The organism is Streptomyces sp. A3M-1-3 (assembly GCF_024213665.1).
Taxonomy (GTDB): domain Bacteria; phylum Actinomycetota; class Actinomycetes; order Streptomycetales; family Streptomycetaceae; genus Streptomyces.
The window spans coordinates 115,343-171,055 of record NZ_JANAVP010000007.1; the positions used below are offsets into that span (position 1 = coordinate 115,343).

Consider the following 55,713-nt stretch of genomic DNA (forward strand, 5'->3'; position numbering starts at 1 on the left):
GAGGCCGGTGCCGTCATCAGCGCCGCGACCGATGCTCCACCCCCGGACTCGCCGAAGATCGTCACGTTGTCCGGGTCGCCGCCGAACGCGTCGATGTTCTCCCGCACCCAGCGCAGTGCCGCGGCCTGGTCGAGGAAGCCGCGGTTGGCGGGGGCGCCCGGAACGTACCCGAAGCCCTCGAAACCGACACGGTAGTTGAAGGTCACCATGACGACACCGTCACGGGCCAGCACCGAACCGTCGTACGTGGGGTCACCGGAGTATCCGGACTTCCAGCCTCCGCCATAGATCCACACCATGACGGGCAGCCGCTCACCCTCCGCCCCTGGCGTCCACACGTTCACACTCAGGCAGTCCATCCCGTCCTCCGGCCTCCACAGGGCAGGCATCCCGGGGACCAACGGCAGCTGCGGCGGCGCAGCACTGAACCGGCGGGCGGGGCGGACTCCGTCCCAACTCCTCGGCGGTGCCGGCGCCTCGAAGCGCAGCAGGCCGTCCGGCGGGGCCGCGTACGGAATCCCCTTGAAGACGCGCAGGCCGTCGAGCACGGTCCCTTCGACCGACCCGGCAGTGGTCATGACGACTGGTTTCATGGTTGTGCCTCCATGCATGGCGACTGCGGGCGAGCGCGCCGAGGAGAGAATATATCGAATCTCTTTCGATCGTCACTTAAGTGCTACATGCGATATCCGCCACCGCAGGCTCGACTCGCTAATGCCCGGGGGAAAGGTCGGACAGCAGGACATCGAGGACCGTCTCCTCCTCGACACGGACGCCCAGTTCCGCGAGCGCCTCGGGCAGATCCGGGTCCCAGGGGGCCTCGGCCCGCAGGCCGGTGAGGGGCGGGCCGGCAGGGGGCGTGAGCACCGCTGCGCGGTAGTCGGCGGCCGTGTAGCGCCAGGGCAGCCAGGGGATGCGGCGCAGCAGTGCGGAGGCGATGCGCAGCCCGCCCCAGTCGAAGTCCCCGTGGTAGTGGAGCGTGGTTCCGCCCTCGTGCAGGTGGCGCAGGAGGGTGAGGGCGGCCGCGGACGGCTGGCCCTGGAGGCACACCAACGGCGCGGAGCGCGTGCCGTGCGCATCCGCGGCCGCGGCGAGTACCGCCGGGTTCTCGCAGATCCGGACGGTCGGGGCGGATGGGGCAGGCGGGCGGCGGATGAGCTGCCGCAGGGTCAGAACGGCCGGCTCGCCGGCCTCGGCCATCGAGTCCAGGGCGGGAGTACCTCGCAGGTTCAGGGTGAGGACGGTCGAGGACAGCTCGTCGCGGAGCAGGCCCGCCGAGGCCCACGCCTCCCGGCGCCATTCCGCGCCCGTGCCGTCGGGGAAGCCGGTCAGTGCGCGGATGCCGGACAGAGTGACGGTGGCCGACGGGGTGCCGTCGTCCAGGGCGTGGGCGCTGCCGAGGACGCGGGCCGCGAAGGCGGGAAGCGAAGCGGGCGGGTCTGCGGGGAGGGCGCGGAGGGCGGTGGCGACCTGGCCGAGGAGGGCGTGGGCCGTGGGCGGGGAGCCGGCGAGGCGCCGTATCAGGCCGTCGCCGCGGAGCCGGGCGGCCCAGGCGGCGAGGGCCGGGATCTCGTCCGCGAGGGCGTCGATCGGGGCATGTGCCTCCTGCCAGGCCCGGTCCTCGGCCTGGCGGGCGGGGCCGAGCGGGAGCACCGGCCCGGTGAGCACGGGCACGGCGGCGGCCAGGCCGTCGGGGCTGATCCCGGAGCGGCGCAGGACGGCGTCCACCTCGTCGAGCCGGACGGTCAGGGAGCGCCCGCTGCGGGGAGAGCGGCCCAGCAGCCGCTCGGCGGAAGCCCGCTGGGCCGGCGTGGGTGCGCTGAGGGAGACCGGGCCGGTGAGGGGCTGCTCGCGCTCCAGACGCCGGCGTGCCCGGTCGACGAGCCAGGCGAGGCCGGGATCGCCCAGCAGGCGGCGCAGTCGGCCCTCGTCGACGGTGGCGGTGGCGGTGGCGGATGTCAGGTCCACAGGTGCCCCGGTCCCGTCGCCGCCTCCACAACCACAACCGCAGCCGCAGCCGCAGCGGTATCCGTATCCGTATCCAAGTCTGCTGCCCGCACCGGGTCCTCGCGGCGCAGCCGCCGCGTGCCGTCCCATTCCCAGCGGGTGACGAGTACCGCCGCCACCTCGTCGATCCGGGACAACTGGGCGATGGCGATGCCGGGCACCTGCGGGTAGCAGGCCCACTCGCGTTCGCTGGTCATCACCACGTCGAGGTCGAAGGCGTGCAGCAGGCCCAGGCACTTGGCACGCGAGTCGTCGTCCACGCCCGCGAACGCCTCGTCGAGGGTGATCAGGCGCGGCGCGTACGGGCTGCCCGCGCTCGCGTAGTGCGAGGAAGCCGCGGCGAACAACGGCACGGACACGGCGAGGACCCGTTCGCCGCCCGAGGCCGGGCCGGTGGCCGGGACCCAGCGGCCGTGCTGGTGCCGTTCGACCCCGAATTCGTGCCAGGAGCGGTAGTCGAGCGCGGCCGTGAGGTGTTCGAGCCAGCTGCCGGAGGTGTCGTCGCTCTGCTGCCGGGCGATCTGCGCCTGCAGGAACTCGCCCACCGCCGCCCGGTCCTCCGGGGTCCAGGCGTCGGCGGACTGGCGCAGCCGCTCACGCGCCGGAGCGAGGCCGGAAGGGGCCTTGCGGGAGGCCCGCCAGACCAGCCGCAGTTTCATGCCGGTGGAGGTGGGGCGGTCCTCCAGTTCGGCGTTCATGTCCCGCACCTGCCGTTCGGCGGCCCCGATGAGTTCCTGGAGGGTGCCGGCGACCTCGGTGATCAGGTGGGTTTCCAGGATCTCCCGTTCATGGGCGGACAGGATGCGGGTGAGCTCGCCGACCTCGGCGGTGAGGGCCTCGGCGAGTTCGGGCACGGCGCGTTCGCGGCCCTGGTAGACGATGTCGACGACCATGCCGTCCTCCACCATGCGGGCGGAGGCGGTGTGCCCGTGCCGGGACAGGGTGTCCTGCAGCGTCTTGAGTTCCTCGCTCAGCCGACGCTGTACGCGTTCCCAGGCGCCGTCCGAGTCGTCGGCAGCCGTCAGCCCGGATTCGATGGCGCGGGCCAGCGCGATCGCGGGCGTGGCCGCCCAGGGCCCTTCGTCCGCGGCGGGCACCGCGAGATCGGGCAGGGCGACGGTGATCAGGCCGGTGGCGGTGAACCGCTGGAGCCCCGCGATGGCTTCCGCGCGCGCCTCGGCGGCCTCGTCAAGGCCCTTGTCCAGCTGCTCGATCCGGCCCTCGGCCCGGGCCACTTCCCGGTCGGCCTCGGCATGGCGCTGCCGGGTGAGACGATGCTCGGCCTCGCATGCGCGCAGGGCTTCGGCGGCCTCGGTGAGCCGCCGCTGAAGTTCGGCGACGGCCGCGCCGACGGTGGAGCGCAGCGTCGTGTGCCGCTCGTCCGCGGCCGCCGCCTCGCGACCGGCCTCCTCGGCGCGGAGCGCGAGTTCGGCGGCCCGCTCCCCCGCCTGTGCGGCCTCGGCGCGTTCCTCCTCCGCCTGGCGGGTCGCCTCGCCACGTTCGCGCAGGGCCGGCCAGAGGGCCGCCAGGACCACGGCGAGGGAGCCGTGGGCCCGGCGTACGGCGGCAAGGGCGGCCGGGTCGGCGGGCAGGCCCAGATCGGCGGTGGTCGCGGCGAGTTCGGCGGCCGCCCGCTCGGCGCGCTCGGCCGCTTCGCTGAGGTCCGCGGCCCGCTCCTCGCGCCGCAGGCGGGCCCTGCGTACGGTCTCGGCGGCGGCGGTCACGTGGGCGTGCGCCCGTGTGAGGAGGCTCTCGTCGGGTACCTCGGCCAGTTCGGCGTCGAGGCTGCGGCGGCGCCCTGCCACGGCCTCGGCCTGCGCCGCGACGGCGTCCGATTCCTGTTGGAGCAGGTCGAGTTCGGCCCGCAGGGCGGCGATACCCGCCCGCCGTGCCGCCTCCCGGGCGCCCTCACCGATGTACTCGGCGGCCGGCTTGGCCCAGCGGCCCGTGAGCGTGCCGACCCGGAAGCGTCCGTCGGGTGCCGCCCAGGTGCCGGCTCCGCTTTCCCCTCCGCTGCCGATGGCCGCGAGCAGCCGTACGACCGTTCCCTCGTCCACCGCCGCGGCCTGCGCGTCGCCGTGGTCCACGGCCGGGCGCAGGAGATCGCGCAGCGAGGCCCCGGTGACGGGCCCGGTGGCCGGTGAGAGGAGGACGTCGTGCCCGTTCGCGGCGAGGGCGGAGCCGTCGGGAAGCACCCAGGCGTCCAGCAGCCCGGACGCCTCCAGCGCCGCCTCCAGTCCCGCGCGCTCCTGCTCCGGGAGGTCCTCGCGGAAGTCCACCAGTCGCCACAGCGGTGCGCCGGGAAGCCGCTCACGCAGGCCGGGCGTGCGCGTGGGCGGGGCCTGGGGGCCGCGGCGTCCGCCGGCCTCCAGCGCGGTGAGCTCCTGCCGGATCCGGCCGGTGCGCGCCTCCAGCTCCGCCTGCCGGCGTGCGGCTTCGGCCGCCTGGTCGGCCAGGTGCGCGGAGGCGGCGCTGTGGGCCCGTGCGGCGTGCGCGCGGGCCGGGTAGGGCCCGTCGAGGTGCCGCGTCCACTCCTGGAGTTCGTCGAGCAGGCCGGCCGGGTCGGGATAGGCCAGCTCGATCCAGGCGCGGGCGCGTTCCCGTACGTCGTCCAGCAGGGCCCGGCCGGCGCGGGCCGTGGCTTCCTCCGCCTGACCCTGCGACGCGGTGGCCTGATCGAGGTCGGTGTCAGCCTCGTCGAGGCGGACGGATGCCCGGCGCCGCCCCTCGGCCGCGCGCTCGGCCGAGTCGCAGAGGCCCTCCGCGTGGGCGAGTGCGCGCTGTCCGCGGTCCATGGACTCCTGGGTGGTACGCCGCAGTTCCGGTTCGGGCAGCCGGTCTTCGCCGGGCAGGTCGCCGGGCAGATCGCTGGGCAGATCGCTGGGCAGATCGCTGGGCAGATCGCTGGGCAGGGCGATGCGTGCGGCGGAGGCCGCCTCCCTCGCCCGCCGGAAGGTGTCCTCGGCCAGCTGTCCGGCCGCGCGCAGCCGGTTCTCCGCGGCCCCGAGCCGCCCCAGTGCGCGGGTGTGCAGCCGTGCGGCCTGGTCCCGGTCGTCCCGGGCCCGCTCCAGCACCTGGCCGGTCTGCTCCACCGCCTTCGCCGCCTGCTCCAGTTCGCGGGCACTGCGCATCTCGGGGCCCTCGCGCAGGGCGGCGTCCTGGGCCCGCAGGCGCGCCTGGGTCTCCTCCAGGGCGGCGATCCGCTCCTCGGCCGCCGCCCGCGCTTCCTCCGCGCGGGTCCGCTGCGCCTGGGCCTCGGAGAGGTCGCGCTGAAGGTGCTCGTACCGGGAGTGCTCCCCGCGCGGGAGGCGGGCGCGCCGACGGGTGGCGATACGGGCGTAGCGCCGGTAGTGCTCCAGGAAGGCGGAGGCGGCCCGCTCGGCGGCGGAGGCGGCTGCCAGCTCCTCCTTCTCCTCGTCCAGGGACCGGAAGGCCTCGGCCACATCGGCGACGACGGCCTGGTCCATGGGCGGCAGCGCCTCGGTGAGGGCGCGGGAGAGGGCTGCCTCGTTGGGGCGCTTGGACAGCTGCGGCTGGCGCAGTTGGATGAGGAGGTCGACCAGGGCTCCGTAACGCTGCTCGCCCAGTCCGAAGAGTGCCTCGTCGACGGCCCTGCGGTAGGTCCTGGCCTGGTCGTACACCATGCCGTGCCCGGCGACGGCCTCGGCGAGCCGGTCCCGGGAGAGGGCTGTGCCGGTGGCGTCGAGCAGGCTGAGGGATGCCTCGGTGGCTTCGGCGGGTGCTTGCGGGCCGTGGTCGACGCGCTGGCTGGTGAGCGCGTACCAGTGGCGGGCGATGCCGCGTCCCGCGACGGCCTTGAGTCCGCAGACCAGGGTGCGGAAACGCCGTTCGCCGCTGGTCTCGTCGAGCCTGCCGAACTCGATCCAGGTGTAGCCGAGCCGCTCGGAGTGCGGATGCTCGCCGCCGAGGAGCAGGTTCCACTCCATCCGCTTGCCCGGGTCTCCGTCGGGTTCGACGCGGCGGGAGCTGAGGTCCCCGTCGAGCAGGAAGGGCAGGGTCAGGGCGAGCACCTTGGACTTGCCGGTGCCGTTGTTGCCGCGGAGCAGCAGGCGCCCGTCCCGGAAGTGGAATTCCTCCACGTCGTAGTGGAAGAGGTCGACGAGTCCGATGCGCAGGGGCTGCCAGCGGGATCGCGGCGGGGAGGGGAGGCGGGTCACGGCTGACTGGCCTTTCGCTGCGCGGGCACCGTTGCGGTGCCTGGTTCGAGTACGACGGTCTCGCCGACCGCGTAGCGGGCGAGGGCGGGGCGCGGCGCCACCTCGTCGGCCGTACGGGACACCAGCCCGAGGGCGGCGAGCCGGGCTACGGCCTGTTCGACGAGTTCGGCTTCCATACCCGGCTCCCGGGCGGACTTGGCCCAGAAGCCGCCGTGCTCGGCGGCGAGTTCGCGGACGCGCAGAGCCAGCCGGCCGACGGTGACCGGGCCGCCCGCCGCGGCCAGGTGTTCGGCGAGAAGCAGCGTGATGTGGCCGTGGGTTCCCTGTTCGGGCATTCGGACGTCGGTGAGATCGTCGTCCGGGTCGACCATCGCGATGCCTTCGGCCCGTACTTCGGGGACCAGTCCGGTCAGTTCGGTGATCCGGGCGGTGAGGAAGCCGCGTTGGCGGGTGAGGTAGCCGAGTTCGGCGTCGCTCAGCTCGTCGTAGTAGAGGACGGGGTCGTCCAGGAGCCTGCGGGTCAGTGCCCGCCGCATGGCGCGGAAGCGCAGTTCGTCGCTGTCCAGGGCGGTTTCGGCGACGAGTTCGCTCAGCCGGTCGGCGAAGGCTTCGGCGTGCACGGTGGAGGGGCCGCGGCGCACGGCGAGCAGCCCGGCCAGGACCCGCCGTTCGACGTCGTACAGGACGTCCCCCGCCCCGCTGACGTAGGCCTCCTCGTCGCCGGCGACCCGCCGCAGCACACCGAGGCTCAGCAGGAGCTTGACCACGGCGGCGAGGTCGAGGCGCTCGTCACGGCGGTCCAGGGTGAACTGGATGCCTGCCTGGGCGATCTGGGGGTCGGCGGCGTCGAGGACGACCTGGTCGGCGAGGCGGCCGAGGGCGGTCTGGCCCTCCCCGCGTTCGAGGGCGGCGAGGGCGAGGCACAGCAGGACGTAGCGGCGGCGGGTGAAGGGGGCGGCGGCGCGGGTTGCCTCGCGCGCGGGGTGGGTGGGGTCGGTGAAGACCCCGGGGATCTTGCGCAGGCGGGCGGCCTCGGCGTCCACCTGGAGGGGCCAGCCGGTGTTGCGGTCGAACCATTCACGCAGTTCGGAGGCGTGCCGGCGGACGAGGCGGAACTCGTCGGCGCTCCGGCCGCGCGCGAGCAGGAGGGGCTGCTTCAGCAGGGCGCGGGCGGCCTTGCGGAGCTCGGCGGCGTGCTGCCCCTCAAGCACCTCGGCGAGTGGAGCGCTCACCGGTCGCCGTCTCCGTCCGTCAGGTCGATGATCTCGATGAGATGGTCGGGCCCGCGGAAGGTGCCGGACGGCGTGCGGATCTCCGCCGTGCCGCCGTCGGCGAGTGCGCTGAGCCGGATCTCCATGGATCCGTCGTTGCTGGTGGCCACGGTATGCCGCATGCCGGGCCGCCAGGTGGCGAGGGCGTCGCCGAGCAGCTGGAGGAAGAGCCCGAAGGCCGCCGGGTCGAGCTCACCGAGCCCGGAGAGCCGGGTGATCCCGTCCGTGACGAGCCGGGCGCGGGCCGCCGCGGTCTCGGCGCTCTCCTTGGCGGCCACCTCCGCGAGCCAGGCGCGCCGCTCCTGCCGGTCTTCGACCCTGCGTGGCTTGCCGCGCCGTTCGTAGCTGCCGGTGCGGCGCAGTTGAGGGCTGATCCGCAGCGGCTCGGCCTCGGCCCACGGGGTGCCGGCCGGAACCGGCAGGGCGGCGCGGGTGGCGAGGGCGTCGGCGTCGACGGTGAGGTGCCGTGCGGGATAGAGCCCGAAGGCCGTCCGCCACAGGCGGTGCCGGGCATCGTCGTCAGGGGCCTCGGCGAACCAGCGGGCCAGCGTACGGAAGTCCGCGGACCGGTCGGAGCGTCCGGCCCGGCGCTCGTTCAGCGACCGTACGACGGCCAGGAGCTGGGGGATCGCACCGAGGGCCCGGCCGCGCAGCAGCCGGGCCTGCGACTCGCGCCCGTCCCGGCTGATGAACCACGCGGCCAGCCCGGCCCAGCGACCGGCCCAGCGCTCGTACGCCTCCCGCTCGGCGTGCTCGGCCTCCTCCGGCGAGGCGTCGGCCGCCTCGCGGCCGGCGGCGGCGCGCAGCAGTGGCTCGATACTCCCGCCCTCCTCCAGTTCCAGGATCAGCCGGGCAATGCGTCCGCCGAGCGTGATCAGGTCCTGGATGAACCGCTCCAGGTACTGGATGAGCCGGTCCTTGTAGGCGAGGAAGACCTCTTCCTCGACGTCGTGCAGGTCGATTGTCCGCTGCAGGGACCCCATGAAGGCGCGAGCGTTGTCGGCGAGGGCGGCGAACCTGCTGGCCAGCGCGTCGAGAGCCAGGTGCGTCTTGGCCTGATCCGGCTGTTCCTCGGCTGCCAGGACGAGGAGGGCACGCAGCTGGCTGACGATGTCGTGCAGGGCGACGGCCTGGAGGGCGCCGCGCCGCCCGAGCGCCTCGTCGTAGACGGACAGCGCTTCCTCGGCCGCTTCCCCGGCCCGGGTGAGCTGGTAGATGAACCGCTTGCGGTAGAAGTCCTCGACGGCGGTGACGCGGGCCGTGTCGGGGTCGGCGCGCAGGTTGCCCCAGCCGACGAGGCTGTCCAGCGCCTTGACCAGACCGTCAAGCTCAGCCGGTCCCGCCTCGGCCGGCAGCGCGGCGTACACGTCCTCGGGACGCAGGTGGACGGCGAACCGCTCCTTGGCGATGACGAATACCCGCATCACCTGACGGTAGAGCGCGGTGTTCTGCACGGTGAGGTGGGCAAAGGGGCTGAACCCGTCCAGCTGGGCGTCCGGAGCGGTGGTGGTGGCACTCATCGTCGGCCATTCTCTCGCAGCGGGCCCGCCCCCCGGAGAAGGACGAAAGTATTGGCTGATTCGCACCGGTATGAGTCACCGTAACGCACCTGGCGCGCACGCCGACGGCTGGAATCGAGACCAACCGTCGAGGACGGCCTGGAGTCCATCCGCGAGAAACTCCCGGACTCCGGCCCGTTGCGCGCCTGGCACTGGGCCGCGGCCACCCGGGGACGACGCACCACCAAGAAGTAGGACCGCCGACAACGCCAACGGCCTCCGTGAACCCAGGCATTCACGGAGGCCGTTCGGTCGGCGCCGATGCTCAGACGGGCAGCTGCCCGCCCTTGATGGCGGCAATGAAGGATGACCAGTCCGCCGCCGGGAACACGAGCACCGGACCGTGCGGGTTCTTGCTGTCCCGCACGGGGATGGCAGCGGCGAAGTCGTCCGAGACCTCAACGCACTGGCCACCATCCGAGTTGCTGTAGCTACTCTTGCGCCACGTAGCGGCGCTCAGGTCGACGGATCGCACGGCACTTCCTCCAACACGCGCAGGATGCACTTCCGCGACTCGTCCGGGGACAGGGCCAAGTCGCGCACCGCATCGTACATTTGCTGCAGACACTCAACCTGGCTGGCGGCCTCGATGAGTTCGCCACGGCTGGCGCTCTCCACATAGGCCACGGTACGGCCGTCCGGCACTCGCAGGAACATCACGTCGGTGTGCGACAGACTGTGCGGCCCCGCGCTGTGCGGAAGCACCTGAAGCGCCACGTTCGGACGCTCAGACATCTCGACCAAATGCGCCAACTGCTCACGCCAGGCAGCCGCATCCCTCAGCGGCGTACGCAAAACGGTCTCGGAGAGGATCGAGCGAAAGTGGGGCGCGTCGTCGCCTTCCAGCAGGTCGCGCCGACTCAACCGAGCCTTGACCTGCTTGTCGATCTCCTCCCCCTTCAGCCGCCCGGCCGCCAGGACCTCCCTCGCGTACCCCTGCGTCTGAAGGACCCCGGGTGGCACTCCTACCGCGAAGTGCCACAGGCTCACCGCCTCCGCTTCCAGCGCCATATACCGCCGGTACCGCTCGCGGAACTGCGTGTGGTCCCCCGCCGCCAGCTCCCACAGCGCGAGCAACAGCCCCGGCGTCCCGTAATGCTGGTCCAGTGCCTGGACGACCTCCGGGCCGCCCAGGGTCTCGCCCTTCTCCATCTTCCCGAACAGCGACCAGTCCCAGCCCAGCCGCTCCCCGAGCTGCCGCAGGCTCGACCCGCTCCCCGTCCGCAGTAACCGCAGCTCCTCCGCGAACCTCTGCCGGGGCTCCTGGCTCCGGCCCGTGATCACCCGCCGTGGCGGCATCGCGCGGCTCCCCTCCGTGACGTCCGTGGAAGGTGTGGAACTAACGCCGTGGGGCGGGGAACCACAGCCCACCCACGGTGTCGCCGGCCTCCTGCGGATCCATGCTCGTAGTGCCCGGGCTACGCACAGTAATCCAAGCTGCGTCTGCAGGTCCGGGAAGCCGCAGAACAGCCAGCCGAAGGAGCCCGCGCCATGACCACCCCGCCGCCCGCCACCCCCGACAAGGCCGCCCAGCGCAAGATCAAGGAGGCCATGGACGCCCGCGACGCCCTCGCCGCCGCCCTCACCCGGGCCGGCATCCAGTTGCCCGCCATGGACGTCCGTACCCCCTGGGCCGACGAGGCCCGCTACGCCCTCGTGCACCTCGGGCTGTGCTCCGCGCCCGTAGCACACGAACTGGCGGCCGTGATCGCGAAGGGCGCCTCCCGGTGACAGACGCCCCCGGCCCCGCCCCCGCCCCCGCCCCCGCCATCGGCGAGACCGTCCGGGACACCCACCGCAACCGCCTCGGCATCATCACCGACCACCTCGGCCCGTACATCCAGCTCCGCCCCCTCGTCGGCGGCCGGGAGTGGGACGCGAACCCGGATCACATCGAGCCGGTGAGCCCACCCGAGGTGCTGAGCGCCCGGCTCGCGGAGGTGAACTCCCGCAGCCGGAGGCCCCGTCCGAGCGGCTGAGCCCGCCGCCCACCACCGCGCGCCCCGTCGTTGTCAGTTGCGGCGCGGCAGGCACCCCACAGGCCGACGCACCGTCGGCATCTTCAAGGCGCGTCAAGAGGAGCGTTGTCGGTCTCGGGGTGCGCCTTGCGTGAGGTTCCGGAGCGTCGACGGCGGCCGAGCACCACTCCTGCGATCAGAAGGGCGGCGACCAAGGCGGCGAGGGCTGCGGGACCGATGTTGTCCAGGCCGGTGGCGATGGTCCGCTGGATGGCGCCCGCGGCGTCGATGACCGGGTCCTGGGTTGCGGGGTCGTGCTGGACGCGGATCTCGTACCAGCCGTAGTACGCGACGTACGCGCCGACGAGCAGGAGCAGTCCGCCGCCGAGGCGGGGTGCGATGGCGCCGATGCGGCGCAGCCGGGTGACGGCGGTAGTGCGGGTGACGGCGACGGTCAGCGAGGCGGCGCCGACGATCAGGCCCATCCCGCCCGCGTACGCGGTGAAGAGAATGATGCCTTCGGCGGTGGAGCCGCTACGGAAGGCGGAGACCACGATGGCGAGGAACGGGGCGATGGTGCAGCCGAGTGAGGCGGTGGCGTACGCCATCCCGAACAGCGTCATCGAGGGGATGGAGCGGGTGACGGCGGGCGCCCGCCGGACTTTCGGCGTCAGCGCGGGCAGTTGGCGGCCGGCGAGGAGCCAGGCCCCGGCCACGGCCATGAGGAGTCCGAAGGCGATGGTGAACCAGGGCAGATGTTCCTGGACCTGCCCGGCGACGGGCTGGATCGCGAGGCCGAATATGCCGAAGAGGGCTGCGAAGCCGACGGTCATCGCGGCGGTTGCGGTCAGGGCCCGGCCGACGGCGACGGTCCGGGAGGGAGAGTCGTCGCCGAGGACGAGGAGGGAGAGGTAGGCAGGGAGCAGGGCGAAGCCGCACGGGTTGACGGCGGCGAGCATGCCCGCGGTGAGTGCGAGGGCGAGGGGCAGGTCACTCATGACGGCTCAGCCGGTGATTCCGGCGACCTTCTCGGCGAGTCCCTTGCCCGCGGGCAGCACACCCTCGTACACGGTCTTGCCGTCCTTGTCGAGGATGACGTAGCGGCTCTGCTCGGTGACCTTGAACCGCTTCCAGACCTCGCCCTTCTCATCGGACAGGTGCGGGAAGCCGGAGGCACCCGTGTCGGCAACGAAGTCCTTCATGGCGGAGTTCTTGTCCAGGCCCGCGACGCCGATGACGTTGGCCTTCCCGGCGTAGTCCGCGGCGACCTTGGCGGTCTCGGATGCCTGGGCCTTGCACTTGGGGCACCAGGGCGCCCAGAACCACAGCACGGTCGGCTTGCCGGCCAGAGTCTTGGCGTCGAACGGCTTGCCGTCCACCGTGGTCGCTGTGAACCGCAGCGCCTCCGGCACCTGCGCCCCGGCGGCTCCGCTCTCGCCGCCGTCGGAGGAGGCGGGCGCCGGCGCGGGGGACGACGGGTTCGAGGGGGATGTACCCGCCGCCTCGTCGCTGGAGCCGCTTTCGGATCCGCATCCCGTGAGGGCGAGCAGGGCGGCGGCCAGGACGGCTGGGAGGACGGTGCGGGCGCGCATGGAGGACTCCTGTGTGTTCGGGATGCGTGTGACTGTAGATCCACTGGGTCGGCAAGGTGGGGATGGTGGTCTTACGGTTTGGTGACGTCAGCCGGCGGCGTCCTTGAGGCGGGCTGTGTCGAGGACGGTGATGCGGCCTCGGGCGAGGCGGAGCATTCCCTGGTCGGCGTACTCGCGCAGCACCTTGGTGCAGGTTTCGCGGGAGGTTCCGGCAAGTGCGGCGAGCTGTTCGTGGGTGAGGGCGATCTGCGGGTGCCGGCCGCCGGGACGCAGCGGGCCGGCGGGGGGCTGGGCGGTGGTGAGGGTGGTGAGGGTGGTGGCGATGCGCTGTGCGACGGTTTTGAAGACGCTGTCGGACAGGCGCTGCTCCAGGTCGGAGAGGCGGCGGCCGAGGATCGCGGTGATCCGGGCGGCGATCCGCGGGTCGGTGAGCAGCAGACGGTTCACGTCGGCACGGCTCATCACGCAGACGGTGACATCGTCGAGGGCTTCGGCGTAATTGTCGTACATGTGCTGTCCGAGCAGAACCATCTCGCCGAAGATGGTGCCCGGGGTGATGATCGCCGTGGTGAGCGCGCGGCCGTCGGCGGAGACCCGAAAGACGCGGACCCGGCCGCGCTTGAGGATGAAAGCACCTCGCTGGGCTGAGACGGCGTGTAGAGGATTTCGCCTGCGCCGTATGTCTTCATCGGTGCCGCGGTGGCGATGGCCTCCATCTCCCGCTCGTTCAGGTCGCAGAAGATGTCGACCTCGGCCATGCACCAGGTCTTGTCGGCGTCCCCGGCGGCATCCGTACCGGCGTCGATCATGGCGTGTGTCTCCTCGCGTCGTCCCGGTGCCCAGGGCGGGGGCGCGGCGCCCCACGCCGGGCTGGCCAGCGCATCGGCGCTGTCGGCCAGACAGTAGGACACCGCCATGCCGTCGTCGTGCGTCCGGCGCTTGGCTGCCCCCGGCCTACGCCCCCTGAGGGCCGGGTATTGACGCGGGCGCCGGAGGGCTCATCCCCCGGCCGGGCCCGTGCGCGGCTTGCCCGCAGCCTGGGCGATCGCGGCGAACGTCACTCCGGCGAGCAGCCCGAACACCAGGTGCGCGCCGAGGCTGGAGCGGGTGACGGCGTTCCACTCGAATACCGGCATGCCCATGTTCGCGGGCATGATCCACAGCGCGCCGACGGTCCACCACACCGCGCCATAGACCAGGCCGAGGGCGGCGGCGGGTGCGAGGCGCAGGGCGTACTGCCCGAGCAACGCGCCGAAGGTGATACCGGCGAGGGTGGCGATGGCCAGGTGGATCAGCCAGCCCGCGAAGGTGTTGGTCGAACCGAGGAGCCCGGCGACCATGGTCATCATCGCGGTGTCCGTCATCGGCTTCGACACGGACATCCAGATGCCCATCCCGATCCCGCCGACCAGGCCGGCCGCGGCGCCCCATGCCGCATGGACCGGGATGGCTGCCGTTCTCGGCGAAATCTGCATGGTGGTGGTCATGGTGAGTGCCCCTCACATTCGATGATGACTGCTTTCGGCCTCGACGCTATGGCCGAGGGACGGGGCAGGTATGTGAGGGCGCTTACGTACCCGGCGGTAGATCACTGCGCTGTCAGGGGGATTTCACCGCGGTCAGCAGGGCGTAGCCGAGTGTGCCGTCGGCGACGGCGGTACGTGCCGCGTTCAGCACGACGGGGGCCGCGTCCAGGTCGAGGCCGGCGCCGGCGAGCTTCGCGGGTGCGGTGATGCGCATCAGGTTCAGCCTCGCCTCGATCTGGTCGATCACGCGGAGCATGGCCGCATCGTGGCGCTCGGTGGTGTGGGTGCGCAGTCCGGCACCGGCCAGGATGTCGGCGTGTTGACCTCGATGAGCCCCAGGCAGGCGTGCTGCTTGTGCTCCGGGCACAGCCCGCAGTCGCTCGGGCAGCCGTCGCGCACCTCGGTCTGGAAGGTCAGCGGGATCGTGCCGGGTTGTTGAACCGCGCGGAGGACATGTACTCCTCCGCGTCCCCGTACACCAGTGCCTCGAACTCGCCGTGATCGCGACAGCGCTTGCGCAGGTAGACCTTGCTGTCACGGATGTTGACCTGGGCGTCGACGGGCGTCTTGCACAGTGGGCAGATCGACTTGGTGAACTCTACGAACACTTCGTCGCGGTCCGCCTTGCGCCGTGGCGCAGATGCCCGGGTCATCTCGGTCCTCCATTCGAATGCGACCGTGTTCCGTGAGGTGGCCGACGGATCGCGTGTCCCTGGCGGTGCGTCAGGGAATCGCAGGGTTGCTCATGCGGGTCAGCGGATGTCTCGACGCTTCGGGGCGTCGTCACCGCTCCGTACGTGGCTATCGGGGTGGTGGGCGCCCTGGGGGCGCGGTTCGGGCGGGCAGCAGTCCTCGGGCACGGCGCCACGTCGGCGGCCGGCCCGGCAGCGCAATACGTACCCGACAGCCATGACCGCCACCACCGCGGCGACAGAGATCAGCCACGGGTTACGCAGCGCTCCGCCGACGGCACCGAGCGCCCCGGCCCCCACCAGCAGCGGTCCGGCGCAGCACAGCACCATCAGGAGCCCGGCGGCGACGAGTCCGACCCCACCGGAACGTCCACGCGATCCGGACATCACGTACCACCTCCTCGGACCCGCTCGTGGCCGGCCCCGGCAGGCGCGGGCGAGACCCCGCGGGCCGCGCGGAGCAGGAGCCCCGCGTAGAACAGCAGCAATGCGTCCTGGATGAGGACGAACCAGCTCAGCGGCTGAGGCAGGTAGATCCCGAAGCAGCCGCAGTTGGCCACCGTGAGCCCGCGCGCGTACGCCTGGACGGCCAGAAGCGCCCACACCACCGCGACACCAGTGAACACCCACACCGGGGCCATCGCGCGGGACCGCGGGCGAGCCAGAAACCACACCCCGCACACCAGCTCGCCCACGATCAATGCCACGGCGAGCACGGTCGCAGCCGAACCGGCGACCAGGCCGTACCCAGCCAGAATCCCGGGCATCTGCGAGAAGGACGCCAGCTGCCCGGCCGCCATCGCGACGAACAGCGCGCCCAGCACGATCCGCAGCAGCATGCTCCGCACGCTACGCCCGGAGCCGGGCCGGGAACTGTAAGCGCGCTCACCGAACAACCGCCCTGCGGCGCGGGACGATGGTGGGGACCGTGGGGACCGTGTTCCGAAGCGGGTGATGCACGGTGAACGGTCAGCAGCGTCCCAGGCAGCAACGCCGGCAAGCCGTGAAGGGCGCCGGGGTGATCGGGGGCGTCGTCGTCCTGCTCGTGGGCGGCGGCGTCATCGGCTGGCAGGCCGTCTCGGACCGCCCGTCCGATCCGGTTGCGGTTGTGCAGCCGGGTCAGGATCCGTCGCTGGAACGGCATCCCCCTCGATCGACCGGCCGCGGTTCGTGTCGCAGGGTGACGCCGGATTCCTGGCGGACGACGAGCCGGTGTTCGGGTTGGAGTACCTGCTGCTCGCCGCAGTCGTGGCCGCGCTGGTCGGCTGCAACGTGGCGGTCGCGGGGCCGGCGGCGCGCCAGGCGGCCTCCTGCCGGCGCCCCGGAGGCCGCGCCGGACATACGCGGCTGCTCGGCGTGCTCCCGGCGTTCCTTATCGGCTTCGCCTGCTGCGTGCCCACCGTGCTGCTCGTCTTCGGCACCGGCACCGCCGCCGCACTGCTGCCGGTACTGCTCCCGCTGCGCCCCTTGTTCTATCCGCTCACGCTGGTGACGCTCATCGTCACCTTGGTCTGGGGGACCTCCCGGATCGACGCGCCCGCTCACCGGCCGGGCTGATCGCGCCCGGACGGCGGCGGCAGCCAGCAGAAGACCGCACACCTGAGCGCCCGGACCAGCCAGTCACCCACCCGATCCCGCAGCGAGGGCGAGCCGACGGCAGCGGCGGGCTCGGCTGTGTCCACGGCAGGCACGGTCAGATCAGCCGGCAGCGGGCCCAGCCCTGCCCCCGTGCGACCGTCCACGACCCGGTCCTCGGATGCGCTGTCGCCGAGTCGGCCCCCGCCGGGTGGCGCCGCGAGGCGCTCGACGGCATGCTCCCGTTCGGCGTGACCGATGCGCGGTGAGGACATGACGGACCTCCTCCCTCCACCCTATGCCCGCCGCGCCGGTGCCCCCGCGTGGAGGCGGATACGCGTACGTGCGCGACGAAAGGCTGGCTGACGTGCGTGTATCCGAGCTGACCGACAGCCGCGCGTGTGGCGGTGACGACGAGCTTCGCTCCGGCCTGGCGCCGGGCAGAGCGGCCGGGACATCCGGCGGCTGCCCGACGCGGCCAGTGACGACAGGGGTGGCCGGTGAGGTGGGGGCCACGCCGTGGCGCACGTCGGAGCCCATGCGCTCACCCCCTGAGCGGGCGGCCGGCCCGCCGCTCGGCCTCCTGCTTGACCGTGGCGAGCGATGCCGTGACGGTCGCCTCCCAGCGGGCGGCCACCTTCGCGCCCCACCACGCCCCGGCCCGCCACAAGTCGGTGCCGAGCTCCCCCTCGTACACCAGGCGGGTCCCCGCGGCCTCTTCGGCCAGGGTGAAGGATTCGACGACGTGCGGTACCGGTCCGCGCACCGGGCGGAAGTCGACCCGCTCGGGCCGGGTGAACCGGACCGTCTCCACGGTGACGGCCTTCCACCGGCCTCCCAGGGGTGTGTAGTGGGCTGCGAGCACCATGTCACTGCCGCGCTCCAGCACCCGGACCTTCTCCCGCATCGCCCTCGTCGTCCGGCCCAGGTACGGCAGGGCGATCACGTCGGAGACGACCTCCCGAGGGGCTGCGATGTCCACCGTCAGCGGCCCGAGCCGCCGCATGCGCCTGCCCACCCCCAGGTCAACGGGGAGCGCGCCGGAGACCAGCCCTGCGTAGCCGCCGAGGGCGACGGCCGCGGCGGACGCGGTCCAGGCCGCCGCCCGGGCAGCTCGCCGGCCGGTCACGGTGCGGGCTCCGGCTCGCCCTCGACCCGTACCCCCTGCCAGAACGCGACATGGTTCTTGATCTTGCGCGCGAGGGGGCTGGGGCGCGGGTAGTACCAGGCCGCGTTCGGGTTGACCTGCCCGTCGACAGTGACTGAGTAGTAGCGGGCGAGCCCCTTCCAGAAGCACAGCGACCGAGAGCGGCTCTCGGTGAAGTACTGGCGGTGCAGCGACTCCGGCGGAAAGTAGTGGTTGCCTTCGACGATCACGGTGCGCGGCGCCTCCGCGATCACCGTTCTGTTCCATACAGCGCGAAGCATGGCCCTGCTCCTCACCGTGCCCGTGCCGGGACCTTCCCCGCGCTGCTCACGCTATGCGCGGTCGGCGGGATGGTTCAGTGACGGTGCTCACCGTTCACCGCGTCACGTGCGCGCACGGCGAGCATCGAGCGGATCTCGGCAAGCGTGAGCCGGCAACGACGGCGATGCCGGCCTGGGTGCTGACGGCGACGGCAGGGAGCGGGGTACTGAGTACCCCGCTCCGGCAATCGCGTCGGATCAGGAGGCGTTGGTCCCGAGCTCAGCCCGGACCTCCCGGGCCGCCGCAACGAGGTTCCCCAGGGAGGCCCGGGTTTCCGGCCAGCCGCGGGTCTTCAGGCCGCAGTCCGGGTTGACCCAGAGCCGTTCGGCCGGAATCGCTTCGAGCCCCTTGCGCAATAGGGCTGCTGCTTCCTCGGCACTGGGGACGCGCGGGGAATGGATGTCGTACACGCCGGGGCCGGCCTCGCGGGGGTAACCGTGGGCGGCCAGTTCGCGTGCGACCTGCATGTGGGAGCGGGCTGCCTCCAGGCTGATGACGTCGGCATCGAGGTCGTCGATGGCTTGGACGATGTCGCCGAACTCGGCGTAGCACATGTGCGTGTGGATCTGGGTGTCCGGGCGTACGCCGCTGGTGGTGAGGCGGAAGGCTTCCGTGGCCCAGGCCAGATACGCGGCGTGGTCGGCGGTTCGAAGCGGCAAGGTCTCGCGCAGCGCGGGCTCGTCGACCTGGATGACCGAGCTTCCCGACGCTTCCAGATCGTTGACCTCGTCGCGCAGGGCAAGGGCGACTTGACGGGCTGTCTCACCGAGCGGCTGGTCGTCGCGGACGAAGGACCAGGCGAGCATGGTGACGGGGCCAGTGAGCATGCCCTTGACCGGGCGCTCGGTGAGGGACTGTGCGTAGGAGGTCCAGCGGACCGTCATGGGCTCGGGGCGGGAGATGTCTCCGGCGAGGATCGGCGGGCGGACGTAACGGGTCCCGTACGACTGGACCCAGCCGTGCTGGGTGGCGAGGTAGCCGGTGAGCTGTTCGGCGAAGTACTGCACCATGTCGTTGCGTTCGGGCTCGCCGTGCACAAGGACGTCGAGACCGATCTTCTCCTGAAAGGAGAGGACCTCTCGGATCTCGGCCTCGATGCGCTCCTCGTAGCCCGCCGTGTCGATCCGGCCGGCCCGTAGATCGGCGCGGGCGGTGCGCAGTTCGGTGGTCTGCGGGAACGAGCCGATGGTCGTGGTGGGCAGGAGTGGCAGCCCGAGGTGGGTGCGCTGAGCGATGGCCCGCTCGGGGTACTGCTGGGAGCGGCGGCCGTCCGTATCGGATACTGCGGCTGCCCGGGCGCGCACCGACGGGTCCCGGGTGATCGCCGAGCCCGCCCTGGAGGCCAGATCGGCCCGGTTGGCGGCCAGTTCCGCCGCGATGGTGTCCGTGCCCTGCGCAAGGCCGCGCGCGAGGACCACGATCTCGGTGGTCTTCTGCCGGGCGAAGGCGAGCCAGCGGGCGATCTGCGGATCGATGTCGTGCTCGGCGGTGGCGTCAAGCGGGACGTGCAGCAGCGAGCAGGAAGCGGCGACGTCGACCTGGTCGGCCAGGCCCAGCAGGGTGCCCAGCGTGGAGAGGGACTTCTTGAAGTCGTTGATCCAGACATTACGACCGTTGACCACCCCGGCGACCAGGCGCTTGCCCGGCAACCCGCCGGCCGCGGCCAGGTCGTCGAGGTTCGCGCCCGCCGCCTCGGTGAAGTCCAGTGCGAGGCCGTCCACCGGAGCCTTGGCCAGCACGGGCAGGGCGTCGCCGAGCCGGCCGAAGTAGGAGGCGATCAACAGCTTGGGCCGGTCGGTGAGGGCTCCGAGGTCACGGTAGGCGCGCTCGGCGGCGTTCAGTTCGGCCGGGGTGCGGTCCTGCACGAGCGCGGGTTCGTCGAGCTGCACCCACTCCGCTCCGGCGGCCCTCACCTCGGCCAGCACCTCGGCGTACACCGGCAGCAACCGGTCCAGCAGCGTCAGCGGCTCGAAGTCCGCGGCGACCCCGGGCGCGGGCTTGGCCAGCAGAAGGTAGGTGACCGGACCGACCAGCACCGGCCGGGCGGTGTGGCCGAGCGCGAGCGCTTCCTTCAGCTCTGCCACCTGCTTGGTGGAGTCTGCCGTGAAGACGGTGTCCGGGCCCAGTTCCGGCACAAGGTAGTGGTAGTTGGTGTCGAACCACTTGGTCATCTCCAGCGGCGCCACGTCCTGGGTGCCGCGTGCCATCGCGAAGTAGCCCGCCAGGGAGCCTGCCTCGACAGCGGTACGGTGGCGGGCGGGGATCGCGCCGACCATCACCGTGGTGTCCAGGACGTGGTCGTAGTACGAGAAGTCGCCGGTCGGGACCTCGTGGATGCCTGCTTCGGTGAGCTGCTGCCAGTTGGCACGGCGCAGTCCTGCGGCCGTTTCCCGGAGGGCGTCTGCGGTGACGAGGCCCTTCCAGTAGCCCTCGATTGCCTTCTTCAGTTCCCGGTTCTGGCCGTGGCGGGGGTAGCCGTACACGGTGGCCCGTGCTGCCGCGGATGCGGGCTTGCTGGTCACGGAACTCTCCTTCGCGAGTGTGTCTCCTGTGGAACCCGGCGACGGGCCAAGAACGCGAAGGGGTGACGAACCGGACGGAACGGTCTCGCGCCGTGGGCGCTGCCGTCCGTCTCGTGTGTGTCGCCGACCCGCCCTCGAGGTCACCGGGATCTCCGCACGCGATCGGTCGCGCACGGGCAACGGGCAGGTCTTCGGACTCGCGGGCACGTCTGCCGGTCTCCCGGCGGACTCCTACTGGCCGTCGCTTCCCAGTCCCGGACGGGTCCAGTGCGTATGACGGCGGTCGTTCCCGCTCACCGCTGCGGGGCAGTCCCGGATTTCCACCGGGTTCCCTCTTACGACGCCTCCTGCCTGGCGGACAGGGCGAACCAGCTGCACCTGCCACCCTATGTCCTGTCCGGCCTGCCTGGCTCGCGGGCCCTGGCACGCACGCTCGACCCCGCTCCCTGATCCGGCCTGATCGACCGGACAGGACCTAGACGGAGCAGCTCGAGCGCGGGCGCAGGGTTCACATCCCGGACGGCGAGGTGGGAGGCGCGGCCCGGAGGCGTACACGGCAGGGCGCGCAGCAGCTCACTCCGACTGCTCCGCGCCCTGCTCTCCACAGCAGCCGCATGGGCCCCTCAGCCCCCGGCCGCGGACCGGGGCCCCTCAGCCCTGGTCGTACGTGTGGAATCCCCGGCCGCTCTTGCGGCCCAGCAGTCCCGCCTCCACCATCCGCTGGAGCAGCGGAGGCGGGGCGTAGAGGGGTTCCTTGAACTCGTCGTAGAGGGATTCGGCGATGGAGGCCACCGTGTCGAGGCCGATCAGGTCCGCCAGCTTCAGCGGCCCCATGGGGTGTGCGCAGCCCAGCTCCATGCCCGCGTCCACGTCGGCGGCTGTGGCGAAGCCGGACTCCGCCATCCGGATCGCCGACAGCAGGTAGGGAATCAGCAGGGCGTTGACCACGAAACCGGCCCGGTCCTGGGAGCGCACCACGGTCTTGCCGAGGGTGTCGCGGGCGAAGCCTTCGACAGCGGTCACGGTGTCCGGCGCGGTGTGCAGGGACGCGACGATCTCGACGAGCGGCAGGACGGGTACCGGGTTGAAGAAGTGCAGGCCCACGACGCGGTCGGCACGGTTCGTCGCCATGCCGAGGCGCATGATCGGGATGGATGAGGTGTTGGTGGCCAAAATCGCCTCCGGATCCTCGACGACCTTGTCGAGGGCGGTGAAGATCTCGGTCTTCGCGTCGGCGTTCTCCACCACGGCCTCGACGACGCACTGCCGGTCGGCCAGATCGTCGAGGCTGCTGGTGAAGACCAGTCGCGCCAGGGCGTCCTCGGCGGACAGACAGTCCAGCTTTCCTCGCTGGACAGCGCGTTCAAGGGAGACCGCCACCCGTTCCCGGGCCCCGCGAGCCGCGGTGGCGTCCGCCTCGCAGACCACCGTGTCCAGCCCGGCGCGGGCGCAGACCTCGGCGATACCGGCGCCCATCTGACCGCCGCCGACAACGCCGACCCTGGTGATGGACCGCTTCATGACCGCACCCCCGATCGGCGGACGAGAAAGCGCGCGTACGCGTCTGCGGTGAAGAACGCCGGCAAGTCCTTGGCCATGGCCGTGCGTTCGAAGATGGCACGGGCGTCGTCCACCCGGGCCCAGGGGTACTCCGCGCCCAGGGCGGCGAACTCGTCCTCCAGCAGCTCGGCCACCGTGTCGCGCCCGACAAGACCGTGGCGTATCCACTGCCAGATCTGGCAGCGGGCGATCTCGGCGGTGGCCGCGTCCTCCATCAGCCCGTACAGGGCGACGGCACCGCTGCCGCGCAGCCAGGCATCGAAGTAGCGCAGGGCTACTGCGATGTTGGCGCGGACACCCTCGGGTGTCGGCGGGCCGGCGGTGCGGCGGACGGCAACGAGGTCCGCCGCGCTCACCTCGACGTCGTCGCGGGTGCGCTCGATCTGGTGGGGCCGGTCGGCAAGCACGCTGTCGAAGACGCTCCTGCAAACGGGCACGAGGCCGGGGTGGGCGACCCAGGAGCCGTCGAAGCCGTCCTCGGCCTCGCGTTCCTTGTCCAGCCGCACCATGGCGAGCGCCGCTTCGTTGACCTGCGCGTCTCGGCTGGGGACGTGGGCGGCCATGCCGCCGATGGCGTGGGCGCCCCGCTTGTGGCAGGTGCGCACGAGGAGTTCGGTGTAGGCGCGCATGAACGGCGCGGTCATGGTGACCTTGGCACGGTCGGGGAGGACGAAGTCGGGGCGGTGGCCGAGGTTCTTGATCAGGCTGAAGAGATAGTCCCAGCGCCCGGCGTTGAGTCCCGCGCTGTGCTCCCGCAGCTCGTAGAGGATCTCTTCCATCTCGAACGCGGCGGTGATCGTCTCGATCAGGACGGTGGCCCGAATCGTTCCGCGGGGGATCCCGAGCAGGTCCTGTGCGAGGACGAAGACGTCGTTCCACAGGCGGGCTTCGTAGCGGTTCTCCAGCTTGGGGAGGTAGAAGTACGGGCCGTGTCCGGCGTCGATCTGCCGCCTGGCGCAGTGGAAGAAGTACAGGCCGAAGTCGACGAGCGGGGCGGGAACGGGCCGGTCGTCGATGACGAGGTGCTTCTCCGTGAGATGCCAGCCGCGTGGGCGGACCATGATGGTCGCCAGGTCCTCGCCGAGCCGGTACTGCTTGCCCTCCGGCGTGGTGAAGTCGATGCGGCGCTCAATGGCGTCGAGCAGGTTGAGCTGGCCGCCGATGATGTTGTCCCAGGTGGGCGAGGTGGCGTCCTCGAAGTCCGCCATCCATACCGCCGCACCGGAATTGAGGGCGTTGACGGTCATCCGCCGCTCGGGCGGGCCGGTGATCTCCACACGGCGGTCGGACAGGCCGGGCGCCGGGGGCGCGACCCGCCAGTCAGGGTCGTTGCGGACACCGGCGGTGACGATGGAGAAGTCGAGCGGGGTTCCGGCGGCGATCCTGTCGGCGCAGCGGCGTCGCTCGGCGAGCAGTGCGAAGCGCCGGCCTGCGAAGGCCGCGTCGAGGCGGCCGATGAATTCCAGCGCCGCGGGGGTGAGTATCTCGTCGAAGCGGTCGCCCGGTGCGCCGAGGACCTGGATCGTGCTGGTCAGAGCAGTGGTGGACATGCAGGTCTCCTCAGCGGAGCGGTCAGGACCGGACAGAGACGGTCGTCGGCCCTCAGCTGGACACGGGGTGACTGGGCGGGGAGGGCGAGCCGGGAGCTGAGGCCCCGGCTCACCCCCGGCGCTGCTCAGTGGAACTGCTCTTCCTCGGTGGAGCCGGTCAGCGCCGTGGTCGAGGAGGCGGGGTTGACGGCGGTGGAGACCAGATCGAAGTAGCCGGTGCCGACCTCGCGCTGGTGTCTGACGGCGGTGAAGCCGTACTGCTGGGCGGCGAACTCGCGCTCCTGCAGGTCGACGTAGGCGGTCATGCCGTGCTCGGCGTAGCCGCGGGCGAGGTCGAACATGCCGTGGTTGAGCGAGTGGAATCCGGCCAGGGTGATGAACTGGAACCGGTAGCCCATGGCGCCCAGCTCCCGCTGGAACTTGGCGATCTGGTCGTCGTCCAGGGCCGCCTTCCAGTTGAAGGACGGCGAGCAGTTGTACGCCAGCATCTGGTCGGGGTACTGGGCGTGGATCGCCTCGGCGAACTCCCGGGCCTGGGCCAGGTCCGGGGTGCCGGTCTCGACCCAGATCAGGTCGGCGTACGGCGCGTAGGCGAGGCCGCGGGCGATGACCGGCGCCATGCCGTTCTGCACCCGGTAGAAGCCCTCGGCGGTGCGCTCCCCCGTGACGAACTGGGCGTCGCGCTCGTCGACATCGCTGGTGATCAGGTTCGCGGCGAGGGCGTCCGTACGGGCAACGATGACGGTCGGGACAGCGGCAATGTCGGCGGCGAGACGGGCCGCGTTGAGGGTACGGATGTGCTGCGAGGTCGGGACGAGGACCTTGCCGCCCAGATGCCCGCATTTCTTCTCGGAAGCCAGCTGGTCCTCATAGTGGATGCCCGCGGCGCCTGCGGCGATCATTGCCTTGGTCAGCTCGAAGGCGTTGAGCGGTCCGCCGAACCCCGCCTCCGCATCGGCGACGATCGGCGCCAGCCAGTCCGTCGTGTCCGCGCCGCCTTCGGCCGTGGCGATCTGGTCGGCGCGCAACAGCGCGTTGTTGATGCGGCGCACCACCTGCGGCACCGAGTTGACGGGGTACAGGCTCTGGTCGGGGTAGGTGTGGCCGGCCTGGTTGGCGTCGGCGGCCACCTGCCAGCCGGACAGATAGATGGCCTGCAGGCCCGCCCGAACCTGCTGCACGGCCTGACCGCCGGTCAGGGCGCCGAGCGCGTGGATGTAGTCCTGCTCGTGCAGCTGTCGCCACAGCCGCTCGGCGCCGCGCCGGGCCAGCGTGTGCTCCTCACGGACGCTCCCCGACAGCCGCACGACCTCCTCCGCGCTGTGGGTGCGCTCTATGCCCTTCCACCTAGGGTCTGTCGCCCATTGCTGTGCCAGCTCTTCGGCCGTCACCGTCGTCGTCCCTGCCTGCGCCATGACCGTCTCCCGGAGTCGCGTGAAATCACACGGTTCTTGTGAAGTATGCGTAGGGGTCATTGAGTGACGCCCCCTTGGTGCGGCCCGCCGCCCTCCCGGTGTGTGAAGCGGTGAGCAATGCGCCCGGGACTGCCGGGCCGGATGCCGAACGGACGATGTCAGGGCATGAAATCGTGCTCGGAGTTCCGACTCGTTCGCCAGGTCCGGCGGGCCGCACTCAGACTCTGACAGTGGCACCGAGTGCCATCAAGCGTGGCCTTCTGCTAACTTCTGCGAATCTTCACTCGCCGGTTTGCCAAGGTTGCGAAGATCTACGGGACGCCCCGTGCGACTACGCTGTGGGCGACGGAAGGGGCCCGGATGAGCAAGACATACGCGGGTGCGCGGCTGCGGCGGTTGCGTGAGGAACGGCGCATGAGCCAGGCCGAGCTGGCCCGCGTCCTGGCGATCTCGCCCAGCTACCTCAATCAGATGGAGCATGACTCCCGGCCCCTCACCGTGCCGGTGCTGCTGAGGCTGACCGAGGCGTTCGGTGTGGACCCCGGGTTCTTCTCGGAGCGTGACACCAGCAGACTCGTGGCCGATCTGCGAGAAGTGCTCGCGAACGAGGTCACCGCCGCCCGGGTGTCGCCGTCCGACCTTGCTGAACTGGCGTCCCGTATGCCGGCCGTGGCTGCCGTCCTGCTCGATCTCGGACGGCGTAGCCACGCCCTGGCAGAGCGGCTGGCCGAAGCGGCCGAGAGCCGCGGCAACGAGGACCCCTCCCTGCCGCGCTCCCCTCACGAGGAGATCCGCGAGTTCTTCTACCGGCGGCAGAACTACCTGCATGACACCGACCTCGCCGCGGAGGAACTGGCCCGTGACGTCGGCGTCCGCCCCGGTGAAGTGGTGCGGGCACTCGCCGCGCGCCTGGTCGAGCGGCACCAAGTGCGCCTGGCCACGGGCTCCGGCCGGCTACATCACTTCGACCCCGCCGCCCGGGTCCTGCGTCTGTCCAACCGGCTGCGCCCCGGCCAGCAGGCGTTCCGCATGGCCACCCAGCTCGCCCTGCTCGAGTTCGGCGACCGGCTGTCCTCGCTCGCATCGGAGGACTACGAGGAGGGCTCGGCCACCTGGTCGCTTGCCAGGATCGGTGTGGCGAACTATTTCGCCGCGGCACTGATCCTGCCGTACAGCGCCTTCCACACGGCCGCGGAGGAGGTCCGCTACGACGTCGAGCGGCTCACCGACCGTTTCGGCCTCGGCTACGAGACCGTCTGCCACCGCCTCAGCACCCTCCAGCGGCCCCGGCTGCGCGGGGTGCCGTTCTCCTTCGTACGGGTCGACCGGGCCGGCAACATGTCCAAGCGCCAGTCCGCCACCGGCTTCCACTTCTCCCGCGCCGGCGGCACCTGTCCCCTGTGGAACGTGTACGAGGCGTTCGCCGCCCCCGGCCGCATCCATGTCCAGGTCGCCGCCATGCCCGACGGACAGCGCTACCTGTGGACCGCCCGAGCCGTCACCCGCCACCGCGGAGGCTGGGGCGAGCCGGGCAAGACGTTCGCCATCGGCCTCGGCTGCGAGGTCCGCCACGCCTCCCGGCTCGTCTATTCCGACGGGCTCGACCTCGACAACACCTCGGCCGCCACGCCCATCGGCATGGGCTGCCGTATCTGCGAGCGCCTCGACTGCCCGCAACGCGCCGTGCCGCCCCTCGGCCGCGCACTCACCATCGACGAGAACAGCAGCACCTTCGTGCCCTATCCCGTCGCGGACGCGCCGGACCGAGAACCCTGGCGCTCGAGCACTGCGCGCCCCTCGTCACGCGCGTAGTGCAGCCTCCCCCAGGGCCGTGGCAGTTCGGCAGGGACCTGCCGCAGGCGATTCACATCACGTGCGTCGACTATGCGTCAAGATATCGCGCACATAGCGCACACGGCACGAACCTGCACGTCAGGACCGCTTTTCCGCAGGCTCAAGGATCGCCACGCACTCCACGTGATGCGTCATCGGGAAGAGGTCGAACGCGCGCAGGGTGCGCGGCTTGTAGCCGCCCTCACGAAAGTACGCCAGGTCGCGCGCCAGCGCCGCCGGGTCGCAGGCGACGTACGCGATCCGGCGGGCGCCCAGTCCCGTCAGGTGCCTTACCGTCTGCTTGCCCGCGCCGGCCCTCGGCGGGTCCAGGACGATCAGGTCGGCCTCGGTGATCTTGGTGCGCGGCAGGACCTGCTCGACCTTGCCCTGCTCGATGCGTACACGTTCCAGGTCCTGGAGGTTGTGCCGGGCGTCCTCGACGGCGCGCTTGGTGGACTCGATCCCGAGCACCGCGCCGGTGTCCCCGACGCGCTCCGCGATGGCGCCCGCGAACAGGCCCACACCGCAGTACAGGTCGAGGGCCATCTCGCCCTTGCGCGGCATCAGCCCCTGCATCACGGCCTGCACCAGTACGTCGGCGGCCTGCGGGTGCACCTGCCAGAAGCCGCCCATGCCCACGCGGTACGTACGGCCGTCGGCGCGCTCACGTACGAAGGGGCGCCCGTGCACCCGGTGCACCCCGCCGTCCCGCTCCTCCACCCGCAGCACGGAGACCGGCTTGTCCAGCTCGACGAGGGGCAGCCGGCCGCCCGGCTGCGGGGTGAGGATGACCTGCCGGTCACCCGACCCGCTGGCGGCGATCGCCTCGACCGTCGCCATCTGCGGCCACTCGCGCTTCTCGATGCCGAGCTCCGACACACCTTCGGCGGCGATCATGCAGTGCTCGATCGGCTCGACGTCGTGCGAGCGGTGCTTGCGCAGCCCGGCGCGCCCGTCGGCGTCGATCGCGTACTGCACGCGCGTGCGCCAGGCCGGCACCACACCCGCGGGCACCTTGTCGCCGGGTGCTGGGACGACCGTGCCGTCCCAGCCGGCCTCCTCCGGCGTGAGGCCCGCCAGGCGCTTCAGCTGCTCGGCGATCACCTCGCCCTTGAGCCGGCGCTGGGCGCCGGGCTTGGCATGCTGCCAGTCGCAGCCACCGCACTTGCCCGGTCCGGCGTACGGACAAGGCGCCTCGACCCGGTCCTTGGACGCTTCGAGGACGGTGACGGCGTCGGCGCGCAGGAACCGGGAGTCCTCCTCGCCCTCGGTGACCTTGGCGACGACCCTCTCGCCGGGCAGTGCGTGCCGTACGAACAGCACGCGGCCCTCTTCGGTACGGGCGATGCAGTGGCCGCCGTGCGCGACGGGGCCGACCTCGACCTCGTACTCATCCCCCACCAGTGACGCCTTCGGTTCGCTCTGCATGGTGGGGTGACTCCAGGGTCTGAGGGTGAAAGGTCTGAGGGTGAAAAGGAACGGCCGGACAACAGCCCACCAGTCTACGTGGGCGTGGTCCGGCCGTTCACCACCTGAACGCAGGGCCTCAGCTCTTGGCGCTGGGCTCCTTGGGCCGCTGGTCCACGGGACCGCGGCGCACCGACCCGGGAGCGTTCCACTCCTGGCGCTTCTTGGCCCGCTTCTTCGCCAGCTCGGAGGACTCCAGCTGGTACGGCACCGAGGTCACCATGACGCCCGGAGTGAAGAGCAGCCGGCCCTTGAGCCGCAGCGCGCTCTGGTTGTGCAACAGGTGCTCGTACCAGTGGCCGACCACGTACTCCGGGATGTAGACACTGACCGCGTCGCGCGGGTTGTCGGTGCGCAGCCCCTTCACGTACTCGACGACCGGCCGCGTGATCTCGCGGTACGGCGAGTCGAGGATCTTCAGCGGCACATTGATGCCGCGCCGCTCCCACTCGTCCTTGAGCGCCTTGGTCTCGGCCGGGTCGACGCTGATGCTGAGGGCCTCCAGCGTGTCGGAGCGGGTCAGCTTGGCGAACGCGAGTGCGCGCAGCGTCGGCTTGTGGACCTTGGAGACCAGGACGATGGAGCGGACGCGGGAGGGCCGCACGCTGTCGTCGGACGGGCCTTCGGCGGCGGCGATCTCGTCGGCGACCCGGTCGTAGTGCTTACGGATCGCGCTCATCGTCGCGTAGAAGATCACCATGCCCAGCAGGGCGACCCAGGCGCCGTGGGTGAACTTGGTGGCGAGGACGACCACCAGCACCAGGCCGGTGAAGAAAGCGCCGAAGGTGTTGATCGCGCGGGAGCGGATCATGCGGCGGCGCGCGGCCGGGTCGCGCTCGGTCTTCAGGTGCCGGTTCCAGTGCCGGACCATGCCGGTCTGGCTGAGCGTGAAGGACACGAAGACGCCGACGATGTAGAGCTGGATCAGCTTCGTCGAGTCGGCCCCGTACACCCAGACCAGCAGCATGGCCGCGCCCGCCAGCAGCACAATGCCGTTGGAGAAGGTCAGCCGGTCGCCGCGGGTGTGCAGCTGGCGCGGCAGGTAGCGGTCCTGCGCCAGGATCGAGCCGAGCAGCGGGAAGCCGTTGTACGCGGTGTTGGCGGCCAGGAAGAGGACCAGCGCGGTGGCCGCGGCGAGCAGCACGAAGAAGAAGGTGCCGTCGCCGAAGACGGCGGCCGCGACCTGCGAGATCACCGGGTCCTGGACGTACTCGCTACCGACGGGAGTGCCGTTCTGCAGCAGGTCGTGGGCAGGGTTCTCGGCCATCTTCACATTCGTGGCCATGGCCAGGCCGATGATGCCGCAGAACATGGTGACGGCGAAGGCGCCCATGAGAAGCAGGGTGGTGGCGGCGTTCTTGCTCTTCGGCTTGCGGAAGGCGGGGACGCCGTTGCTGATCGCCTCGACGCCGGTGAGCGCCGCACAGCCGGAGGAGAAGGCCCGCAGGAGCAGGAAGACCAGCGCGATGCCGGCGAGGCCCTGTTCCTCGGCCTTGATGGTGAAGTCGGCGGTCGGGGCCTTCATGGTCTCGTCGAGGACGAGGCCCTGGAAGGCGCCCCAGGCGACCATGATGAAGACGCCCGCGACGAAGACATAAGTCGGGATCGCGAAGAGCTTGCCCGACTCCTTCACGCCGCGCAGGTTCATCAGCGTCAGCAGAACGATGATCCCGATGGCGCAGGCGACCTTGTGCTCCACGACGAAGGGGATGGCGGAGCCGAGGTTCTCGACTCCGGAGGAGATCGACACGGCGACCGTGAGGACGTAGTCGACGAGCAGGGCGCTGGCGACGGTGAGGCCGGCCTTGGGCCCGAGGTTGGTGTTGGCGACCTCGTAGTCGCCGCCACCGCTCGGGTACGCGTGCACGTTCTGCCGGTACGAAGCCACAACGGTGAACATCAGCACGACGACCGCAGCCGCGATCCACGGGCTGAAGTGGTAGGCCGACACACCCGCGATGGAGAGCACGAGGAGGACTTCCCCGGGCGCGTACGCCACAGAGGAGAGCGGGTCGGACGCAAAGACGGGGAGTGCGATGCGCTTGGGCAGGAGGGTTTCTCCCAGGCGGTCGCTGCGCAGGGCCCGGCCGATCAGGATCCGTTTGGGCACGTCGGTCAGTTTGGACACGCAGAGGATCGTATGCGTTCGATATGAACGGCGCCCACCCACCACCCCCCAGGCGCTGCGGAATCTCGCGCTCGTACAGCACTCGCACAATGCTGTACGGCACTCGCACAGCACAAGGGGTCCCGGGTGCGACCGCGCATGTGTAGCTTTGGCGACGGTCTGAGACCCTGTTAAACCTGAGCACGATTTGGGCCAGAACTATTGACAGCCGGAAGGACGGGCGTGCACATCGTCATCATGGGCTGCGGAAGAGTGGGTTCCGCTCTCGCGCAGACCCTGGAGAAGCAGGGCCACACGGTCGCTGTCGTCGACCAGGACCCCACCGCCTTCCGCCGGCTGGGCTCGGGCTTCGGCGGCCGTCGGGTCACCGGAGTCGGCTTCGACCAGGACACGCTGCGGGAGGCCGGCATCGAGGACGCCGGCGCCTTCGCCGCCGTGAGCAGCGGTGACAACTCCAACATCATCGCGGCCCGGGTGGCCCGCGAGATGTTCGGTGTCGAGAACGTCGCGGCCCGGATCTACGACCCCCGCCGCGCCGAGGTCTACCAGCGCCTCGGCATTCCGACGGTCGCCACCGTCCGCTGGACGGCCGACCAGATGCTGCGTCGGCTGCTGCCGTCCGGCTCCGAGCCGCTGTGGCGCGACCCGAGCGGCGGGGTGCAGCTCGCCGAGGTGCACACCTCCTCCGCCTGGGTCGGTCACAAGATCAGCAAGCTCCAGGACGAGACAGGCGTACGCGTCGCCTTCCTCACCCGGCTGGGCGAGGCGATGCTGCCCACGTCCCAGACTGTGCTGCAGGAGGGCGACCTGGTGCACGTGATGATGCGCAGCGACGAGATCGAGAAGGTCGAGGCGGCGTTCGCCGAAGGGCCCGAGGAGGCACACGCATGAGGGTCGCGATCGCCGGGGCCGGTGCGGTGGGCCGTTCCATCGCGGGCGAACTGCTCGAGAACGGGCACGAGGTCCTGCTCATCGACAAGGCGCCGACCGCCATCTCGGTGGAGCGGGTGCCGCAGGCCGAGTGGCTGCTGGCCGACGCCTGTGAGATCACCTCGCTGGACGAGGCCGCGCTGCAGCGCTGCAATGTCGTGATCGCGGCGACCGGCGACGACAAGGTGAACCTGGTCGTGTCGCTGCTCGCCAAGACCGAGTACGGGGTGCCGCGGGTCGTGGCCCGGGTGAACAACCCCAAGAACGAGTGGCTGTTCAACGAGTCCTGGGGCGTCGATGTGGCCGTCTCCACGCCGCGTCTGATGTCCGCCCTGGTCGAGGAGGCGGTGAGCGTCGGCGATCTCGTACGGCTGCTGCGCTTCAGCCATGGCGACGCCAACCTCGTCGAGCTGACCCTGCCGCCCGAGTCGGCCCTGGCAGGCACCCAGATCGGCGATGTTGCCTGGCCCGAGGACACCTCGCTGGTCACCATCATCCGCGGCAGCCGGGTGCTCACGCCGCACGGCGAGGAGACCCTGGAGCCGGGCGACGAGCTGCTGTTCGTGGCCGCCCAGGCACGCGAGGAGCAGCTGGAGGACCTGCTGTCGGTCCGCCGCGTCGACACCTCGGGCTGAGGCCCGTACGCATCTACGCAAGAAGGGCCCGGGAAACCTGACGGTTTCCCGGGCCCTTCGGGCTTGCGAGGTCTCAGACCTCGCCGCGCGAGGCAGCGGCCTTGCGCTCTTTCTCGGCCTTCTCCTGCACCTCCACCTCGGCGAAGACGTCGATGGGCGGCGGTGCCTTGGCCAGGAAGACCCAGGTGAGGTAGACCGCCAGCAGGAACGGCGGGATCTTGAGCGCGACGAGCACCCAGCCGAGGTGTTCGGTGTCGGCCCACCAGTAGAGCGGGAAGAGGATCGCGCACTTGGTGAGCAGGATCAGGCCCCAGGCCCAGCTGGCCTTGGTGTATGCCTTCTTGCGGCCCGGGTTCCGGGTGCGCCAGGAGAGGTTCTCCTTGAAGACCGGGCCCAGGATCAGCCCGATCAGCGGGACGCCCGCGATCGAGGTGATGATGTACGCGAGTGCAAGGCCGAGGGTGTAGAGCATGCCCGGCAGGTAGAAGTCCTTGGCGTTGCCGGTCATCATCGCGAAGACCACACCGAAGGCGACCCCGAAGACGCCGCTGAACGCGTGCTTGACGGTGTCCTTCCTGACCAGCCGGACGGCGACGAGCAGCAGGGAGACCGTCAGGGCCGCGATGGCCGAGACATGCAGGTCCTTGTTGACCGTGAAGATCGTCACGAACAACAGACCGGGGAGGACGGTCTCCACCATGCCCCGGACCCCGCCGAAGGCCTCGAACAGCGCAGCTTCGGTCACGGCCCTCGCCTCGCCCTCGCTCTCACCCTCGCTGTCCTGTCCGGTCGTGGTCGGCTTGTCAAGAGACGTCACCGGCTACTCCTGTCCGAGCGGTCGCAGTTCGTACTTGGGATTGAAGAGCACCCGGCGTCCGTGGTTCATGGAGATCCGGCCGGACGCGATCATTCGGCGGCCCGGCTCTATGCCCACGATGGAGCGGCGGCCGAGCCAGACCACGTCCAGGGCGGCGGAGCCGTCGAACAGCTCCGCCTCCAGGGCCGGCACACCGGCCCGCGGCCGCAGGGTGACCGTGCGCAAGGTACCAGTCACCTTGACTATCTCGCGGTCATGGCAGTCGAAGATCCGCGTACACCCCGCGGCCTCTGCGTCCTCCTGCAACTCCGCGGAGTGCAGATCCTCCTGCGAGGTGGACAGCCGCTCGATCATCCGGCGGAAGCGGCCTGCCGACTTTGCCGGCTTCTCGGAACGAGGTACAGCACTCATACATGAAGCCTACCGGGGCACGGTTCAGGAGCGTTCGAAGCGGTATCCCATTCCTGGCTCGGTGACGAAGTGCCGAGGGTGCGACGGGTCGGCCTCGAGCTTGCGGCGCAGCTGCGCCATGTAGACCCGCAGGTAGTTGGTCTCGGTGCCGTACGAGGGCCCCCAGACCTCCTGGAGCAGCTGCTTCTGGCTGACCAGCCGGCCGGTGTTGCGGACCAGCACCTCCAGCAGGTGCCACTCGGTGGGGGTCAGGCGTACGTCGCGGCCCTCGCGGTTGACCTTCTTGGCGGCCAGATCGACGGTGAAGCCCTCGGTCTCCACGATCACCTCGTCGTCGCCCGCGCCGGTGGGCTCGGCTCGGCGGACGGCGGCGCGCAGCCGGGCCAGCAGCTCGTCCATGCCGAACGGCTTGGTGACGTAGTCGTCGGCGCCCGCGTCCAGCGCCTCGACCTTCTCGTCGGAGGTCTGGCGGGCGGAGAGCACCAGGATCGGGACGCGGGTCCAGCCGCGCAGCCCCTTGATCACCTCGACGCCGTCCATGTCGGGCAGGCCCAGGTCGAGGACGATCACATCGGGATGGCGGGCGGCGGCGAGCTGAAGGGCGGTCGCGCCGTCGGGGGCCGCGTCCACCTCGTACTTGCGCGCCTTGAGGTTGATCACGAGGGCGCGCACGATCTGCGGCTCGTCGTCGACCACGAGCACCCTGGTCATGCGGGGGCCTGCTTTCTGCTGTCCGGTCACGAGGTGACCTGGGCGGGGAGATCGGGGCGGGCCGGGCTGAGCCCCGGCACCGCCTGGAGAGTGAGGACCATCGTCATGCCTCCGCCGGGCGTGTCCTCGGCCGTGAGGATGCCGCCCATGGCTTCGACGAAGCCCCGGGCAACGGCGAGGCCGAGGCCGACTCCGGCACCACGTGGAGCGTCACCGTAGCGCTGGAAGGGCTCGAATATCCGCTCTTTCCCGTCATCGGGGACGCCCGGGCCACGGTCCACGACCCGTAGCTCGACGCGGTCGGCGATCGCGCTCGCGGCCACGGTGACGGCAGTGGCGTCGGGGCTGTACTTGACCGCGTTCTCGACGATGTTGGCGACGGCGCGCTCCAGCAGCCCGCGGTCGACCGCCACCATTGGCAGCGACTCGGGGATGTCCAGTTCGACGCTGTCGTCGGGTACACCGACGAGGGCCATCGGGACGACCTCGTCGAGGTCGGTCTCGCGGATCACCGGGACGACCGTTCCGGTCTGCAGCCGGGACATGTCGAGCAGGTTGCCGACCAGGTGGTCGAGGCGGTCCGCGCCGTCCTCGATGCCTTCGAGCAGCTCGGCCTCGTCCTCCTCGGACCAGGCGACGTCGTCGGAGCGCAGCGAGGAGACGGCGGCCTTGATGGCGGCCAGCGGGGTGCGCAGGTCGTGGCTGACTGCGGCGAGCAGGGCCGTACGGATGCGGTTGCCCTCGGCGAGCCGGCGGGCCTCTTCGGCCTCGCCGACCAGGCGCTGGCGGTCGAGTACGACAGCGGCCTGGGCGGCGAAGGCGCCGAGCACGCGGCGGTCCTCGGCCGGCAGGACGCGGCCGGAGAGGGCCAGTGCCATGTGGTCGCCGATCGGCATGTCGACGTCCGCGTCCTCCGGGCGGCTGAGCGGCTTCGGCCCCACGCTGCCCGCGCAGGTCCACGGATGCAGGTCGCTCGCGCGCTCCAAAAGGGCCACCGACTCCATGGCGAAGGTCTCACGGACCCGCTCCAGCAGGGCGTCGAGGGTGGTCTCACCGCGCAGCACACTGCCGGCGAGGAAGGAGAGGATCTCGGACTCGGCGCGCAGCCGGGCGGCCTGGTGGGTGCGCCGGGCGGCCAGGTCCACCACGGAGGCAACGGCGATGGCGACCGCCACGAAGATCACGATGGCGACGATGTTCCGTGGGTCGGCGACCGTGAGGCGATGCAGCGGCGGGGTGAAGTAGTAGTTCAGCAGCAGCGACCCGAAGGCCGCGGAGGCCAGGGCCGGCATCAGCCCGCCGAGCAGGGCGGAGGAGACCGTCAGCGACAGGAACAGCAGCATGTCGTTGGCGAGGCCGAGGTCCGCGTCGACGTTGGTCAGCAGCAGCGCCAGCAGGGCCGGGCCGGCCACGCCGACCAGCCAGCCCCATATGATCCGGGAGCGGCCGAGGCGGGCTCCGCGCGCCACCGGGAGCCCGCGGCCCTTGGCGACCTCCTCGTGGGTGACGATGTGGACGTCGAGGTCGGGTCCGGAGTCGCGGGCGACGGTCGCGCCGACGCCGGGGCCGAACATGTACTGCCAGGTCCTGCGGCGGCTGGAGCCGAGGACGATCTGGGTCGCGTTGACGCCGCGCGCGAACTCCAGCAGGGCGTTCGGTACGTCGTCGCCGATGACGTGGTGGAACGTGCCGCCGAGGTCCTCGACCAGGGTCCGCTGGACGGCCAGCTCCTTGGGCGAGGCGGAGGTCAGACCGTCGCTGCGGGCGATGTAGACCGCGAGGATCTCGCTGCCGGAGCCCTTGGCCGCCATACGGGCGGCGCGGCGGATGAGCGTACGGCCTTCGGGGCCGCCGGTCAGGCCGACGACGATGCGCTCACGGGCCTGCCAGGTCGAGCGGATGTTGTGCTCGCCGCGGTACTGCTGGAGGTACTCGTCGACGCGGTCGGCGACCCAGAGCAGGCCGAGTTCACGCAGGGCGGTGAGGTTGCCGGGGCGGAAGTAGTTGGAGAGGGCCGCGTCGACCTTGTCCGACTGGTAGATGTTGCCGTGGGCCATCCGTCGGCGCAGGGCCTGGGGCGACATGTCGACCAGTTCGATCTGGTCGGCCCTGCGGACCACCTCGTCGGGTACGGTCTCCCGCTGCCGTACGCCCGTTATCGACTCGACCACATCGCCCAGCGACTCCAGGTGCTGGATGTTGACGGTCGAGATGACGTCGATTCCGGCCTGCAGCAGTTCCTCGACGTCCTGCCAGCGCTTGGCGTTGCGGGAGCCTGGCACATTGGTGTGCGCGAGTTCGTCCACCAGGGCGACGGCGGGCCGGCGCTCCAGGCACGCGTCCACGTCCATCTCGGTGAACGTACTCCCGCGGTACTCGATCTCCCGGCGCTGGATCTGCTCGAGGCCGTGCAGCATGACCTCGGTGCGGGGCCTGCCATGATGCTCTACAAAGGCGACGACACAGTCCGTGCCACGCTCCACCCGGCGGTGCGCCTCGGAGAGCATCGAGTACGTCTTGCCGACGCCCGGTGCCGCACCGAGGTATATCCGGAGTTTGCCGCGTCCCATGGCCTCATTGTCTTCCACCTGCTGCTGCGTACGTTCCACTACGTACTTCCACCGGCCGACGATGTCTCTGACCTCCTGAGGAAACCTCCTCATCGCGCAGATGTGCGTAGCGTTGACGGCTCCCTTACGGCCATGTACGCGCCCTTGACGACATCCATACGCATACGTCTCTGACATGCCCCTGAGATGCGAAAAGGCCGGTGGCAAGCACCCTGGGAAGGGGATACCGGCCACCGGCACCGACGTTTTCCGGTCAGCGCACCTCAGTGATCTCGGGGCCGCGCTGCAGCTGCCCCATGCCACCGGAGAAGCGTGAGCCCTCCTGATCCTCCTGCTGGACGCCCTCGGGCACCATCTGCGCGTCGTTCGGCAGCTTCAGGACGATCGGGTCGCGCGGGGCCATCGGGCCCTCGCCGCGTACGACGACCGTGTCCCGGAAGATCTGCTCCAGCAGACCGGCGGCCTCCGGCTGCACAGCGCCCTGCCCGGAGATCACTCCGCGCAGGAACCAGCGCGGTCCGTCGACACCGACGAAGCGCACCAGCTGTACGCCGTTGGTCCCGTCCGGCAGCTGTACGGGCACCTGGGCACGCAGCTCCCAGCCCAGCGGACCCTCGACCTCGTCGATGATGCCGCCCTGCTGGGTGATGCCGGACGCGATCTCCTCGCGTACCTCGCCCCAGATGCCCTCCTTCTTGGGCGCCGCGAAGGCCTGCAGCTGTACCGCGCTGTCGCGCAGGACGACCGTCGCCGCGACGATCGCGTCGCCCGCGACCTCGACCCGCAGCTCCATGCCCTCGACTCCGGGCACGAAGAGACCGCCGAGGTCCACCCGGCCCTCGCCGGGCTCCGAGACCTCGGAGACATCCCACGGACCGTCCGGCCGGGGGGCGGGGGGCAGGTTCACCCTGCGCTGCCCGCTCGCGGCGAGCTCCTCGTCGTCCAGTTCGTCACCGGAGACGCCGTCGACGACCTGCTCGGCCTCGCCCGCTGCGTCCTCAGCGGAACCGCTCTTCTTGCGACGTCCGAACACGTCACTGTCCTTCCCGGTCGGATACGACCGAAGCGTATCTATTCCCACCCTGTTGCCCACCGCTTGCTCCGCCCACAGCGGCATGACCGCCGGTGGACCCGAAGCCCCCCTCGGCCCGCGCCGATCCGGGAAGCTCCGCGACCTCGTGGAAGCGCACCTTCTCGACCTGCTGGACGACCAATTGGGCAATCCGGTCGAAACGCTCGAACCGCACGGTCTCGCGCGGGTCGAGATTGACCACGATCACCTTGATCTCTCCACGGTACCCGGCATCCACCGTCCCCGGGGCATTCACGAGGGCGACGCCGCAGCGGGCGGCAAGCCCGGACCGGGGGTGCACGAAGGCCGCGTAGCCGTCCGGCAGGGCGATGGAGACGCCGGTGGGCAGTACGGTCCGCTCGCCGGGGGCGAGCTCCGCGGCCTCGGTGGTCACCAGGTCCACCCCCGCGTCGCCGGGATGTCCGTACGAGGGGACTGGAACCTCGGGGTCGATGCGCCGGATCAGCACGTCCACCGGATTGCGCATCAGGGGTTCACCTCGAAAGCACGTACGCGCCTGGCCTGGTCCGGGTCGGCCATGGCCGCCTGGATCTCCTCGGGCCTGCCGTTGTCGATGAAGTGGTCGACCTTGACCTCTATGAACAGGGCCTCGGCGCGCACCGCGACCGGCCCCTGCGGGCCTCCTATCCGGCCGACGGCGGTCGAGTAGATCTTGCGGCCGGCCACTGCTGTGACCTCGGCCTCCAGATGCAGCACGGTGTCCACGGGCACGGGCCGTACGAAGTCGGTCTCCAGCCGGCCGGTCACCGCGATGACCCGCAGCAGCCAGTTCAGCGAGCCGAGCGTCTCGTCGAGCGCCGTCGCCAGGACCCCGCCGTGCGCCAGGCCCGGCGCACCCTGGTGGGCGGGCTTCACGGTGAACTCGGCCGTGACGCTCACACCGTCGCCGGCCCGCGCCGCCAGGTGCAGTCCGTGCGGCTGGCCCTCGCCGCAGCCGAAGCAGTGCGCGTAGTGCGAGCCCAGGAGCTCACCCGGGGCCGGGGCGTCGGGGTGCCGCTCGGGAGCCGTGGCATCGGCCGGGGGCGTCAGGGCTGTAGTTCGTCCACTCACAGGCGCAGACCTTACCCGCGCGGATAGGGGCAGGTCGCGCCGTGCCAAGCTTGGTCCCATGCAGCCTGCCGCCCCGCCCTATGACGAACGTCTGACCGCGCCCCGTTCGTGGTGGCTCATCGCCGCCCTCGTGGGGTGCTCGTGCGCGCTGATGCTGTTGCCGCTCGGGGGGCTGCCGCTGCTCGGCGGGCTGATCGGCGGCACAGCTCTCGCCGCGGTCATGGTGAGCACGTACGGCTCCGCGCGGATCCGGGTGGTGGCCGGCTCGCTCATCGCGGGGGACGCCAGGATCCCGGTCTCGGCGCTCGGGGAACCCGAGGTGCTGGACGCGGAAGAGGCACGCGCCTGGCGCACGTACAAGGCCGATCCGCGTGCGTTCATGCTGCTGCGCAGCTATGTCCCGGCCGCGGTCCGCATCGAGGTGACGGACCCGGCCGACCCGACGCCGTACGTCTATCTGTCGAGCCGCGAGCCGGCGGCACTGGCGGCGGCGCTCACGGCCGTCGGAGCCGGACAGCAGGCGGGCTAGGGGCGGGCTGGAGGCGGGCTAGGGGCTCTTCCGGGTCAGTCCTCGATCACCTTGCGGAGGTGGTCCGGCAGCTCCGCGGGAAGCGTCTCGGGCTGCTCCAGCGGGGGCAGGTCGGGCAGCGCGTCCCAGGGGACCTGTCGGCTGCGCAGGTCCTTGCGGACCTTTTCGGCGAGTTTCTTGGTGTCGCGCCGGTTCATCACGGCGCCCACGGCCGCTCCGATCATGAACGGCATCAGGTTGGGCAGATTGCGCATCGTGCGCTTCATGATCTGCTGGCGCAGCTCGCGTTTCATCCGGCCGCCCAGCGCGGCGTTGAGGGTCGTCGGCTTGGTGACGTCGATGCCCCGCTCCTCCGTCCAGGCGGTCAGGTAGGCGAGGCCGCGCTCCCTGAGCGAGCCGGGCGCCCGCTGTCCGTACACCTCGTGGAGCTCGGCGATGAGCTTCAGCTCGATCATGGCTACCCCGGTGATCTCCGCCGCCAGCTCGGCCGGCATCGCGGGCGGTACGGGCAGCATGGCTGCCGCACCGATACCCGCGCCGATGGTGGAGGTGCCGTTCGCGGCGCCCGCGATGAGCTTGTCCGCGATCTCCTCCGGGCCGAGGCCCGGGAAATGTCTGCGCAGGGTCCGCAGATCCCGGACGGGGACCCGCGGAGCGTTCTCGATGAGCCGGTCGGCGAGGTGGGCGAGACCCGCCCTGGCCTGCTCGACCCGCTTCTGCACGCCGTGCTTCACGGCACTCATCCGGCGAGCCCCGGACTTCCGCCGGGGCTCCTCGTCGTCCCCCGTGACCGACGGCAGCCCGGCGGAGGGCACGGCCGGGGCGCCAAGGCCCTCAGCCGGGCCTGTGCCGCCCTCGGCGGCCCCGGATGCACCCTGCCCCCGGAAGCGACGCTTCCGGGGCAGATTCGCCCCTGCCACGGCCGCCCTGCCTAATCGCAGTCGCGGCAGATCGGCTGACCGTTCTTCTCGCGGGCCAGCTGGCTCCTGTGGTGCACCAGGAAGCAGCTCATGCAGGTGAACTCGTCGGCCTGACGAGGCAGCACCCGTACGGACAGCTCCTCGTTGGACAGGTCCGCTCCGGGCAGCTCCAGGCCCTCGGCCTGCTCGAACTCGTCGACGTCTACAGCTGACGTCGACTTGTCGTTCCGGCGGGCCTTCAGTTCCTCAAGGCTGTCCGAATCGACGTCGTCGTCGGTCTTGCGTGGGGTGTCGTAGTCCGTTGCCATGTCGCGCTCTCCCCCTCTGGGTGTTTGCGGTGTCTCAGCGCACGTAACGCATGAGAGGCCGGACTTGTGCCCGACCCGAGGCGGAGATTTTGCCTCACATCAAGGTCTGTTACTCAATCGACACCCAGCCGCACCCCTGAAGAGGTGATCGGCGTGGATGGCGATCGGGACCGTACACGATCCGAATGGTGCGGTTCACGGGCGTCACCCCGTGTACTTCCCGTGATCAGGTGCCCTGAAAACCCGGACTTTCCCGGCTTTCCAACGGTCCCGTGATCACGGAGAGTAGATGGCCCGAAATGCGCCTCTGTGATCGATCACACAGGGGCTCTCCGGGAACAGGTCCCGAAAATTCCGCGCAAAGCGAACGCAAGCAGCATCTCAGATGGGAAGGGTGACGCGCATGACGAGCCCGCCGCCCTCCCGCGGCTCCGCGATGATACGGCCCCCATGAGCGCGCGCCACCGAGCGCGCGATCGACAGGCCGAGTCCGACCCCCTTGTCGCTGCCCGTCCGCTCGGTACGCAGGCGTCTGAACGGCTCGAAGAGGTTGTCGATCTCGTACGCGGGAACCACTGGTCCGGTGTTCGAGACCACCAGGACCGCCTGGCCGTGCTGGGCCTCGGTGGTGACCTCGACCCAGCCGCCGTCGGGGATGTTGTAGCGGACCGCGTTCTGCACCAGGTTCAGCGCGATCCGCTCCAGCAGGACGCCGTTGCCCTGCACGATGACCGGCGCACGTTCGCCTCGGATCTCCACGCCCTTCGCGTCGGCCTCCGCCCGGGTCTGGTCCAGGGCGTGCGAGGCGACCTCGGCGAGGTCGACCGGTTTGCGCTCGACGATCTGGTTGTCGCTGCGGGCGAGCAGCAGCAGGCCCTCCACCAGCTGCTCGCTGCGCTCGTTGGTGGCCAGCAGCGTCTTGCCGAGCTGGTGGAGCTCGACGGGCGCCCCGGGGTCGGAGAGATGCACCTCCAGCAGCGTGCGGTTGATCGCGAGCGGGGTGCGCAGTTCGTGCGAGGCGTTCCCGACGAAGCGCTGCTGGGCGGTGAAGGCCCGTTCCAGGCGGTCGAGCATCTCGTCGAAGGTGTCCGCGAGCTCCTTGAGCTCGTCGTCCGGCCCGTCCAGCTCGATCCGCCGGGTCAGGTCGGTCCCGGCGACCCGGCGGGCGGTACGGGTGATCTTGCCGAGCGGCGAGAGGACACGGCCGGCCATCGCGTAACCGAACGCGAAGGCGATGACGCTGAGGCCGAGGAGCGCGAGCAGCGAGCGGCTGAGCAGGTCGTCGAGGGCCCGCTGACGCTGGTGGTCGATGCAGGCGCTCATCGCGTTGTTGAACTCCTCGATGCTCTGGTTCCCGCCGATCCCGGAGCACGTCGCGCTCGACACCTGGACGCCCTGCCCGCCGATGATCTTGAACGGAGGCGCACTGCCGACGTGCAGCGCCTGCGCCGCCAGCAGATAGATGATCGACAGCAGCAGGATCCCGGCGATCAGGAACATCCCGCCGTACAGCAGCGTGAGCCGTATCCGGATCGTCGGTCTCAGCCAGGGGAAGGTGCTCTCCGGCTGCCTCGGGTCCCAGGTCGGCTTCGGAGGCGCCATCGGTGGCGCCGGGGTCGTGGCCATGCCGGTCAGATCCGGTATCCGGAGCCGGGCACGGTGACGATGACCGGGGGCTCGCCGAGCTTGCGGCGCAGGGTCATCACGGTCACGCGTACGACGTTGGTGAACGGGTCGGTGTTCTCGTCCCAGGCCTTTTCGAGCAGCTGCTCGGCCGAGACCACTGTTCCCTCGCTGCGCATCAGCACCTCCAGTACCGCGAACTCCTTGGGCGCCAGCTGCACCTCCTTGCCGTCGCGGAACACCTCACGCCGATTGGGGTCCAGCTTGATGCCGGCCCGTTCCAGGACGGGTGGGAGCGCAACGGTGGTACGGCGGCCGAGCGCCCGGACCCGCGCGGTCAGCTCGCTGAACGCGAAGGGCTTGGGAAGGTAGTCGTCCGCGCCGATCTCCAGGCCCTCCACCCGGTCGCTCACATCGCCGGAGGCGGTGAGCATCAGGACGCGGGTGGGCATACCGAGTTCGACGATCCGGCGGCAGACGTCGTCACCGTGGACGAGCGGGAGGTCGCGGTCGAGTACGACGACGTCGTAGTCGTTGACCTCGATCCGCTCCAGGGCCGCGGCGCCGTCGTACACGACGTCGACGGCCATGGCCTCCCGGCGCAGTCCGGTGGCCACCGCATCGGCGAGCAGTTGCTCGTCCTCGACGACGAGTACGCGCACGGCGCTGTCCTTCCTCTGAAGCCCATCAGGGCAGGGGTGGTTGGTTCGCTCACTGAGCGCTTCCATCCTGCCCCTTTCGGCCATAAACCGGCTGTAAGACGATCCTCCGGGGACCGGAAGCGGGGGAATCGAGGATTCCCGGGTCTGGTGAGGTTTCTCCGGCGCGGGTGCAGGGGAGGACGACTGCACACCCGAGATCACCCCCCGTATGTGCCGCGCCACGGCGTGCTCCAGGGGTGATCAAAACCCCGTCGGCACACCCCCGTGCCGCTGACCCACGACGAGGGGGCGCACCCATGGACGCATTCACCGCTGGACTTCTGCAGCGCATAAGGACCACGGAATCGGACCTCACGCGGGCTCGCGAGACGGGCGACGACTTCCTCGCGGAGGTCGAGCAGGCAGAGCTGGACGATCTGCATCGCCTCGCCGCCGAGCACGGAGTGAAGGTCGCCGCCGCGTAGCGCCCGCCGCCCGGTCGCACGTACGTAGGGCCCCGGCACCGCGGGACGGTGCCGGGGCCCTACGTGTCCACTGTCAGTCGTGCCAGGCGCCGAACTCCTCCAGCAGTGCCTGCAGCGGCTCGAAGACGCCCGGTGTCGCGGCCACCGTCAGCTCGCCCGACGGGCGTTCGCCGGGGCGGCCGCCGGTCAGGGCGCCCGCCTCGCGGGCGATCAGCTCGCCCGCCGCGAGGTCCCACGGGTTCAGCCCGCGCTCGTAGTAGCCGTCGAGGCGGCCGGCCGCCACATCGCACAGGTCGACCGCCGCCGAGCCGCTGCGCCGGATGTCGCGCAGCCGGGGAATCAGGCGCTGGGCCACATCCGCCTGGTGGGTACGGACGGTGGTGACGTAGTTGAAACCGGTGGAGACCAGAGCCTGAGCGAGCGGCGGGGCAGGGCGACAGCGCAGCGCCCGCCCGGCTGCGTACGCGCCGCCGCCGCGCACCGAGTGGTACGTCTCGCCGCGCATCGGGGCCGCGACGACGCCCACCACGGTCTCGCCGTCGCGCTCGGCCGCGATCGAGACGGCCCAGGTCGGCAGCCCATACAGGTAGTTGACCGTGCCGTCGAGCGGATCGATGACCCAGCGGATCCCGCTGCTGCCCGCGGTGTTCGCGCCCTCCTCGCCGAGGACGCCGTCGTCGGGGCGGCGCTCTCCGAGGAAGCCGGTGATCAGCTTCTCGGCCGCGATGTCCATCTCGGTGACGACATCGATGGGGCTGGACTTGGTGGCGGCCACGCCCAGGTCGGCGGGGCGGCCGTCGCGCAGCAGATCCCCGGCCCGGCGGGCGGCCTCCAGGGCGAGGTCGAGCAGTTCGGACAGGAGAGGGTCGGTCACGGGTGCTCCTCGGGCGTAGGGGTTACGCGTACGGGCTGTCGGCGCCTGCCGCGGCGGGCCTCGGCGCGCGGGCCGGGCAGCAGCCGACCGGGCAGAGGTCGTGGCTCGGGCCGAGCGCCCCCAGCGCGCAGCGCTCCGGCGTACGCCCCCGCTCACTCGCCGCGCGCTCCAGCAGCAGGTCCCGTACCGCACCGGCGAAGCGCGGGTCGGCGCCGACGGTCGCCGACCGGGCGACGGGCAGGCCGAGTTCGGCGGCCTTCGCGGTGGCTTCGGTGTCCAGGTCGTACAGGACCTCCATGTGGTCCGAGACGAAGCCGATGGGGACCATCACGACAGCGGGTGCCCCGGCGCCGTGCAGCGACTCGAGGTGGTCGCAGATGTCGGGCTCCAGCCAGGGGATGTGCGGGGCGCCGCTGCGCGACTGGTAGACGAGCTGCCAGGGGTGCTCGATGCCGGTCTCGGCGCGGACCTCCTCGGCGATCAACCGGGCGACCTCCAGGTGCTGCGCGACGTACGCGCCGCCCTCCCCGTTCCCGGTGTGCTCCTCCGCCGGGCCGGAGGCGTCGGCCGCTGCCTCCGGAATGGAGTGGGTGGTGAAGACGAGGTGCGCGCCGGCCCGTACGTCCTCCGGCAGCGCCGCCAGCGAGGCGAGCACCCCGTCGATCATGGGGCGTACGAAGCCGGGGTGGTTGAAGTAGTGCCGCAGCTTGTCGACGCGCGGCAGTTCCAGGCCCTCCGCCTCCAGCGTGGCGAGCGCGTCCGCGACGTTCTCCCGGTACTGCCGGCAGCCGGAGTACGAGGCGTACGCGCTGGTGGCCAGCACGGCGATACGCCGGCGGCCGTCCGCGGCCATCTCGCGCAGGGTGTCGGTCAGATGGGGCGCCCAGTTGCGGTTCCCCCAGTAGACCGGCAGGTCCAGACCGTGCTCGGCGAAGTCCTTGCGCAGGGCGTCCAGCAGCCGCCGGTTCTGGTCGTTGATCGGGCTGACCCCGCCGAAGAGGTAGTAGTGCTGACCGACCTCCTTGAGCCGCTCGCGCGGGATGCCTCGGCCGCGGGTGACGTTCTCCAGGAACGGGACCACGTCGTCCGGGCCTTCGGGGCCGCCGAATGACAGCAGCAGGAGGGCGTCGTAAGGAGCTGCAGCGAGCTGATCGGGCATGCCTCCGATCCTGCCACCCGTCTCTGACGGGTGATAACCCGCCACGGCCCCGGCAGATCGCGGTATTACCCGCCGTCCGCCGGACGTAAGCTCTAGTGGTCGCCCACATCCCTTACCGGAGCGCCTCTTGCCCAGTCCCTACCGCGCGATCTTCGCCGCCCCCGGCGCCAAGGCGTTCTCGGCCGCCGGCTTCATCGGCCGGATGCCCCTGTCGATGATGGGCATCGGCATCGTGACGATGATCTCGCAGCTCACCGGGCGGTACGGGCTAGCCGGCGCCCTCTCGGCCACGGTGGCCCTCTCCGCCGCCGCCCTCGGCCCGCAGATATCCCGGCTGGTGGACCGGCACGGCCAGCGCCGGGTACTGCGCCCCGCCACCCTGGCCTCGGTCGCGGCCGTGGCCGGTCTGCTTGTCTGCGCACAGCAGGACCTGCCGGACTGGACCCTCTTCGTCTTCTCGGCCGGCGTCGGCTGTGTGCCGAGCGTCGGATCGATGGTCCGGGCCCGCTGGGCGGAGATCTACCGGGGCTCGCCCCGCGAGCTGCACACGGCGTACGCCTTCGAGTCCGTCATCGATGAGGCGTGCTTCATCTTCGGGCCGATCGCCGCCATCGGCCTGTCCACGATCTGGTTCCCGGAAGCGGGACCGCTGGTCGCCGGCCTCTGCCTGCTGGCGGGTGTGTACCTGCTGACCGCGCAGCGGGCCACCGAACCGGTACCGCAGCCGAAGGAGCACCACACCAAGGGCTCGGCACTGCGCTCTCCGGGCCTGCAGGTACTGGTGGCCACCTTTGTGGCCACGGGCACGATCTTCGGGTCCGTCGACGTGGTGACCGTGGCCTTCGCCGAGGAGCAGGGCCACAAGGCGGCGGCGAGCGTGGTGCTGGCCGTGTACGCGCTCGGCTCCTGCCTCGCGGGAGTGGTCTTCGGTCTGCTGCACTTGAAGGGTTCGACCGAGCGCAGGTGGCTGCTGGGCGTCTGTGCGATGGCCGTGAGTATGATCCCCCTCCAACTGGCCGGGAGCCTGCCGTTCCTGGCCGTGGCGCTCTTTGTCGCGGGCCTTGCCGTCGCACCGACGATGGTGACCACCATGGGTCTGATCGAGCAGTATGTACCACGCGCGAATCTGACCGAGGGCATGACCTGGGTGGGCACCGGGCTCGCGGTCGGGATCGCGCTCGGCTCTTCGGCCGCCGGCTGGGTGATCGACGCCGCCGGGGCGGAGGCCGGGTACCTGGTCTCCGCGGCGGCGGGAGTGCTCGCGGCCGCGGTGGCGTTCCTGGGGTACCACCGGCTCAGCGGGCCGGTGAAACCGGAGGGGATCGATGAGCGTGACGAGCGGGACGAGCGGGACGAAGAGCGCGTGGCGTAACTGGGCGGGCAACGTGACCGCCCGTCCGGTACGGGAAGTCTCCCCGGCCTCGGTCGCGGAGCTGGCCGAAGCCGTCCGCAGGGCGGCCGAGGACGGCCTGCGCGTGAAGGCCGTCGGCAGCGGCCACTCCTTCACCGCGACCGCCGCCACTGACGGTCTTCTCGTACGCCCCGAACTGCTCACCGGTATCCGGGACATCGACCGCGAGGCCGGCACGGTGACGGTCGAGGCGGGCACCCCGCTGAAGCGGCTGAACGTGGCGCTGGCCCGGGAGGGCCTGTCGCTCACGAACATGGGCGACATCATGACGCAGACGGTGGCCGGGGCGACCAGCACCGGCACCCACGGCACCGGCCGCGACTCGGCCTCGATCGCCGCGCAGATCACGGCGCTCGAACTGGTGACGGCCGACGGATCGGTGCTGACCTGTTCGGAGAAGGAGAATCCGGATGTCTTCGCGGCCGCCCGGATCGGGCTCGGCGCGCTGGGCATCGTCACCGCGATCACCTTTGCCGTGGAGCCGGTCTTCCTGCTGACCGCCCGCGAGGAGCCGATGGCCTTCGACCGGGTCACGGACGAATTCGACGGCCACGTCGCGGAGAACGAGCACTTCGAGTTCTACTGGTTCCCGCACACCGGCAACTGCAACACCAAGCGCAACAACCGCAGCGCGGGCCCGTCCGCCCCGACCTCGCCGGTCGCCGGCTGGATCGAGGACGAGTTCCTCTCCAACGGCCTCTTCCAGGTGATCTGTTCGCTGGGCCGGGCGGTGCCCGCGACGATCCCCGCCGTCGCCGAGGTCTCCAGCCGGGCGCTGTCCGCGCGTACCTACACCGACATCCCTTACAAGGTCTTCACCAGCCCGCGCCGGGTGCGCTTCATGGAGATGGAGTACGCCGTTCCGCGCGAGGCCGCGATCGGGGCGCTGCGCGAGGTGAAGGCGATGGTGGAGCGCTCGGATCTGCGGATCAGTTTCCCGGTGGAGGTACGGACCGCCCCGGCGGACGACATCGTGCTGTCGACGGCCGCCGGCCGGGACACCGCCTACATCGCCGTGCACATGTACCGGGGGACCCCGTACCAGGCGTACTTCACCGCGGTCGAGCGGATCATGACCGCGCACGGCGGCCGGCCGCACTGGGGCAAGGTGCACACGCGCGACGCGGAGTACTTCGCCGATGTGTACCCGCGCTTTGGTGAGTTCATCGCACTGCGGGACCGGCTGGACCCCGAGCGGCGGTTCGGCAACGACTATCTGCGGCGGGTGCTTGGCGCCTGAGAGCCCGTCAGAGCCCGCCGGGGAAGGGGCCTCCGGTGAAGTCGGGCGGCGTGCCGGTCCACCCAGGTGGCCCGAATGGAGTACTGTGGCGAGCCCTGGGGCCGGTCTTCTTCACGGATGCCCGACCCGAGGGAGGGGGCCGAACGTGGCACTCGATCCGGCGGCGCCGCGGCACCGCACGGGCGCCTGCTGCACAGAGTGACCGACCGTCACTTTGCGTTGCAAGCAGGTAACCGTGCCATAACGGCGATCCAGGGCCCACGCCCGACACGCCGGGCAACTCGGCAAGGTTGTGGCAGGCTGCACCCGGGCAGGCCACACTCGACTAGCGGAAGCAGCGACGCACGTGACGTCGGCAGGCACCACCCGGGAGGTCCCCATGCCCGAACTGCGTGTCGTGGCCGTCTCCAATGACGGCACACGACTGGTGCTCAAGGCTGCGGACAGCACGGAGTACACCCTTCCGATCGACGAACGGCTGCGCGCGGCCGTGCGCAACGACCGTGCCCGCCTCGGCCAGATCGAGATCGAGGTGGAGAGCCACCTCCGCCCCCGCGACATCCAGGCCCGTATACGCGCAGGCGCCTCGGCGGAGGAGGTCGCCCAGCTCGCCGGCATCCCCGTCGACCGCGTACGCCGCTTCGAAGGACCCGTGCTGGCCGAGCGTGCCTTCATGGCCGAGCGGGCCCGGAAGACGCCCGTGCGCCGCCCCGGCGAGAACACCGGCCCCCAGCTCGGCGAGGCGGTGCAGGAGCGCCTGCTGCTGCGCGGGGCCGACAAGGACACCGTGCAGTGGGACTCCTGGCGCCGCGACGACGGCACCTGGGAAGTCCTGCTGGTGTACCGGGTCGCGGGCGAGCCGCACTCGGCGAGCTGGACGTACGACCCGCCCCGGCGGCTCGTCCAGGCTGTCGACGACGAGGCGCGCTCGCTGATCGGCGAGTCCGACGACATGGCGGCCGCGCCCGAGCCCAGCTTCCCGTTCGTGCCGCGGATCGCCCGGCTGCCCAGGGACCGGCCGCTGGACCGCGCGCTCGACCGGCAGTTGGAGCGGCCCTCGATCCCCTCCCCCGCCGCGCCGCCGGAGCCGGAGGAGGAGCGGGACTCGCTGACCAGCCTGCTGGAGGCGGTACCGAGCTTCCGCGGCGACCTGGTCGTCCCGGAGCGTCCGGCCGCGCCGGAGCCGACCCGGGACGAGCCCGAGCCGGAGGCCGAGGAGCCGCCGGCGCCGGCCGCTTCCGCCGGGGCCGGATCGGCGTACGCGGATGTGCTGATGCCGCGGGCGGTCGCCGGCCACCGTGACCGGCTCACCGGGACGACGGACCGCCAGGCAGAGGCCGACGGGGTCCGGCCGGGGCGGCGCGCTGCCGTGCCGAGCTGGGACGAGATCGTCTTCGGCACGCGGCGCAAGAAGCAGGAGTAGCCGAAGTAGGAGTAGCCGGACCACGGCCTCGAGGGGCCCGTACGCGAGTCGTACGGGCCCCTGAGCGTGCCTGGCCAGGGGTGTTTCTCGGATCTCCGTGGGAGAAGGAGCGGGGTCTGGTGGCACCACCCGTGCCCGAAGGGCTACGGGGGAGTGCGTGCCAGGGCTCGCGACGCCGCGGAGAGCCGAGAAGCATCCCCTAGAGCGGGTCGGGGCCGGTGGCCACCGGGCGGGACTCGTCCGCGGACCACTCGGACCAGGATCCCGCGTACAGCCCGGCGGGAATGCCCGCGATCTCCAGCGCCAGCACCTCGTGCGCTCCGGAGACGCCGGAACCGCAGTAGACACCGACCTCCCCCGCGGTCTCCCCGAGCGCCTTGAAGCGGTCGGCGAGCGCGCCCGCGGGCAGGAACCGGCCGTCCGCGCCCACGTTCTCGGTGGTCGGCGCCGACACCGCGCCCGGGATGTGCCCGCCCACCCGGTCGATCGGCTCCACATCGCCGCGGTAGCGCTCGGCCGCACGCGCGTCCAGCAGCAGGCCGGAGCGGGCCAGCGCCGCCGCTGCGTCCGCGTCGAGGAGCGGCAGCGACCCCGGTACGGGCATGAAGTCGCCCTCGGCCGGAGCGGGGGTCGACTCGGACAGGACGCCCCCGTCGGCCGTCCACGCGGCCAGGCCGCCGTCCAGGACCCGTACCGACGGATGACCGGTCCAGCGCAGCAGCCACCAGGCGCGTGCCGCCGCCCAGCCCTGCCCGCCGTCGTACACCACGACGGGAGAGTCCTCGCAGACCCCGGCCCGGCGCATCACCGCGCCGAAAGCGGGAACCTCGGGAAGGGGATGCCGGCCACCGGATCCGGCCGGCCCCGCCAGTTCCTTGTCGAGATCCACATAGACGGCGCCGGGGATGTGCCCGTCCTCGTACTGGGGCCGGAGGTTCGGCCCGGCCAGCTGCCAGCGGACGTCCAACAGCACCGGCGGCCGCGGGCCGGCCAGCTCACTCGCAAGATCAGGTACGGAGATAATGGCGTTCATACGTGACATCCTCGCGCAGAGACCGCCCCGGGTGACGACTCCGCAGCGGAAAGCCCCCCGCAAATCGGCCAACCTCCCACGGGAACACGCACAATCCGGCGCGGCCGGGGCACAGAGCGCGACAGGTGGTGCAAGCATCTGGGCGGGAGCGCGCGTACGTCCCACCGCGCGCCCCGGATCCTGCGCACGGCCACCCGATGGTCCGAGGAGAGAGTGACGATGACGGAGGCAGTGACTCGGCGCACACCAGGCACGCCCTGCTGGGTCAGCCTGATGGTGCACGACCTTGCCGCGACCCAGGAGTTCTACGGAGCGCTGTTCGGCTGGGAGTTCCGGCCGGGGCCGACGCAGCTGGGCCCGTACGTCCGGGCGCTGCTCGACGGCAAGGAGGTTGCCGGGATCGGTGAGCTGCCGCCCGAGCGTCATCTCCCGATCGCCTGGACGACGTACCTCGCCACCGACGACGCCGACTCGACCGCGGAAACGATCCGGAGCTGCGGCGGAACGGTCGCGGTCGGTCCGCTGCAGGCGGGCGACGCGGGGCGGCTCGCCATCGGATCCGACCCCGGCGGGGCGGTGTTCGGCATCTGGCAGGCCGGCTCGCACGTCGGCACGATGGTGGCGGGGGCGCCCGGCACACCCGTGTGGAACGAGCTGGTGACGCCGGAGACCATGACGGTCGGGAAGTTCTACGAGGCTCTGTTCGGCTATGAGTCCGAGGCGGTCGTCTCGGCCGACTTCGACTATCTGACGCTGCACCTGCAAGGCCGTCCGGTGGCCTCGGTGCACGGCGTCGGGCGGGCGCTGCCGAGGAACCGGGGGGCGCACTGGATGACGTACTTCGAGGTGGCCGACGCCGACGAGGCCGCCCGGCGGGTGACCGAACTCGGCGGTCAGGTGCTCCAGCCGCCGCGGGAAGGGGCGAGCGGGCGGCTGGCGTTGGTGGCCGACCCGGAGGGCGCGGTGTTCACGGTCGTACGGACAGGACCTAGCTGACGCCCGAGCCGAGCTCGACGGGAAGGACATCCGGGGAGAGGGCGGCGGCGCGGGCGGCCGCGGCCGTCATCCGGCGCCGGTGGTGACGGCGGCACAGCACCTCGTAGCCGATCTCGTCCGCCGACTGGTTGACGTCACCGACGACCACCTGGGCGCCCTCGACGACCATCCGGCCGTTTATCGTACGGGCGTTGTGGGTGGCCCGGGCACCGCACCAGCACAGTGCCTCGACCTGGAGGACCTCGACGCGGTCGGCGAGTTCGACCAGGCGCTGCGAGCCGGGGAAGAGCTTGGAGCGGAAGTCGGTGGTGATGCCGAAGGCGAAGACGTCGAGTTCGAGGTCGTCGACGACCCGGGCGAGCTGGCCGATCTGCTCCGGCGCGAGGAACTGCGCCTCGTCCGCGATCACATAGTCGGCCCGGCCGCCCTTGGAGAGATGGCCGACGAGGTAGGCGTAGAAGTCGAAGTCCTCACCCGCCTCGACGGCCTCGGTGACCAGGCCGAGCCGGGAGGACAGCTTGCCCTCGCCCGCGCGGTCGTCGCGGGTGAAGATCATGCCCTGCAGGCCGCGTGCCGAGCGGTTGTGCTCGATCTGCAGCGCGAGAGTCGACTTCCCACAATCCATGGTTCCGGAGAAGAACACCAGCTCGGGCATGGAGAAGTGACAACCTTTCAGGACCGGTACGGCGGAAGGGGTTACGGGTTACGGATTACGAACGTACTTCGAGCAGCGGGACCAGCTGCTCCGCGGCGGTCATCGAGCCGTGCATCCCGACCATCAGGGACTCGTGCGGCTCATTGCGCGAGGCGGTGATGACCACATCGGCGTGGGCGGCGGCAACGACGTCGCCGATCCTGCCGTACACGCGCTCGTCGCATGCGCCGGGCGGGCCGAACCAGCCCGCCGCTATCGCCTCGTCCCGGCTCGCCACCCAGAACTGCTCGCCCAGCACCTCGCGCCAGACCGTGAGGACGTCGCTCTGGGCGCCGGGCACAGCGTACACATGGCGGGCCCGGCCCTCGCCGCCCAGCAGGGCCACGCCGGCCCGCAGCTCCCAGTCCTCGTCGAAGTCGATACGCGACTCCTCGTCGAACGGGATGTCGATCATGCCGTGGTCGGCGGTGACATAGAGGGCGGCGCGGGGCGGGAGCTGTTCGGCGAGGCGCTGGACGAGCCGGTCGACGTACATCACCTGGCCGCGCCACGCGTCGGAGTCGACCCCGAAGCGGTGTCCCTTGCCGTCGACGTCGCTGTAGTACGTGTAGACCAGCGAACGGTCCCCCAGGGCCAGTTGCTCGGCGGCCAGATCCATCCGCTCCTCGCCGGACAGCCGGCCGTGGAACGTGCCGCCGCTGAGCGCGATCGTGGTGAGCGGGGTGTGCTGGAAGGTCGGCGAGGACACCTGTGCGGTGTGCACTCCCGCGGCGTCGGCCAGCTGGAAGACCGTCGGGTACGGCTGCCAGGCGTGCGGGTCGGTCCACGGCTTCCAGCGGAGCTGGTTCATCAGCTCACCGGTGTCCGGGTTGCGCGCGGTGTAGCCGGGCAGCCCGTGCACGGCGGGCGGCCGGCCCGTGCCGACGGAGGCCAGCGAGGTCGCCGTCGTGGCGGGAAAGCCCGCGGTGATCGGGAGCCCGGTGCCGCCGCGGGAGGTGGCGAGCAGCGAGGTGAGGTACGGGGCCTCGTCCGGGTGCGCCTTGATCTGCTCCCAGCCGAGGCCATCGATCAGGAAGACGCAGTTCCGGTCGGCGGGGGCGAGTTCGGTGAGGGTGGCGTCGAGGCCCGGCACGCCCTGGCCGGCGGCGAGGGTGGGCAGCAGATCGGCGAGCGAGCCCGAGCCGTACGCCGGGACGGGGGCGGTGTCGAGGGCGAGCGGGGTGGCGTCCTCGTCGTACTGCCAGGCGGGCTGGACCATCAGCGGCCGGTCGCGGCGGTCGCTTCGGAGAGCGCCTGGGCGAACGCGAGCGTCTGGCGCACGGTGTCCGGGCCGTCACCGGCCTCGCTGACCCGCAGGCTGAGGTCGTCCGCGGTGGAGTTGCCCGTATAGCCGTGGTCGGCCTCGCAGTTGGGGTCGCCGCAGGCGGCGGGCTCAAGGTCGAGCCGGGAGACGGCGCCCCAGCCGATGGTGAGGACGACCTCGCGGGGCAGGGTGCCCGGGGTGTACGACTCCGGGTTGGCGACCACGCGGCTCAGCACGACGGAGGAGATCTTCGCCAGCTTGACCGACTCGGTGGAGGTCGTGGCGTACGGCGTCGGGGAGGTCGTGTCGGCGGCCTGCTCGTCGGTATGGCTGACGATGAAGCGGTTCCCGGTCAGGACCAGGACGGTGACATGGCGGCGCACTTCGTTGGAGTCGAAGGTGGTCTCCTGGTGCACCAGGTACGACGAGATGGGCTCGCTGCCGACAGCGGCCTCCACCGCCTCGGCCACAAGGGCCGGGTAGTAGCCGCTGCGCTCGATCGCCGCGCGCAGCCCCTGGGTCGTCGTACCGGTCTTCGCCATGGGGTCCATCCTACGGGGCCCGGTGACTGCGGAGGCCGCCCTGTGGACAGGGCTCCGTGGACAGGGCTCACTGGGTGGGGCTCACTGGGTGGGGCTCACTGGGTGGGGCTCACTGGGTGGGGCTCACTGGGTGGGGCTCAGTAGCTGGGGAGGGTGCGGGGGCCGAGGTCGGTTCTGGCGGGCGGCCGGGCGATCCGTACGGTCGCGCCGAGCACCGACAGGCCCTGGGTGGCGACCACGACCGGTTCGAGGGCGACGCCGACCACCTCGGGATGGTCGTCCACCAGCCGGGACACCCGGAGCAGGAGTTCCTCCAGGGCCGCGGTGTCGACGGGTGCGGAGCCGCGCCAGCCGAAGAGGAGCGGTGCGGTCCGGATGGACCTGATCAGCTCGGCCGCGTCCCGGTCGGTGGCCGGGACGAGCCGGTGGGCGGTGTCGCCGAGCAGTTCGGAGGGCGCGCCGGCCAGCCCGAAGGACAGCACCGGGCCCGCTGCCGGGTCGATCACCGACCGTACGACCGTGTCCACGCCGCGCGGGACCATGGCCTGCACGACGGGCTGCAGCTCAGCGGGCTTGCCGAGCGCCTCGGTCAACTCGGCGTACGAGCGGCGCAGTTCCGCCTCGGCCGTCAGGTCGAGGCGTACGCCGCCGAGGTCGGGGCGGTGCCGCAGGTGGGGAGCGGTGGTCTTGAGCGCGACGGGGTAGCCGAGGCGCGTGGCGGCTTCGACGGCGGCGTCCGGGCTGGGCGCGGGGAGGGTCGGCAGTACGGAGATCCCGTACCGCGCGAGGAGCTCGTGGGCGTCGGCGGCGGGGAGGGTGATGCCGCGCTCCCCCACGGTGGGGTCGAGCAGCCGCTCGAGCTGTGCGGCGGCGCCGGGCTCGTCGACGGTGTCGTTGACGGCTTCGGGCACGCGCCCGGGCTCGGCGGCCTGCCGCCGCCACTGCGCATACCGCACGGCCTCGGCCAGCGCCCGCACGGCGCGCTCGGCGGCGGGATAAGCGGGAATCCGGGCGCCACGGCCGGCACCCGCGGCCGCGCGCGGGACAGCATCGCCGCGGGCGCCCAGGCCGGCACTGCTGCTCCCACCCGGCGCGATACCCGCACGGGCGGCGGCATCGCCGCGGGCCCCTTGGCCGCCGCCGCGGCTCGCGCCCGGCGCGACGCCCCCGCCATGGGCGACGGCGTCGCCGCCGGCCACGTTGCCCGCACGGACTGCGGCATCGCCGCCGGCGCCTTGGCCGGCGCTGCGACTCGCGCCCGGCGCGATGCCCGCGCCATGGACGGCACCGGTCGGGGCGTCGGCGTCGCCGTCGGCCAGATTGCCCGCACGGACGGCGGCATCGCCGCCTTGGCCGGCGCCGGCGGTCATCCCGGGCGCGGTTCTGCCTGCGCTGTCGCCGCCCGCGCCCGTCGAGCCCGGTGCGGGCGCACCGCTGGCGGCCGCGTCGGAGGTGGGTGTTCCGCTGTCCCGCCCCCTCCCGAAACCGTGGGCAAGCCCCCGGGCCCCCAAGGCGCCGAGGCCTCTGGCCCGCGCCACCAGGCCCTGCGGCGCCGGACCGGCAGGGGCTTCGCCGGGGCCGGGGCCATCCGGAGCGCCGGCTTCGGCGTGGCCCTGACCGCGGTCACCCGGTTCCGCGCCGTCGCTCCCCGAGCTGCCCGGAGCCGCGGCGCTCGCCTCACCCGGGGGGCCCGGTTCCATGTTCGCCGCCATGCTTCCCGCGCCGTCCGGAACGGAGGCCTCCGCGCCATGCCCCGCGCTCGCCTCACCGGGGGCACCGGGTCCCCCGTCCCCGGGACGGGGGCGGGTTGCCGTGCTCGTTGCTGCGGCCAGGGCTTCCGCCAGGCCGCCGATTTCCAGGTGGACCACCGCGACCGGCTTCGCCGGGGCGTCCGCGGCCGCCTCGCGCAGCGCCGCCGCCAGCACCTCGCCGTCGCCGGACTCCGTCGCGCCGTTCTCTCCCACCCAGGGAATCGCCGTCACCACCACCGCGTCACACCCTTCGTCCGCGAGCGCTTCGGCCAGCGCGCCCCGGAAGTCCGCAGGCGTCGCGG

54 protein-coding genes and 1 riboswitch (2 of these 55 only partly in view) are annotated in these 55,713 nt (G+C 71.4%); of the genes, 12 read left to right on the forward strand and 42 right to left on the reverse strand.

Annotated elements, in window-relative coordinates:
- The 7 genes from NLX86_RS10330 to NLX86_RS10360 form a co-directional block, all read right to left on the reverse strand.
- Positions 1 to 593, reverse strand: partial view of a carboxylesterase/lipase family protein gene (locus NLX86_RS10330; RefSeq protein WP_254371322.1) — the start only. The gene continues 1,006 nt to the left of window position 1, outside the view; 593 of the gene's 1,599 nt are visible here — the first part of the coding sequence; its start codon is at positions 591 to 593; the stop codon falls past the left edge of the window.
- Positions 594 to 711: 118 nt separating this feature from the next.
- Positions 712 to 1,968, reverse strand: a complete 1,257-nt coding sequence (locus tag NLX86_RS10335; RefSeq protein ID WP_254371323.1) for a TIGR02679 family protein — start codon at positions 1,966 to 1,968, stop codon at positions 712 to 714.
- Entirely contained in the window at positions 1,959 to 6,185 is a 4,227-nt protein-coding gene (locus tag NLX86_RS10340) for a TIGR02680 family protein (protein WP_254371324.1), read from the reverse strand. Before NLX86_RS10340 ends, NLX86_RS10335 begins: the two co-directional genes overlap by 10 nt.
- On the reverse strand, positions 6,182 to 7,417 hold the full coding sequence (locus tag NLX86_RS10345; RefSeq protein WP_254371325.1) for a TIGR02678 family protein: 1,236 nt from the start codon (positions 7,415 to 7,417) through the stop codon (positions 6,182 to 6,184). Before NLX86_RS10345 ends, NLX86_RS10340 begins: the two co-directional genes overlap by 4 nt.
- Positions 7,414 to 8,976, reverse strand: coding sequence for a TIGR02677 family protein (locus NLX86_RS10350; RefSeq protein ID WP_254371326.1), 1,563 nt, complete (start codon positions 8,974 to 8,976; stop codon positions 7,414 to 7,416). The genes NLX86_RS10345 and NLX86_RS10350 overlap by 4 nt, the downstream gene beginning before the upstream one ends.
- Before the next feature lie 304 nt (positions 8,977 to 9,280).
- Positions 9,281 to 9,490, reverse strand: a complete 210-nt coding sequence (locus NLX86_RS10355) for a DUF397 domain-containing protein (RefSeq protein ID WP_254371327.1) — start codon at positions 9,488 to 9,490, stop codon at positions 9,281 to 9,283.
- Positions 9,472 to 10,314 (reverse strand): helix-turn-helix transcriptional regulator, encoded by an 843-nt coding sequence (locus NLX86_RS10360; protein ID WP_254371328.1) that lies wholly within the window; start codon positions 10,312 to 10,314, stop codon positions 9,472 to 9,474. The genes NLX86_RS10355 and NLX86_RS10360 overlap by 19 nt, the downstream gene beginning before the upstream one ends.
- A 192-nt stretch (positions 10,315 to 10,506) precedes the next feature.
- Between NLX86_RS10360 and NLX86_RS10365 the strand changes: the two genes are divergently transcribed.
- Together NLX86_RS10365 and NLX86_RS10370 are read left to right on the forward strand one after the other, a co-directional pair.
- Positions 10,507 to 10,746, forward strand: a complete 240-nt coding sequence (locus NLX86_RS10365; protein WP_254371329.1) for a hypothetical protein — start codon at positions 10,507 to 10,509, stop codon at positions 10,744 to 10,746.
- Positions 10,743 to 10,994, forward strand: coding sequence for a hypothetical protein (locus tag NLX86_RS10370; protein WP_254371330.1), 252 nt, complete (start codon positions 10,743 to 10,745; stop codon positions 10,992 to 10,994). The genes NLX86_RS10365 and NLX86_RS10370 overlap by 4 nt, the downstream gene beginning before the upstream one ends.
- Positions 10,995 to 11,077: 83 nt before the next feature.
- On the opposite strand, the gene NLX86_RS10375 is transcribed toward NLX86_RS10370, so the two are convergent.
- From NLX86_RS10375 to NLX86_RS10410, 8 genes are all read right to left on the reverse strand, one after another.
- Positions 11,078 to 11,971, reverse strand: a complete 894-nt coding sequence (locus NLX86_RS10375) for a cytochrome c biogenesis CcdA family protein (protein ID WP_254371331.1) — start codon at positions 11,969 to 11,971, stop codon at positions 11,078 to 11,080.
- A gap of 6 nt (positions 11,972 to 11,977) precedes the next feature.
- The gene (locus tag NLX86_RS10380; protein WP_254371332.1) at positions 11,978 to 12,565 is read right to left on the reverse strand and encodes a redoxin domain-containing protein; all 588 of its coding nucleotides are present in this window, start codon (positions 12,563 to 12,565) and stop codon (positions 11,978 to 11,980) included.
- An 87-nt stretch (positions 12,566 to 12,652) separates the two neighbouring features.
- Entirely contained in the window at positions 12,653 to 13,429 is a 777-nt protein-coding gene (locus NLX86_RS10385; RefSeq protein ID WP_308409571.1) for a Crp/Fnr family transcriptional regulator, read from the reverse strand.
- A 134-nt stretch (positions 13,430 to 13,563) separates the two neighbouring features.
- On the reverse strand, positions 13,564 to 14,052 hold the full coding sequence (locus NLX86_RS10390; RefSeq protein ID WP_254371334.1) for a hypothetical protein: 489 nt from the start codon (positions 14,050 to 14,052) through the stop codon (positions 13,564 to 13,566).
- Positions 14,053 to 14,164: 112 nt separating this feature from the next.
- Positions 14,165 to 14,347 (reverse strand): hypothetical protein, encoded by a 183-nt coding sequence (locus tag NLX86_RS10395; protein ID WP_254371335.1) that lies wholly within the window; start codon positions 14,345 to 14,347, stop codon positions 14,165 to 14,167.
- A 157-nt stretch (positions 14,348 to 14,504) separates the two neighbouring features.
- Complete coding sequence (locus NLX86_RS10400) at positions 14,505 to 14,744, reverse strand: hypothetical protein (RefSeq protein WP_254371336.1); 240 nt, start codon at positions 14,742 to 14,744, stop codon at positions 14,505 to 14,507.
- A gap of 99 nt (positions 14,745 to 14,843) precedes the next feature.
- The gene (locus tag NLX86_RS10405; RefSeq protein WP_254371337.1) at positions 14,844 to 15,170 is read right to left on the reverse strand and encodes a hypothetical protein; all 327 of its coding nucleotides are present in this window, start codon (positions 15,168 to 15,170) and stop codon (positions 14,844 to 14,846) included.
- On the reverse strand, positions 15,170 to 15,622 hold the full coding sequence (locus NLX86_RS10410; RefSeq protein ID WP_254371338.1) for a MauE/DoxX family redox-associated membrane protein: 453 nt from the start codon (positions 15,620 to 15,622) through the stop codon (positions 15,170 to 15,172). Before NLX86_RS10410 ends, NLX86_RS10405 begins: the two co-directional genes overlap by 1 nt.
- Before the next feature lie 331 nt (positions 15,623 to 15,953).
- On the opposite strand from NLX86_RS10410, the gene NLX86_RS10415 reads away from it, so the two are divergent.
- Complete coding sequence (locus tag NLX86_RS10415) at positions 15,954 to 16,340, forward strand: hypothetical protein (RefSeq protein WP_254371339.1); 387 nt, start codon at positions 15,954 to 15,956, stop codon at positions 16,338 to 16,340.
- Here the strand turns inward: NLX86_RS10415 and NLX86_RS10420 are convergent.
- From NLX86_RS10420 to aceA, 7 genes are all read right to left on the reverse strand, one after another.
- Positions 16,325 to 16,633: a DUF1707 domain-containing protein gene (locus tag NLX86_RS10420; protein WP_254371340.1), complete on the reverse strand. Its 309-nt coding sequence runs from the start codon at positions 16,631 to 16,633 to the stop codon at positions 16,325 to 16,327. The two genes, NLX86_RS10415 and NLX86_RS10420, sit on opposite strands and share 16 nt — an antisense overlap.
- 269 nt (positions 16,634 to 16,902) lie before the next feature.
- On the reverse strand, positions 16,903 to 17,487 hold the full coding sequence (locus NLX86_RS10425; protein ID WP_254371341.1) for an SRPBCC family protein: 585 nt from the start codon (positions 17,485 to 17,487) through the stop codon (positions 16,903 to 16,905).
- Entirely contained in the window at positions 17,484 to 17,786 is a 303-nt protein-coding gene (locus NLX86_RS10430; RefSeq protein WP_254371342.1) for a DUF427 domain-containing protein, read from the reverse strand. The genes NLX86_RS10425 and NLX86_RS10430 overlap by 4 nt, the downstream gene beginning before the upstream one ends.
- Positions 17,787 to 18,023: 237 nt before the next feature.
- On the reverse strand, positions 18,024 to 20,348 hold the full coding sequence (gene metE, locus NLX86_RS10435) for a 5-methyltetrahydropteroyltriglutamate--homocysteine S-methyltransferase (RefSeq protein WP_254371343.1): 2,325 nt from the start codon (positions 20,346 to 20,348) through the stop codon (positions 18,024 to 18,026).
- A 164-nt stretch (positions 20,349 to 20,512) separates the two neighbouring features.
- A riboswitch (cobalamin riboswitch) is annotated at positions 20,513 to 20,736 on the reverse strand.
- A gap of 263 nt (positions 20,737 to 20,999) precedes the next feature.
- On the reverse strand, positions 21,000 to 21,869 hold the full coding sequence (locus NLX86_RS10440; RefSeq protein WP_254371344.1) for a 3-hydroxybutyryl-CoA dehydrogenase: 870 nt from the start codon (positions 21,867 to 21,869) through the stop codon (positions 21,000 to 21,002).
- A complete protein-coding gene (gene aceB, locus NLX86_RS10445) occupies positions 21,866 to 23,458 on the reverse strand; it encodes a malate synthase A (protein WP_254371345.1) in 1,593 nt (530 codons plus the stop codon). Before aceB ends, NLX86_RS10440 begins: the two co-directional genes overlap by 4 nt.
- Positions 23,459 to 23,583: 125 nt before the next feature.
- On the reverse strand, positions 23,584 to 24,873 hold the full coding sequence (gene aceA, locus NLX86_RS10450; RefSeq protein WP_254371346.1) for an isocitrate lyase: 1,290 nt from the start codon (positions 24,871 to 24,873) through the stop codon (positions 23,584 to 23,586).
- Positions 24,874 to 25,233: 360 nt separating this feature from the next.
- Between aceA and NLX86_RS10455 the strand changes: the two genes are divergently transcribed.
- Positions 25,234 to 26,685, forward strand: a complete 1,452-nt coding sequence (locus tag NLX86_RS10455; protein WP_254371347.1) for a short-chain fatty acyl-CoA regulator family protein — start codon at positions 25,234 to 25,236, stop codon at positions 26,683 to 26,685.
- Between the two features lie 120 nt (positions 26,686 to 26,805).
- Here NLX86_RS10455 and NLX86_RS10460 read toward each other — a convergent pair whose 3' ends face one another.
- A complete protein-coding gene (locus NLX86_RS10460; protein WP_254371348.1) occupies positions 26,806 to 28,134 on the reverse strand; it encodes a class I SAM-dependent RNA methyltransferase in 1,329 nt (442 codons plus the stop codon).
- Positions 28,135 to 28,252: 118 nt separating this feature from the next.
- Positions 28,253 to 30,301 (reverse strand): APC family permease, encoded by a 2,049-nt coding sequence (locus NLX86_RS10465; protein ID WP_254371349.1) that lies wholly within the window; start codon positions 30,299 to 30,301, stop codon positions 28,253 to 28,255.
- A gap of 222 nt (positions 30,302 to 30,523) precedes the next feature.
- Here NLX86_RS10465 and NLX86_RS10470 point away from each other — a divergent pair, with 222 nt between their 5' ends.
- Together NLX86_RS10470 and NLX86_RS10475 are read left to right on the forward strand one after the other, a co-directional pair.
- Positions 30,524 to 31,192: a TrkA family potassium uptake protein gene (locus NLX86_RS10470; protein ID WP_254371350.1), complete on the forward strand. Its 669-nt coding sequence runs from the start codon at positions 30,524 to 30,526 to the stop codon at positions 31,190 to 31,192.
- Complete coding sequence (locus tag NLX86_RS10475) at positions 31,189 to 31,866, forward strand: TrkA family potassium uptake protein (RefSeq protein WP_254371351.1); 678 nt, start codon at positions 31,189 to 31,191, stop codon at positions 31,864 to 31,866. Before NLX86_RS10470 ends, NLX86_RS10475 begins: the two co-directional genes overlap by 4 nt.
- Positions 31,867 to 31,939: 73 nt before the next feature.
- On the opposite strand, the gene NLX86_RS10480 is transcribed toward NLX86_RS10475, so the two are convergent.
- The 7 genes from NLX86_RS10480 to NLX86_RS10510 all read right to left on the reverse strand — a co-directional run bounded on the left by NLX86_RS10480 (position 31,940) and on the right by NLX86_RS10510 (position 38,518).
- On the reverse strand, positions 31,940 to 32,683 hold the full coding sequence (locus NLX86_RS10480; protein WP_254371352.1) for a DUF3159 domain-containing protein: 744 nt from the start codon (positions 32,681 to 32,683) through the stop codon (positions 31,940 to 31,942).
- 3 nt (positions 32,684 to 32,686) lie between these two features.
- The gene (locus NLX86_RS10485; protein WP_254371353.1) at positions 32,687 to 33,094 is read right to left on the reverse strand and encodes an OB-fold nucleic acid binding domain-containing protein; all 408 of its coding nucleotides are present in this window, start codon (positions 33,092 to 33,094) and stop codon (positions 32,687 to 32,689) included.
- A gap of 24 nt (positions 33,095 to 33,118) precedes the next feature.
- Complete coding sequence (locus NLX86_RS10490; RefSeq protein ID WP_254371354.1) at positions 33,119 to 33,805, reverse strand: response regulator; 687 nt, start codon at positions 33,803 to 33,805, stop codon at positions 33,119 to 33,121.
- A gap of 26 nt (positions 33,806 to 33,831) precedes the next feature.
- A complete protein-coding gene (locus tag NLX86_RS10495; RefSeq protein WP_254371355.1) occupies positions 33,832 to 36,375 on the reverse strand; it encodes a sensor histidine kinase KdpD in 2,544 nt (847 codons plus the stop codon).
- Between the two features lie 253 nt (positions 36,376 to 36,628).
- Complete coding sequence (locus NLX86_RS10500; protein ID WP_254371356.1) at positions 36,629 to 37,408, reverse strand: DUF3710 domain-containing protein; 780 nt, start codon at positions 37,406 to 37,408, stop codon at positions 36,629 to 36,631.
- A 1-nt stretch (position 37,409) separates the two neighbouring features.
- Positions 37,410 to 37,934, reverse strand: a complete 525-nt coding sequence (dut, locus tag NLX86_RS10505; protein ID WP_254371357.1) for a dUTP diphosphatase — start codon at positions 37,932 to 37,934, stop codon at positions 37,410 to 37,412.
- Positions 37,934 to 38,518: a PaaI family thioesterase gene (locus NLX86_RS10510; protein ID WP_254371358.1), complete on the reverse strand. Its 585-nt coding sequence runs from the start codon at positions 38,516 to 38,518 to the stop codon at positions 37,934 to 37,936. The genes dut and NLX86_RS10510 overlap by 1 nt, the downstream gene beginning before the upstream one ends.
- 58 nt (positions 38,519 to 38,576) lie before the next feature.
- Between NLX86_RS10510 and NLX86_RS10515 the strand changes: the two genes are divergently transcribed.
- Positions 38,577 to 39,047 (forward strand): DUF3093 domain-containing protein, encoded by a 471-nt coding sequence (locus tag NLX86_RS10515; protein ID WP_254371359.1) that lies wholly within the window; start codon positions 38,577 to 38,579, stop codon positions 39,045 to 39,047.
- Between the two features lie 35 nt (positions 39,048 to 39,082).
- Here NLX86_RS10515 and NLX86_RS10520 read toward each other — a convergent pair whose 3' ends face one another.
- The 4 genes from NLX86_RS10520 to NLX86_RS10535 all read right to left on the reverse strand — a co-directional run bounded on the left by NLX86_RS10520 (position 39,083) and on the right by NLX86_RS10535 (position 42,560).
- Positions 39,083 to 39,967 (reverse strand): EcsC family protein, encoded by an 885-nt coding sequence (locus NLX86_RS10520; protein ID WP_254371360.1) that lies wholly within the window; start codon positions 39,965 to 39,967, stop codon positions 39,083 to 39,085.
- A gap of 11 nt (positions 39,968 to 39,978) precedes the next feature.
- The gene (locus NLX86_RS10525) at positions 39,979 to 40,275 is read right to left on the reverse strand and encodes a DUF4193 domain-containing protein (RefSeq protein ID WP_114662768.1); all 297 of its coding nucleotides are present in this window, start codon (positions 40,273 to 40,275) and stop codon (positions 39,979 to 39,981) included.
- 381 nt (positions 40,276 to 40,656) lie between these two features.
- Positions 40,657 to 41,901 carry a HAMP domain-containing sensor histidine kinase gene (locus NLX86_RS10530; protein ID WP_254371361.1) on the reverse strand — a complete coding sequence of 415 codons (1,245 nt, stop codon included), beginning with the start codon at positions 41,899 to 41,901 and terminating at the stop codon, positions 40,657 to 40,659.
- A 5-nt stretch (positions 41,902 to 41,906) separates the two neighbouring features.
- Positions 41,907 to 42,560: a response regulator transcription factor gene (locus tag NLX86_RS10535; RefSeq protein ID WP_254371362.1), complete on the reverse strand. Its 654-nt coding sequence runs from the start codon at positions 42,558 to 42,560 to the stop codon at positions 41,907 to 41,909.
- 296 nt (positions 42,561 to 42,856) lie between these two features.
- Here NLX86_RS10535 and NLX86_RS10540 point away from each other — a divergent pair, with 296 nt between their 5' ends.
- Positions 42,857 to 43,024, forward strand: coding sequence for a hypothetical protein (locus NLX86_RS10540; protein ID WP_254371363.1), 168 nt, complete (start codon positions 42,857 to 42,859; stop codon positions 43,022 to 43,024).
- A 73-nt stretch (positions 43,025 to 43,097) separates the two neighbouring features.
- Here the strand turns inward: NLX86_RS10540 and NLX86_RS10545 are convergent, their stop codons facing one another.
- Entirely contained in the window at positions 43,098 to 43,898 is an 801-nt protein-coding gene (locus NLX86_RS10545; RefSeq protein WP_254371364.1) for an inositol monophosphatase family protein, read from the reverse strand.
- A gap of 22 nt (positions 43,899 to 43,920) precedes the next feature.
- Positions 43,921 to 45,057, reverse strand: coding sequence for a ferrochelatase (locus tag NLX86_RS10550; protein WP_254371365.1), 1,137 nt, complete (start codon positions 45,055 to 45,057; stop codon positions 43,921 to 43,923).
- 127 nt (positions 45,058 to 45,184) lie between these two features.
- On the opposite strand from NLX86_RS10550, the gene NLX86_RS10555 reads away from it, so the two are divergent.
- The 3 genes from NLX86_RS10555 (at position 45,185) to sepH (ending at position 49,131) form a co-directional block, all read left to right on the forward strand.
- Entirely contained in the window at positions 45,185 to 46,429 is a 1,245-nt protein-coding gene (locus NLX86_RS10555) for an MFS transporter (RefSeq protein WP_254371366.1), read from the forward strand.
- The gene (locus tag NLX86_RS10560; protein WP_254371367.1) at positions 46,383 to 47,708 is read left to right on the forward strand and encodes a D-arabinono-1,4-lactone oxidase; all 1,326 of its coding nucleotides are present in this window, start codon (positions 46,383 to 46,385) and stop codon (positions 47,706 to 47,708) included. The genes NLX86_RS10555 and NLX86_RS10560 overlap by 47 nt, the downstream gene beginning before the upstream one ends.
- 379 nt (positions 47,709 to 48,087) lie before the next feature.
- Positions 48,088 to 49,131: a septation protein SepH gene (sepH, locus tag NLX86_RS10565; protein ID WP_254371368.1), complete on the forward strand. Its 1,044-nt coding sequence runs from the start codon at positions 48,088 to 48,090 to the stop codon at positions 49,129 to 49,131.
- A 199-nt stretch (positions 49,132 to 49,330) separates the two neighbouring features.
- Here sepH and NLX86_RS10570 read toward each other — a convergent pair whose 3' ends face one another.
- Positions 49,331 to 50,164: a sulfurtransferase gene (locus tag NLX86_RS10570; protein ID WP_254371369.1), complete on the reverse strand. Its 834-nt coding sequence runs from the start codon at positions 50,162 to 50,164 to the stop codon at positions 49,331 to 49,333.
- 219 nt (positions 50,165 to 50,383) lie between these two features.
- Between NLX86_RS10570 and NLX86_RS10575 the strand changes: the two genes are divergently transcribed.
- Positions 50,384 to 51,160 (forward strand): VOC family protein, encoded by a 777-nt coding sequence (locus NLX86_RS10575; RefSeq protein ID WP_254371370.1) that lies wholly within the window; start codon positions 50,384 to 50,386, stop codon positions 51,158 to 51,160.
- Here the strand turns inward: NLX86_RS10575 and NLX86_RS10580 are convergent.
- The 4 genes from NLX86_RS10580 to NLX86_RS10595 all read right to left on the reverse strand — a co-directional run.
- Entirely contained in the window at positions 51,153 to 51,815 is a 663-nt protein-coding gene (locus tag NLX86_RS10580) for a thymidine kinase (RefSeq protein ID WP_254371371.1), read from the reverse strand. The genes NLX86_RS10575 and NLX86_RS10580 overlap by 8 nt on opposite strands.
- Before the next feature lie 55 nt (positions 51,816 to 51,870).
- Positions 51,871 to 53,073 carry an alkaline phosphatase family protein gene (locus tag NLX86_RS10585; protein WP_254371372.1) on the reverse strand — a complete coding sequence of 401 codons (1,203 nt, stop codon included), beginning with the start codon at positions 53,071 to 53,073 and terminating at the stop codon, positions 51,871 to 51,873.
- Positions 53,073 to 53,669, reverse strand: coding sequence for a DUF5998 family protein (locus tag NLX86_RS10590; RefSeq protein ID WP_254371373.1), 597 nt, complete (start codon positions 53,667 to 53,669; stop codon positions 53,073 to 53,075). Before NLX86_RS10590 ends, NLX86_RS10585 begins: the two co-directional genes overlap by 1 nt.
- Positions 53,670 to 53,797: 128 nt before the next feature.
- Positions 53,798 to 55,713 carry the 3' portion of a GNAT family N-acetyltransferase gene (locus NLX86_RS10595; protein ID WP_254371374.1) on the reverse strand. It continues 1,630 nt past the right edge of the window, so the window shows 1,916 of its 3,546 coding nt (coding positions 1,631-3,546); the start codon falls outside the window, past its right edge — the gene reads right to left on this strand; it ends in the stop codon at positions 53,798 to 53,800.

What these genes read in the sequence shown, in the direction of transcription:
- NLX86_RS10455 (WP_254371347.1), top strand. Translation starts at nt 25,234, where the DNA reads ATGAGCAAGACATACGCGGGTGCGCGGCTGCGGCGGTTGCGTGAGGAA.
- NLX86_RS10550 (WP_254371365.1), bottom strand. Translation starts at nt 45,057, where the DNA reads ATGCCCGATCAGCTCGCTGCAGCTCCTTACGACGCCCTCCTGCTGCTG.
- NLX86_RS10475 (WP_254371351.1), top strand. Translation starts at nt 31,189, where the DNA reads ATGAGGGTCGCGATCGCCGGGGCCGGTGCGGTGGGCCGTTCCATCGCG.
- NLX86_RS10525 (WP_114662768.1), bottom strand. Translation starts at nt 40,275, where the DNA reads ATGGCAACGGACTACGACACCCCACGCAAGACCGACGACGACGTCGAT.
- aceB (WP_254371345.1), bottom strand. Translation starts at nt 23,458, where the DNA reads ATGTCCACCACTGCTCTGACCAGCACGATCCAGGTCCTCGGCGCACCG.
- aceA (WP_254371346.1), bottom strand. Translation starts at nt 24,873, where the DNA reads ATGGCGCAGGCAGGGACGACGACGGTGACGGCCGAAGAGCTGGCACAG.
- NLX86_RS10560 (WP_254371367.1), top strand. Translation starts at nt 46,383, where the DNA reads ATGAGCGTGACGAGCGGGACGAGCGGGACGAAGAGCGCGTGGCGTAAC.
- NLX86_RS10440 (WP_254371344.1), bottom strand. Translation starts at nt 21,869, where the DNA reads ATGAAGCGGTCCATCACCAGGGTCGGCGTTGTCGGCGGCGGTCAGATG.
- NLX86_RS10580 (WP_254371371.1), bottom strand. Translation starts at nt 51,815, where the DNA reads ATGCCCGAGCTGGTGTTCTTCTCCGGAACCATGGATTGTGGGAAGTCG.
- NLX86_RS10350 (WP_254371326.1), bottom strand. Translation starts at nt 8,976, where the DNA reads ATGAGTGCCACCACCACCGCTCCGGACGCCCAGCTGGACGGGTTCAGC.
- NLX86_RS10365 (WP_254371329.1), top strand. Translation starts at nt 10,507, where the DNA reads ATGACCACCCCGCCGCCCGCCACCCCCGACAAGGCCGCCCAGCGCAAG.
- NLX86_RS10575 (WP_254371370.1), top strand. Translation starts at nt 50,384, where the DNA reads ATGACGGAGGCAGTGACTCGGCGCACACCAGGCACGCCCTGCTGGGTC.
- NLX86_RS10530 (WP_254371361.1), bottom strand. Translation starts at nt 41,901, where the DNA reads ATGGCCACGACCCCGGCGCCACCGATGGCGCCTCCGAAGCCGACCTGG.
- NLX86_RS10460 (WP_254371348.1), bottom strand. Translation starts at nt 28,134, where the DNA reads ATGCAGAGCGAACCGAAGGCGTCACTGGTGGGGGATGAGTACGAGGTC.
- NLX86_RS10375 (WP_254371331.1), bottom strand. Translation starts at nt 11,971, where the DNA reads ATGAGTGACCTGCCCCTCGCCCTCGCACTCACCGCGGGCATGCTCGCC.
- NLX86_RS10360 (WP_254371328.1), bottom strand. Translation starts at nt 10,314, where the DNA reads ATGCCGCCACGGCGGGTGATCACGGGCCGGAGCCAGGAGCCCCGGCAG.
- NLX86_RS10420 (WP_254371340.1), bottom strand. Translation starts at nt 16,633, where the DNA reads ATGTCCTCACCGCGCATCGGTCACGCCGAACGGGAGCATGCCGTCGAG.
- NLX86_RS10540 (WP_254371363.1), top strand. Translation starts at nt 42,857, where the DNA reads ATGGACGCATTCACCGCTGGACTTCTGCAGCGCATAAGGACCACGGAA.
- NLX86_RS10430 (WP_254371342.1), bottom strand. Translation starts at nt 17,786, where the DNA reads ATGCTTCGCGCTGTATGGAACAGAACGGTGATCGCGGAGGCGCCGCGC.
- NLX86_RS10590 (WP_254371373.1), bottom strand. Translation starts at nt 53,669, where the DNA reads ATGGACCCCATGGCGAAGACCGGTACGACGACCCAGGGGCTGCGCGCG.
- dut (WP_254371357.1), bottom strand. Translation starts at nt 37,934, where the DNA reads ATGCGCAATCCGGTGGACGTGCTGATCCGGCGCATCGACCCCGAGGTT.
- NLX86_RS10400 (WP_254371336.1), bottom strand. Translation starts at nt 14,744, where the DNA reads ATGACCCGGGCATCTGCGCCACGGCGCAAGGCGGACCGCGACGAAGTG.
- NLX86_RS10570 (WP_254371369.1), bottom strand. Translation starts at nt 50,164, where the DNA reads ATGAACGCCATTATCTCCGTACCTGATCTTGCGAGTGAGCTGGCCGGC.
- NLX86_RS10405 (WP_254371337.1), bottom strand. Translation starts at nt 15,170, where the DNA reads ATGTCCGGATCGCGTGGACGTTCCGGTGGGGTCGGACTCGTCGCCGCC.
- NLX86_RS10380 (WP_254371332.1), bottom strand. Translation starts at nt 12,565, where the DNA reads ATGCGCGCCCGCACCGTCCTCCCAGCCGTCCTGGCCGCCGCCCTGCTC.
- NLX86_RS10390 (WP_254371334.1), bottom strand. Translation starts at nt 14,052, where the DNA reads ATGACCACCACCATGCAGATTTCGCCGAGAACGGCAGCCATCCCGGTC.
- sepH (WP_254371368.1), top strand. Translation starts at nt 48,088, where the DNA reads ATGCCCGAACTGCGTGTCGTGGCCGTCTCCAATGACGGCACACGACTG.
- NLX86_RS10490 (WP_254371354.1), bottom strand. Translation starts at nt 33,805, where the DNA reads ATGACCAGGGTGCTCGTGGTCGACGACGAGCCGCAGATCGTGCGCGCC.
- NLX86_RS10495 (WP_254371355.1), bottom strand. Translation starts at nt 36,375, where the DNA reads ATGGGACGCGGCAAACTCCGGATATACCTCGGTGCGGCACCGGGCGTC.
- NLX86_RS10410 (WP_254371338.1), bottom strand. Translation starts at nt 15,622, where the DNA reads ATGCTGCTGCGGATCGTGCTGGGCGCGCTGTTCGTCGCGATGGCGGCC.
- NLX86_RS10585 (WP_254371372.1), bottom strand. Translation starts at nt 53,073, where the DNA reads ATGGTCCAGCCCGCCTGGCAGTACGACGAGGACGCCACCCCGCTCGCC.
- NLX86_RS10485 (WP_254371353.1), bottom strand. Translation starts at nt 33,094, where the DNA reads ATGAGTGCTGTACCTCGTTCCGAGAAGCCGGCAAAGTCGGCAGGCCGC.
- NLX86_RS10395 (WP_254371335.1), bottom strand. Translation starts at nt 14,347, where the DNA reads ATGCTCCGCGTGATCGACCAGATCGAGGCGAGGCTGAACCTGATGCGC.
- NLX86_RS10515 (WP_254371359.1), top strand. Translation starts at nt 38,577, where the DNA reads ATGCAGCCTGCCGCCCCGCCCTATGACGAACGTCTGACCGCGCCCCGT.